At 62.3% G+C, this 56,658-nt stretch carries 51 protein-coding genes, 1 tRNA gene and 1 pseudogene (2 of these 53 cut by a window edge); 23 read left to right on the forward strand and 30 right to left on the reverse strand.

Annotation, left to right across the window (positions count from 1 at the left end; translation table 11 throughout):
• Positions 1-73: the 3' portion of an ABC transporter ATP-binding protein gene (locus MUK72_RS09795; RefSeq protein ID WP_244699577.1), read on the forward strand. 1,028 nt of this gene lie to the left of the window's left edge; the window shows 73 of its 1,101 coding nt (coding positions 1,029-1,101); the start codon falls outside the window, past its left edge; the stop codon is at positions 71-73.
• Positions 74-91: 18 nt separating this feature from the next.
• Here the strand turns inward: MUK72_RS09795 and MUK72_RS09800 are convergent, their stop codons facing one another.
• Positions 92-739, reverse strand: coding sequence for a nucleotidyltransferase family protein (locus MUK72_RS09800; RefSeq protein ID WP_244699580.1), 648 nt, complete (start codon positions 737-739; stop codon positions 92-94).
• A complete protein-coding gene (locus MUK72_RS09805) occupies positions 736-1,926 on the reverse strand; it encodes a molybdopterin molybdotransferase MoeA (protein ID WP_244699584.1) in 1,191 nt (396 codons plus the stop codon). Before MUK72_RS09805 ends, MUK72_RS09800 begins: the two co-directional genes overlap by 4 nt.
• A gap of 99 nt (positions 1,927-2,025) precedes the next feature.
• Here MUK72_RS09805 and MUK72_RS09810 point away from each other — a divergent pair, with 99 nt between their 5' ends.
• Together MUK72_RS09810 and MUK72_RS09815 are read left to right on the forward strand one after the other, a co-directional pair.
• On the forward strand, positions 2,026-2,703 hold the full coding sequence (locus tag MUK72_RS09810) for a helix-turn-helix domain-containing protein (protein ID WP_244699586.1): 678 nt from the start codon (positions 2,026-2,028) through the stop codon (positions 2,701-2,703).
• A 49-nt stretch (positions 2,704-2,752) separates the two neighbouring features.
• Entirely contained in the window at positions 2,753-3,367 is a 615-nt protein-coding gene (locus tag MUK72_RS09815; RefSeq protein ID WP_244699589.1) for a TetR/AcrR family transcriptional regulator, read from the forward strand.
• A gap of 6 nt (positions 3,368-3,373) precedes the next feature.
• Here the strand turns inward: MUK72_RS09815 and MUK72_RS09820 are convergent, their stop codons facing one another.
• From MUK72_RS09820 to MUK72_RS09840, 5 genes are all read right to left on the reverse strand, one after another.
• Positions 3,374-5,371 (reverse strand): PQQ-dependent sugar dehydrogenase, encoded by a 1,998-nt coding sequence (locus MUK72_RS09820; protein WP_244699592.1) that lies wholly within the window; start codon positions 5,369-5,371, stop codon positions 3,374-3,376.
• A 193-nt stretch (positions 5,372-5,564) separates the two neighbouring features.
• Entirely contained in the window at positions 5,565-6,674 is a 1,110-nt protein-coding gene (locus tag MUK72_RS09825) for a phosphotransferase family protein (protein WP_342346229.1), read from the reverse strand.
• Positions 6,675-6,889: 215 nt separating this feature from the next.
• Positions 6,890-8,365: an alkaline phosphatase gene (locus MUK72_RS09830; protein ID WP_244699598.1), complete on the reverse strand. Its 1,476-nt coding sequence runs from the start codon at positions 8,363-8,365 to the stop codon at positions 6,890-6,892.
• A gap of 132 nt (positions 8,366-8,497) precedes the next feature.
• Positions 8,498-9,538: a zinc-binding dehydrogenase gene (locus MUK72_RS09835; RefSeq protein ID WP_244699602.1), complete on the reverse strand. Its 1,041-nt coding sequence runs from the start codon at positions 9,536-9,538 to the stop codon at positions 8,498-8,500.
• A gap of 71 nt (positions 9,539-9,609) precedes the next feature.
• Positions 9,610-10,872 carry an MgtC/SapB family protein gene (locus MUK72_RS09840; protein WP_244699605.1) on the reverse strand — a complete coding sequence of 421 codons (1,263 nt, stop codon included), beginning with the start codon at positions 10,870-10,872 and terminating at the stop codon, positions 9,610-9,612.
• A gap of 124 nt (positions 10,873-10,996) precedes the next feature.
• On the opposite strand from MUK72_RS09840, the gene thiC reads away from it, so the two are divergent.
• The 3 genes from thiC to MUK72_RS09855 all read left to right on the forward strand — a co-directional run bounded on the left by thiC (position 10,997) and on the right by MUK72_RS09855 (position 13,206).
• The gene (gene thiC, locus MUK72_RS09845) at positions 10,997-12,442 is read left to right on the forward strand and encodes a phosphomethylpyrimidine synthase ThiC (protein ID WP_244699608.1); all 1,446 of its coding nucleotides are present in this window, start codon (positions 10,997-10,999) and stop codon (positions 12,440-12,442) included.
• 115 nt (positions 12,443-12,557) lie between these two features.
• Positions 12,558-13,091 (forward strand): cob(I)yrinic acid a,c-diamide adenosyltransferase, encoded by a 534-nt coding sequence (locus MUK72_RS09850; protein ID WP_244699611.1) that lies wholly within the window; start codon positions 12,558-12,560, stop codon positions 13,089-13,091.
• 40 nt (positions 13,092-13,131) lie between these two features.
• Positions 13,132-13,206, forward strand: a tRNA-Val gene (locus MUK72_RS09855).
• A gap of 1,686 nt (positions 13,207-14,892) precedes the next feature.
• Here the strand turns inward: MUK72_RS09855 and MUK72_RS09860 are convergent.
• From MUK72_RS09860 to MUK72_RS20420, 3 genes and pseudogenes are all read right to left on the reverse strand, one after another.
• Complete coding sequence (locus MUK72_RS09860) at positions 14,893-15,474, reverse strand: hypothetical protein (protein WP_244699614.1); 582 nt, start codon at positions 15,472-15,474, stop codon at positions 14,893-14,895.
• Between the two features lie 325 nt (positions 15,475-15,799).
• A complete protein-coding gene (locus MUK72_RS09865) occupies positions 15,800-15,946 on the reverse strand; it encodes a hypothetical protein (RefSeq protein WP_244699617.1) in 147 nt (48 codons plus the stop codon).
• A 99-nt stretch (positions 15,947-16,045) separates the two neighbouring features.
• Positions 16,046-16,186, reverse strand: a pseudogene (locus MUK72_RS20420) (HNH endonuclease); the annotation flags it as partial.
• A gap of 199 nt (positions 16,187-16,385) precedes the next feature.
• Between MUK72_RS20420 and MUK72_RS09870 the strand changes: the two are divergent.
• From MUK72_RS09870 to MUK72_RS09880, 3 genes are all read left to right on the forward strand, one after another.
• Positions 16,386-16,850, forward strand: coding sequence for a hypothetical protein (locus MUK72_RS09870; protein WP_244699620.1), 465 nt, complete (start codon positions 16,386-16,388; stop codon positions 16,848-16,850).
• Between the two features lie 770 nt (positions 16,851-17,620).
• Positions 17,621-18,220 carry a tyrosine-type recombinase/integrase gene (locus MUK72_RS09875; protein WP_244699624.1) on the forward strand — a complete coding sequence of 200 codons (600 nt, stop codon included), beginning with the start codon at positions 17,621-17,623 and terminating at the stop codon, positions 18,218-18,220.
• A 183-nt stretch (positions 18,221-18,403) separates the two neighbouring features.
• Complete coding sequence (locus tag MUK72_RS09880) at positions 18,404-19,099, forward strand: DUF8164 family protein (RefSeq protein ID WP_244699626.1); 696 nt, start codon at positions 18,404-18,406, stop codon at positions 19,097-19,099.
• A gap of 97 nt (positions 19,100-19,196) precedes the next feature.
• Here MUK72_RS09880 and MUK72_RS09885 read toward each other — a convergent pair whose 3' ends face one another.
• A complete protein-coding gene (locus MUK72_RS09885; protein ID WP_244699629.1) occupies positions 19,197-20,207 on the reverse strand; it encodes a tyrosine-type recombinase/integrase in 1,011 nt (336 codons plus the stop codon).
• Between the two features lie 252 nt (positions 20,208-20,459).
• Between MUK72_RS09885 and MUK72_RS09890 the strand changes: the two genes are divergently transcribed.
• Positions 20,460-21,545: a hypothetical protein gene (locus tag MUK72_RS09890; RefSeq protein WP_244699632.1), complete on the forward strand. Its 1,086-nt coding sequence runs from the start codon at positions 20,460-20,462 to the stop codon at positions 21,543-21,545.
• A gap of 112 nt (positions 21,546-21,657) precedes the next feature.
• On the opposite strand, the gene MUK72_RS09895 is transcribed toward MUK72_RS09890, so the two are convergent.
• The 3 genes from MUK72_RS09895 to MUK72_RS09905 all read right to left on the reverse strand — a co-directional run bounded on the left by MUK72_RS09895 (position 21,658) and on the right by MUK72_RS09905 (position 22,818).
• Positions 21,658-21,831, reverse strand: a complete 174-nt coding sequence (locus MUK72_RS09895) for a hypothetical protein (protein WP_244699635.1) — start codon at positions 21,829-21,831, stop codon at positions 21,658-21,660.
• 248 nt (positions 21,832-22,079) lie between these two features.
• Complete coding sequence (locus tag MUK72_RS09900; protein WP_244699638.1) at positions 22,080-22,496, reverse strand: PIN domain-containing protein; 417 nt, start codon at positions 22,494-22,496, stop codon at positions 22,080-22,082.
• Complete coding sequence (locus MUK72_RS09905; protein WP_244699641.1) at positions 22,489-22,818, reverse strand: hypothetical protein; 330 nt, start codon at positions 22,816-22,818, stop codon at positions 22,489-22,491. The genes MUK72_RS09900 and MUK72_RS09905 overlap by 8 nt, the downstream gene beginning before the upstream one ends.
• Before the next feature lie 136 nt (positions 22,819-22,954).
• Between MUK72_RS09905 and MUK72_RS09910 the strand changes: the two genes are divergently transcribed.
• A complete protein-coding gene (locus tag MUK72_RS09910; protein ID WP_244699644.1) occupies positions 22,955-23,263 on the forward strand; it encodes a UPF0175 family protein in 309 nt (102 codons plus the stop codon).
• A complete protein-coding gene (locus MUK72_RS09915) occupies positions 23,260-23,778 on the forward strand; it encodes a PIN domain-containing protein (RefSeq protein ID WP_244699647.1) in 519 nt (172 codons plus the stop codon). Before MUK72_RS09910 ends, MUK72_RS09915 begins: the two co-directional genes overlap by 4 nt.
• Positions 23,779-23,806: 28 nt before the next feature.
• Here MUK72_RS09915 and MUK72_RS09920 read toward each other — a convergent pair whose 3' ends face one another.
• The 5 genes from MUK72_RS09920 to MUK72_RS09940 are packed head-to-tail and all read right to left on the reverse strand — an operon-like array spanning position 23,807 to position 31,527.
• Positions 23,807-25,462, reverse strand: a complete 1,656-nt coding sequence (locus tag MUK72_RS09920; RefSeq protein WP_244699650.1) for an ATP-binding protein — start codon at positions 25,460-25,462, stop codon at positions 23,807-23,809.
• Complete coding sequence (locus tag MUK72_RS09925) at positions 25,459-26,145, reverse strand: DUF8166 family protein (protein WP_244699653.1); 687 nt, start codon at positions 26,143-26,145, stop codon at positions 25,459-25,461. Before MUK72_RS09925 ends, MUK72_RS09920 begins: the two co-directional genes overlap by 4 nt.
• A complete protein-coding gene (locus MUK72_RS09930; RefSeq protein WP_244699656.1) occupies positions 26,142-27,368 on the reverse strand; it encodes a DNA double-strand break repair nuclease NurA in 1,227 nt (408 codons plus the stop codon). The genes MUK72_RS09925 and MUK72_RS09930 overlap by 4 nt, the downstream gene beginning before the upstream one ends.
• Positions 27,368-30,091, reverse strand: coding sequence for an AAA family ATPase (locus MUK72_RS09935; protein WP_244699659.1), 2,724 nt, complete (start codon positions 30,089-30,091; stop codon positions 27,368-27,370). The genes MUK72_RS09930 and MUK72_RS09935 overlap by 1 nt, the downstream gene beginning before the upstream one ends.
• The gene (locus tag MUK72_RS09940; protein WP_244699662.1) at positions 30,088-31,527 is read right to left on the reverse strand and encodes a metallophosphoesterase family protein; all 1,440 of its coding nucleotides are present in this window, start codon (positions 31,525-31,527) and stop codon (positions 30,088-30,090) included. The genes MUK72_RS09935 and MUK72_RS09940 overlap by 4 nt, the downstream gene beginning before the upstream one ends.
• Before the next feature lie 242 nt (positions 31,528-31,769).
• Here MUK72_RS09940 and MUK72_RS09945 point away from each other — a divergent pair, with 242 nt between their 5' ends.
• The gene (locus MUK72_RS09945) at positions 31,770-32,612 is read left to right on the forward strand and encodes an eIF2B alpha/beta/delta subunit family protein (RefSeq protein WP_244699665.1); all 843 of its coding nucleotides are present in this window, start codon (positions 31,770-31,772) and stop codon (positions 32,610-32,612) included.
• Here MUK72_RS09945 and MUK72_RS09950 read toward each other — a convergent pair whose 3' ends face one another.
• Positions 32,613-32,813, reverse strand: a complete 201-nt coding sequence (locus MUK72_RS09950; protein WP_004055168.1) for a DUF8106 domain-containing protein — start codon at positions 32,811-32,813, stop codon at positions 32,613-32,615. It abuts the gene before it with no gap.
• Between the two features lie 82 nt (positions 32,814-32,895).
• Positions 32,896-33,231 (reverse strand): ribbon-helix-helix protein, encoded by a 336-nt coding sequence (locus MUK72_RS09955; protein WP_004055167.1) that lies wholly within the window; start codon positions 33,229-33,231, stop codon positions 32,896-32,898.
• A 93-nt stretch (positions 33,232-33,324) separates the two neighbouring features.
• Between MUK72_RS09955 and MUK72_RS09960 the strand changes: the two genes are divergently transcribed.
• On the forward strand, positions 33,325-34,239 hold the full coding sequence (locus tag MUK72_RS09960) for an HhH-GPD family protein (RefSeq protein WP_244699668.1): 915 nt from the start codon (positions 33,325-33,327) through the stop codon (positions 34,237-34,239).
• Positions 34,240-34,270: 31 nt separating this feature from the next.
• Here MUK72_RS09960 and MUK72_RS09965 read toward each other — a convergent pair whose 3' ends face one another.
• Complete coding sequence (locus MUK72_RS09965; RefSeq protein ID WP_244699671.1) at positions 34,271-34,465, reverse strand: DUF1328 family protein; 195 nt, start codon at positions 34,463-34,465, stop codon at positions 34,271-34,273.
• 313 nt (positions 34,466-34,778) lie between these two features.
• Between MUK72_RS09965 and MUK72_RS09970 the strand changes: the two genes are divergently transcribed.
• Together MUK72_RS09970 and MUK72_RS09975 are read left to right on the forward strand one after the other, a co-directional pair.
• Positions 34,779-35,369 carry a 50S ribosomal protein L15e gene (locus MUK72_RS09970; protein WP_004055160.1) on the forward strand — a complete coding sequence of 197 codons (591 nt, stop codon included), beginning with the start codon at positions 34,779-34,781 and terminating at the stop codon, positions 35,367-35,369.
• A gap of 38 nt (positions 35,370-35,407) precedes the next feature.
• Positions 35,408-36,049 carry a DsbA family oxidoreductase gene (locus tag MUK72_RS09975; protein WP_244699674.1) on the forward strand — a complete coding sequence of 214 codons (642 nt, stop codon included), beginning with the start codon at positions 35,408-35,410 and terminating at the stop codon, positions 36,047-36,049.
• A gap of 159 nt (positions 36,050-36,208) precedes the next feature.
• Here MUK72_RS09975 and MUK72_RS09980 read toward each other — a convergent pair whose 3' ends face one another.
• Positions 36,209-36,880 carry a DedA family protein gene (locus MUK72_RS09980; protein ID WP_244699675.1) on the reverse strand — a complete coding sequence of 224 codons (672 nt, stop codon included), beginning with the start codon at positions 36,878-36,880 and terminating at the stop codon, positions 36,209-36,211.
• An 83-nt stretch (positions 36,881-36,963) separates the two neighbouring features.
• On the opposite strand from MUK72_RS09980, the gene mutS reads away from it, so the two are divergent.
• Both mutS and MUK72_RS09990 read left to right on the forward strand, forming a co-directional pair.
• Positions 36,964-39,618 (forward strand): DNA mismatch repair protein MutS, encoded by a 2,655-nt coding sequence (gene mutS, locus MUK72_RS09985; protein WP_244699678.1) that lies wholly within the window; start codon positions 36,964-36,966, stop codon positions 39,616-39,618.
• Positions 39,619-39,782: 164 nt separating this feature from the next.
• Positions 39,783-40,346 carry an IS630 family transposase gene (locus tag MUK72_RS09990; RefSeq protein WP_244699681.1) on the forward strand — a complete coding sequence of 188 codons (564 nt, stop codon included), beginning with the start codon at positions 39,783-39,785 and terminating at the stop codon, positions 40,344-40,346.
• Positions 40,347-40,492: 146 nt separating this feature from the next.
• On the opposite strand, the gene rdfA is transcribed toward MUK72_RS09990, so the two are convergent.
• Complete coding sequence (gene rdfA, locus MUK72_RS09995) at positions 40,493-41,125, reverse strand: rod-determining factor RdfA (protein ID WP_244699683.1); 633 nt, start codon at positions 41,123-41,125, stop codon at positions 40,493-40,495.
• 490 nt (positions 41,126-41,615) lie between these two features.
• Between rdfA and MUK72_RS10000 the strand changes: the two genes are divergently transcribed.
• Together MUK72_RS10000 and MUK72_RS10005 are read left to right on the forward strand one after the other, a co-directional pair.
• Positions 41,616-43,013 carry an APC family permease gene (locus tag MUK72_RS10000; protein ID WP_244699686.1) on the forward strand — a complete coding sequence of 466 codons (1,398 nt, stop codon included), beginning with the start codon at positions 41,616-41,618 and terminating at the stop codon, positions 43,011-43,013.
• A 10-nt stretch (positions 43,014-43,023) separates the two neighbouring features.
• The gene (locus MUK72_RS10005) at positions 43,024-44,682 is read left to right on the forward strand and encodes an amidohydrolase (protein WP_244699689.1); all 1,659 of its coding nucleotides are present in this window, start codon (positions 43,024-43,026) and stop codon (positions 44,680-44,682) included.
• 76 nt (positions 44,683-44,758) lie between these two features.
• On the opposite strand, the gene MUK72_RS10010 is transcribed toward MUK72_RS10005, so the two are convergent.
• Both MUK72_RS10010 and MUK72_RS10015 read right to left on the reverse strand, forming a co-directional pair.
• On the reverse strand, positions 44,759-45,886 hold the full coding sequence (locus MUK72_RS10010; RefSeq protein WP_244699693.1) for an acyl-CoA dehydrogenase family protein: 1,128 nt from the start codon (positions 45,884-45,886) through the stop codon (positions 44,759-44,761).
• 1 nt (position 45,887) lies between these two features.
• Positions 45,888-47,066 carry an acyl-CoA dehydrogenase family protein gene (locus MUK72_RS10015; RefSeq protein ID WP_244699695.1) on the reverse strand — a complete coding sequence of 393 codons (1,179 nt, stop codon included), beginning with the start codon at positions 47,064-47,066 and terminating at the stop codon, positions 45,888-45,890.
• Between the two features lie 168 nt (positions 47,067-47,234).
• On the opposite strand from MUK72_RS10015, the gene MUK72_RS10020 reads away from it, so the two are divergent.
• Positions 47,235-48,035, forward strand: coding sequence for an enoyl-CoA hydratase/isomerase family protein (locus MUK72_RS10020; protein ID WP_004055132.1), 801 nt, complete (start codon positions 47,235-47,237; stop codon positions 48,033-48,035).
• Between the two features lie 132 nt (positions 48,036-48,167).
• Here the strand turns inward: MUK72_RS10020 and MUK72_RS10025 are convergent, their stop codons facing one another.
• Both MUK72_RS10025 and MUK72_RS10030 read right to left on the reverse strand, forming a co-directional pair.
• Positions 48,168-49,628, reverse strand: coding sequence for an APC family permease (locus MUK72_RS10025; protein WP_244699699.1), 1,461 nt, complete (start codon positions 49,626-49,628; stop codon positions 48,168-48,170).
• Between the two features lie 203 nt (positions 49,629-49,831).
• Positions 49,832-51,439, reverse strand: coding sequence for a class I adenylate-forming enzyme family protein (locus MUK72_RS10030; protein WP_244699702.1), 1,608 nt, complete (start codon positions 51,437-51,439; stop codon positions 49,832-49,834).
• 301 nt (positions 51,440-51,740) lie between these two features.
• Here MUK72_RS10030 and MUK72_RS10035 point away from each other — a divergent pair, with 301 nt between their 5' ends.
• Entirely contained in the window at positions 51,741-52,922 is a 1,182-nt protein-coding gene (locus MUK72_RS10035; RefSeq protein ID WP_244699705.1) for an acyl-CoA dehydrogenase family protein, read from the forward strand.
• Between the two features lie 3 nt (positions 52,923-52,925).
• On the forward strand, positions 52,926-54,047 hold the full coding sequence (locus tag MUK72_RS10040; protein WP_244699708.1) for an acyl-CoA dehydrogenase family protein: 1,122 nt from the start codon (positions 52,926-52,928) through the stop codon (positions 54,045-54,047).
• 90 nt (positions 54,048-54,137) lie between these two features.
• On the opposite strand, the gene MUK72_RS10045 is transcribed toward MUK72_RS10040, so the two are convergent.
• Complete coding sequence (locus tag MUK72_RS10045) at positions 54,138-55,799, reverse strand: class I adenylate-forming enzyme family protein (RefSeq protein ID WP_244699711.1); 1,662 nt, start codon at positions 55,797-55,799, stop codon at positions 54,138-54,140.
• 98 nt (positions 55,800-55,897) lie between these two features.
• Positions 55,898-56,658, reverse strand: the 3' portion of a protein-coding gene (locus tag MUK72_RS10050; RefSeq protein ID WP_244699714.1) for a thiolase family protein. Its footprint extends 397 nt past the window's final position; only the last 761 of its 1,158 coding nucleotides appear in the window; its start codon lies beyond the right edge, outside the window — the gene reads right to left on this strand; its stop codon occupies positions 55,898-55,900.

Consider the following 56,658-nt stretch of genomic DNA (forward strand, 5'->3'; position numbering starts at 1 on the left):
GCCGCCCGAGGGGACCGTGACGCTGACCGTCGATGCGGACGACATCCATCTGTTGTCGGATAGCGGACGCTGAGTCGCCCGGATCGTCCATTTACCGGACGCGTTCGAGATCGTCCTGCGTGTCGATATCCATGACGACGCCCGCGTCGTCGGTATCGAGTAGCACGCCGCTGTCAAGCAGAATATCTCTCCCACCGACATCGCCATCGACCGCGCACAGCGCGTCGAAGTGGTCGGCCCCGAACAGCACCGGATTGCCGCGCTGACCCTCGTAGGCGGCAGCCACGGCATCGACGACGCCGCCGGCGAACCCATCGACGAGCAGATCGACGGTCGCGCTGTCGACGAACGGCATGTCACCAAGCAAGAATATTGCGGCGTCCGCATCGCTGTCTGCGGCCGCACGCGCGCCGTGCTCGACGGAGGTCGATAGCCCTCGCTCGTAGGCGTCGTTTGCAACGAACGCGACGTCGAAGTCGGCGAGCACTTCCTGAACGGCGCTCGACTGGTGGCCGAGCACGGCGACGACCCGCGACACCCGCGAGTCGAGCAGCGTGCGGGCGGCGCGACGAACGAGCGGTTCCCTATCGATATCGGCGAGGAGCTTGTTCCGCTCGCCGAAACGGCTGCTCCCGCCCGCAGCGAGCAGCACGCCGACGACGGTCGGGTCGTGGTCCGTTCGTCCCGAAATCGATTCGTGAATCGTGTTTGGATCGATGCGACGGAGTTCCTCGCTCATGCGAGCACCCGATAGGGAACGACCGCGACCGGCTGGCCGGCGTCGAGCGAGCGTTCGGCGAGGACGATCCCGTCCGCGGTCGTCGTTCTCGTGTTGGCGGCAACGAGCCCCGGCGCGAACCGCTCGTCGTAGATCGCGAGCGACGAGTCGGCGTGACCCAACGGGATGGCTTCGTTCCCGTCGAGAACGACCGGCACCGCGTACTCGCGGTCGTCGTCGGGGATCTCGACGGTGCTCGTCAGCCCGGCGGTGACCGATGGTAGCCGCCGCTGGCCCGTGAAGAACGATCGGGCAACGAGCACGGCGGCGGTGTGGGCCGCGAGCGGTTTGCCCGGCAGCCCGACGACGAGCGCACCGTCGACGACCGCCGCCAGCACCGGCCTGCCGGGTTGGAGGCGCACGCTCTCGAACAGCGGGTCGTGGGCTTCGAGCACCGTGGCGACGTGGTCGGCGCTCCCGACGCTCGTCCCACCGGTCGTGAGAACCACGTCGTGGGTCGCGGCGGCGCTCTCGATGGCGCGGCGCACGGCCCCGGAGTCGTCGGGCACGCTCTCGCGGATCGTCGGCTCGTGGCCCCATTCCCGGACGAGCCCGGCGAGGAACTCCGAGTCGCGGTCGGGCTGGCGACCCTCGTGGATCTCGGTGCCGGTCGCCACGATGCCCACCGAGAACCGCTCGTGGACAGTCACGGACTCGATGCCGATGTCGCTCAGGAGCGCCGCATGCCGGGCGGCGAGTCGCGTGCCGGCGTCGAACAGCGACTCGCCCGCCTGTGCCGTCCCGCCGCGCGGCGAGACGTTCGTCCCCGGGGCGAGCTGTGGGCCCGAAACCCGTTCGTCGTCGACGGTCGCGTCCTCGACTTTCAGCACGGCATCGGTCCGGACGGGCAGCGGCGCGCCGGTAGCGATGCGGGCGGCCTCCCCCTCGTCGAGTTCCGGTGGCTCGTCCTCGGGGAACACCTCCGCGGCGACCGCCGGCGACTCGTCGTCGGTGGCGATCGCGAACCCGTCCATCGTCGCGTAGTCGTGCGGCGGCACGGCGGACGGGGCGCGCACGCCCTCTGCGAGCGTGCGGCCGGCGAGCGCATCGAGGGAGACGGGTTCGCTGGAGCAGGCATCGAGCGCCGTGGAGCGGTGGTCGAGCAGTCGTTCGACCGCGTCCGCGCGGGCGAGATCCGTTCTGGCCATGCGCCATCGAGGAACGAACGCGGCATATTCCTTCCCCCGATCCGCGGCGCTCCGAAAGCGTGCCAGGGAATTTTTGCCGGACGGACGCGAACGCCGACCATGTCCAACGCCTGCATCGTCCGCGGAGAGATCCCGGCCGAGGAGTTCGCGCTGTACGAGGCGCTCGACGCGCTGCCCGACGTCGAGTTCGAGGTCGAACGCATCGTCCAGAGCGGCGACGAGGCGGCCATGCCGCTGATGTGGATCCGCAACGCCACGGTTGAGGCCGTCGGAGAGGCCTTCGGGGACGATCCGAGCGTCGATGAACTCGAACTGCTGTCCGCGTTCGACGAGGAGCAACTCTACCGCATGCAGTGGGTCTCGGAGGTCGAGGTGGTGCTCCAGATGCTGACGAACTCGCACGCGACCATCACCGACGCCTACGGGACCGATGGTCGATGGTATCTCCGCGTGCTCTACCCCAACCGCGAATCACTCTCGAAGACCGTCCAGTTCGCCGACGACAACGGGCTCACCTTCGACGTCACGGCCATCCGGCAGCTCGAAGGCGAGCCCGCGGGCCGCTTCGGACTCACCGAGGCGCAGTTCGAGGCGCTCGAAACCGCGCTCGAAGCGGGTTACTACCAGGTTCCGCGCGAGACCGATCAGAGCGAACTCGCCGACCAGTTGAACATCTCCCATCAGGCGCTCTCCGAACGACTCCGACGCGCGACGGGCGCACTCATCGAGGACGCGCTGTTGGTCGGCGCAGTGGAAGCACGGCAGGACGGCTCATGACGTACACGAGCGACAGGATATAACCGTCCGCCGCCGAATAGTCAGTCAAATGAGTTCGTCAGAGGGTGGATCGGAGCCGACCGACACCCGCGAGGAGATCATGGAGGCGACCTACCGTGCGCTCTGCGAGCACGGCTACGCCAATCTCACGATGCAGGCGATCGCCGACGAGTTCGAGAAGACCAAGGCCGTTCTGCACTACCACTACGACACGAAGGACGAGCTGCTCGCGGCCTTTCTGGAGCATCTCCTCGACCGATTCACGAGCCGCCTCGACGTCGATAGCGACGATCCGAACGCACGCCTCGACGCCCTCGTCGACGAACTGCTGCTCGGGCTCGACGACGAAAGCGGCGAGGATCGCGAGTTCCACACGGCCCTGCTCGAACTGCGCGCGCAGGCACCGCACAACGCCGCCTTCCGTGAACAGCTCGCGGCCAACTACGATCTCCTGCTCGACATGCTCACGACCATCATCGACGACGGCATCGAACAGGGCGTCTTTCACGACGTCGATGCCGAGCGGCTGGCGGCGCTGATCATGGCGACGATGCTCGGCGGGCGCGTCCACCAGATCACCCTCGACCGCGAGGCGATCGCCCTCGACGTGCGCGAGGTGCTCGAAGACGAGATCCTCGACGATCTCCGCAACAAAGCGGAATAGCCGCTTTCAGCGCCGGAGACGGCGCGCGGCGAGACCGCCGATGCCGGCGAGCGCGGCGAGCACGCCGAAGCCCGCCCCGTCGCCGCTCGTCTCGGTTCCGCTCGCGTTGCCCGACCCATCCGTAGCGCCCGATCCGTTCGCCGTGCCGTTTCCAGCCGCCGACCGAACGCCCGCCGTCGCGTTCGCGTCGGTATCGGTCGCGTCGGTGCCCAGTGCGGTCGTGGTGGAGCCCGTTGCGTTCGCGGTCGCGTTCGTCCCGTCCGGGGTCGTTGCGGTGCCCGTCGCTTCGGTCGCCGTGATCCGGTTCACCGCACCGCCGAGCTCGCCGGCGGAGGTCAGCGCGAACAGTTCGCCGTCGGCATCGCGGGCGATGGCGATGAGATAGCCCTCGACTGCGCCGCCCTCTGCGCCCTCGACTTGAAGCCGTTCGAGATCCCAGAGCCCGTCTTCGGTGGGGGTGGCCGCGAACAGCGACGAGCGTGGGTCGCCCTCCGTGCTGTAGTCGCCGAAGACGTATTTCCCGTCGAGGGCGTCGATCGAGCCGTCGTAGAGATAGCCACCGATGACCGAGATACCGATGGTCTCACCGTTGCGGGCGTGGGGGTACTCGATGACGGGATCGCGAAGCGGCTCGCCACCCCGGACGTCCGGCGGCGTTCGGCTCGGGCAGTTCTTCGGCATGTCGCTCAGGCTCTCGGTGCCGTAGCAGTGGGTACCTTCGCGGACGTTCCAGCCGTAGTTGCCGCCCTTCACGACGCGGTCGATCTCCTCGTAGCGGTTCTGGCCGACGTCGGCGACGTAGAGCTCGCCGTCGTTGAAGCTCATCCGCCAGGGGTTGCGAAATCCCCAGGCGTACTGTTCGTCCAGTCCGTTCTCGCCGACGAGCGGGTTGTCGTCGGGGATCGCGTAGGGTTTCTCCCCGTTCTGGCTGTCGACGTCGAGACGCAGGATCGATCCCCGGAGATTCTCGGTGACGTCCTGGCCGTTGCCGCCGCGATTGCGATCGTACCAGTCGCTGGCGTGGCCGGGCCCCGTATCCCGCGGGCCGCCACCGTCGCCGTAGGAGGTGTAGAGATAGCCGTCGGGCCCGAACGCGACCGCGCCGCCGTTGTGGACCTTGCGGGGTTCGTGGACTTCGAGCAGCACTCGCTCGGAGTCGGGACGCGCACTCGTGCCGTCCTCGTTCGCCTCGAACTCCGAGAGGACCTCCGTGTGCGAGAACTCGTCGGGTGCGTCGTCGGCGGGCGGGGCGCTGTAGCGCACGTAGAAGCGCCGGTTCTGCTCGTAGTTGGGATGTGGCGCGAGTCCGAGAAATCCACGCTCGCCGGTAATCTCGGCGAGGCGATCACGCAAATCGAGGAACGGCTCGTCGCGCAACTGATCGCCCTCGTTGAGCTGGGCGACCCCGTAGAGATCGACGACGACTCGCTGGTCGTCGCCCGGCAGCAGCGCCATGTCGGTCGGTACTTGAAAGCCGCCGACGAGCCGTTCGAGGCCGATCGTCGGCCCGGTCGGGACGGCCTGCTCGGTGGTCGTGGCGTCCGTCGTGGCCGACGAGCCGGAGCCGAAGCGCACGCTCCCGCGCATCGACGACCGGTGTGGCTCGCAGATGTATTCGGCCATCTCCTCGCGAGCGGTAAATTCGATCGTCTGGGTCGCGCCCTGCTCGCTCATCACCTCGGTACGCTTCAGGACGTCGTCGTTCTCGTCGATCAGCGCGATGTTGTGACCCATCCCGTCGAGATTCGTCCACGTGATGCGGTAGTCGACGCCGGCTTCGAGGGCGAGCGTGGGGTTTTCTTCGCCAGCGATCGACTCGGGCGTGCGACCCTGCCAGCCGGCGATCTTCCCGCCGAGTTCGATCGTGCGACTGCTCTGTGCGCGCCCGCGCCCGGCGGTGGCGACGCCCGCGAGCGCGCCGGCCGCCGTCAGCCCGAGAAATCGCCGTCGGCCGACGGTTCGTGCCGTCGAGTGTCCGTCCTGTGTGTGCTGTATCGGGTTCACGTGAGCGTTCGGTCGAATCGAACGGCGCTCGGGACAAAATCGTGACGACTTGCCGGTCGTCCAGATTGGAAAAGTGGTCGAAAAGACTCATTGAAATCTTCAAACGACGATGTGTTCCGGCATCCTGCTGAATAGATCGCGGGTGATAGTTGTGGAGCGAAGTCGAAATCAGCTGATGTCGACGGTATTCCATTCAGAGATACTGTTCGACGAATGCTCGATGCTCAGTTGCCCGAGCCGCGCGGTCGTCCAAGGTGGGATCGGTGCGGGCGAACAGCGGGAGACACGCCATCTGATCCAGGCGGAAGACGAGTCGATAGAGACGGATCCGCTCACGCGTTGCTGCGTCGAAGGACCACTCATCGCGCACCGATTCATACGCATCCCAGAGCGCCCGGCGCAACCCGCCCGCACGGCCTGCCGATGCGCTGGCATCCGTGTTCAAATCCGGCTTCAGTAACTTTGACTCCGCGATGGCAAGGTTGAATGCCGGTGGGGCGGACATGAGATTCGCCCAGTCGAGAACCGCACGAGCCTCTCCGGATTCCGGAGCGACGACCAAGTTTCCGTATCGGTAGTCCTTATGACAGTACGTCGGTGGTTTCGGCGCGGAGAGGTTGGAGATCGTCTCCTTCAGATAGCTTCGGATGTCGGGGACGAGATTGTCGAAGCGATTCGGGTCCGTCGCGAGTTCCGGAAAGTACCCACCGTCCTCTAGAAGTTGATCCAGCGTCTCCTCGTATGAGTCGAGCAGCCAATCGTGGAACACATCGTAACTCGGTGAGTCGGATGTGTCGAGTACGGATATCCCGCCGTTCGTGCCCACTATATCGCCGATCTCGTCGAAGGAATCGAGCGTGTGGAGTTCCGCCAGATTCCGTCCAGCCTCACTGAAGATTGTCTCACGGACGTCAAACGGGAGATCCGGTGCGTCAGCATGGTCGATCGTCCGGCCGTCGACGTACTCCATCAGGAAATACGGGGCCGGGTAGGTTTCGTGATCGTCGCAGGTGTCGAACACAGTCGGAACTGGGACGGTTGTTTCTCGACGAAGGAGTGAGAGGACCCGTGGTTCAGCCTTGGATCGGTCCGCAGCTAGCGGATGGCTGCTGGTGCTAGCCTTGAGGACGATACTCCGCTCTCCCATTGGCGTGTCTACGTCGAAGGCGACCGTGGAATTAACGCCCTCTGCGATACGATCGATGTCCCTCGGAGACCAAGCGGGACGTAGATACCGGACCATCTCGACCAGCATCCCGTCGGAGATCTCAACGGACGATTTCTCCGTCCCGGCACCGGACATGGGATTTCACTAGATAGACACACTGAAAAGTATGGTGTAGCGTAGTGGTTTGGGGGTAAGCGGTCTCTCCGCTGGACGCGTTCCAATGTATCTCCCTATCGGACGACCGTGAGTTCTTCTCACAGGCCATATCGGACAGATTCCCGCTGTATCCTGCACGCTGTTCCCGGTATTTTTCGAGGGGCCAACAGAGCCACGGAAAGGAAGAGTGTGGCTCAGTCGCCGTTCAGCCGCTTGCGGATCGCGTCGGCGATGTCCGTGTTGTCGACGGTGCCATCGAAGAACTCGGCGTTTGGACCGGTGGCGAAGGTCGGGACGTTCTCGGCGGTGTGGCCGGTCGACGTCCAGCCGATCCGTATCCGCTCGTTGAGGATCTCCGCGACCGGTGTGTTGTACGCACGCAGTTCGTCGAGTTCGGTGTCGAGCAGTTCGACACCCATCTGCTCGGCCATGATCGAGGCGACCTCCTCACGCGACTCAGCCTCCTCGATCTGCGGGACGACCGTGGCCGTGCTCGCGTTCATCCCGTCGAGTACGTCGAAGTTCACGTCGTACGGGCCACCCGTCCCGAGCGAGAGACCGCCCGTCTCGTGGTCGGCGGTCGTGATGACCGACGTCTCGCCGTGGGAATCCTCGGCGTAATCGAGCAGTCGACCGATCACGTCGTCGGCTTCGAGCTGTTCGTGGGCGACGACCGGGTAGTTCGAGTGGCTCGCGTGGTCGATGCGGCCGGCTTCCACGAGGAGGAAGAAGCCCTTTCGCCCGCCCCGGGCTTCGAGCAGTTCGATCGCCGTCCCGGCCATCGCGCCGAGTCCCGGCTGGGTCGAGTCATCGTCGTCCTGCCGATCGAGCGTGTAGCTCAAATGGTCGGACTCGCTGAACAGGCCGAGCGCCGGCGCGCTGTCGAGCGAATCGAGCTCGCTCGCGGTCGTGACGTAGTTGTAGCCGTTGCGTTTGGCCTCGGCGACTAAGTTCGCGCTGTCGTTCTCGCGGCCATCGGGCAGGAAGTACGAGCGCGCGCCGCCGAAGAGCACGTCGACACCGCTGTCACGGACGTACTGTTTGGCGATCTTCTCCTCCTCGTCGCGGGACGGAACGTGGCTGGCGAACGATGCCGGCGTCGCGTGCGTCATCCGCGCCGTCGTCACCAGCCCGACGGCGTAGCCCATATCGCGGGCTTGCTCCAAGACAGTCTGCTTGGGGACGAACTCGCCCGCGTCGTTCTTCACGCCGGCGATCGCACCATTGTAGCTCTTGTGGCCGGTCGATAGCGCCGTGGCCGTCGCCGCCGAATCGGCGACGAACTCCTCGGGATCGTCCGGATACGTCATCGCCGAGCCGTGCGCGTCGTGGCGATCGACGTTGTAGGTCACGTCGGCAGCGTTCAGCGGGAACTTCTCCGAGTTCTTCCGATAGGACTTCAGATATCGGCCCAGATCGAGCTGTGCGCGACCCTGTCCGTCCCCGACGAACAGAATGACGTTCGTCGGTCCGTCGTCCCCACCATCGTCGTCCTCGTCCGCGTCGTCGGTGTCGTTCGCGTTTGCCGGGTCGGTCCCCTGAAGTCCGAGCGCCGCCATGCCGGCCGCCGCGCTCGATCCCTTGAGGAACGTTCGGCGCGTCGTGTTCGGGCCGTCATCTGCATCGTTGTCGGTGCCACTCGCCCGTTCCGTCGATGGTCTCTCCGACATCGGACAAATCCCCACCCACCTGCATCATAAAACTTGTTACATATGTCAGAATTCCACATGGTATTATGTGTCATGTAAATATTCAACATGGGGCCGCTCGGATGGCACCGATCCACGCGAACCGCGTTCCGATCAGCGCTCGCTGTCGGGGATCACGACGACCTTGCCGAACCCCTCGCGTTCTTCGAGCATCTCGTGGGCACGAGTGGCCTCGCTCATCGGCAGCGTCTCTCGAATCCGGGGCTCGAAGGTGCCGTCCCAGACCAGCGAGAGCACATCGTCGACTTCGCCGAGGGTGGCCATCGTCGATCCCAGGATGTCGATCTGCTTCCAGAAGACGCGGTTGATGTTCGTCTCGGCCTTCGGGCCGGTGGTCGCCCCGCAGGTGACGAGCCGACCGCCCTTGGCGAGACATTTCGTCGAGTCGTCCCACGTCTCCGGACCGACGTAGTCGACGACGACGTCGACGCCCCGTCCGTCGGTGAGCTCTCGCATCTCGCTTGCGAAATCGTTCTCGGCGTAGTTAATCGTGTGATCGGCCCCACACTCCTCGGCGTATTCCAGTTTCTCGTCGGTGCTCGCGGTCGCGTAGACCTCCGCGCCGGCGTAGTCGGCGATTTGGACCGCCGCCTGGCCCACTCCCCCGGAGGCACCGAGAATCAGGATGGACTCGCCGGCCTCGATGTCGGCGCGGGTCATCAGCATGCGCCACGCGGTCTGGAAGGTCAGCGGTGCGGCCGCCGCCGTCACCCAGTCCACGTCGTCGGGAACGTGGACGAGGTTCGCGGCGGGGACGGCCGCCTGCTCGGCGTGGACTCCACGAACGTGCTCGCCGATGAGGTGGTAGCTCTCACAGAGCGAGTGCTCGCCGTGGCGGCAGAACTCGCACTCGCCACAGGAGACGCCGGCGGTGACGGCCACGCGATCGCCGACCTCGACGCGCGTGACGTCTTCTCCAATGTCGGTGACGACACCGGCGGCGTCGCTGCCGGGGATATGTGGCATCTCGAGATCGACGCCCGGCAGTCCGCGGCGCGTGAAGACGTCGAGGTGGTTCAACGCACCGGCCTTCACGTCGACGAGGGCTTCGTCCTTCCCTGGTTCGGGGTCGGGGAAGTCGCCGTACTCGATGACGTCACGGTCGCCGTGCTCGGTGAACTGGACTGCCTGCATGTCACCGGATGACAGCGACGCGCGCATAGCGGTTTCGGTCGTTGATGACAGATCGTTCAGTTCGGCGTCGCTCACAGCGTCACGAGAACCGCCGCCGCGAGCGAACCGGCCAGGAGAACGGCGCTCCAGAGCGCGACACGGGAGGCGAACGACCGACTCGGTCCGGCGGCGGTCAGCGCGGCCTTGACGACGATGCTCGACGCGGTGGCGAGCAGGACGGCGATGACGGCCGTCTCGCCGGCCAGGCTACCCGTGCGATAGAGCGAGACGGTCGAAGCGGTCGCGCCCGCACTGGAGACGAGCCCCGAGAGCACGGCGGTCACGTAGAAGCCCACCTCGCCGAACTCCGACTGGGCGATGCCGCCGGCCAGGATGATGACGGCGAACATCGCACCGAAGGCGAGCACGTTGCGCAGTGAGAACGGGCTGTCGAGCTCCATCTCCACAGGTGTGTTCCAGTCGGCCGTGACGGCGGCGATGGCGACGCTACCGACGACGACCACGACGAGCGGCACGAGCGCGCCCACGAGCACGTCCGGGAAGGTGAATGCGAGCACGATGGCGAGATTGCGCAGCGCCATCGCGGCGTCGGCGAGCAGGACGGCCGCCACCGCGTAGGATGTCGCTGCGGGCCGCTGTCGCACCGAATCGAGCATCGTCCCCACGACCGCCGTCGAGGAGGCCAGTCCACCGAAAAAGCCCGTGACGGCGATGCCCCGTCCGCCGTACGTCCGCACGATGGCGTAGTTGACGATGCCGATGGCGGCGACCGCGACCACCATCAGCCAGACGACGCGCGGTTCGAGTTCGACCGCCAGCGGGCCGGAGCCGAGCGTGATGTCGCCGGTCGGGAGCAGCGGGTAGATGACGAACGCGAGGATGGCGAACTCGGTCGTCGAGCGGAGCTCCTCGCGCGAGAGCGCGCCGGCGAACGTGTGGAGTTCGCGCTTGAGCACGAGCAGCAGCGAGGAGAGAACGGCAACGGTGACGCTCTCGATGACGAACCCGGCGGCGGTCAGCGCGCCGACGCCGTAGGCGACCAGCATCGACACCGAGGTGGTGAGCGAGAGGCCGAGGTCCTCGTCGCGCAGCCCCTGGATCGCCAGAACCGTGCCCTGGACGATGACGAGCACGCCGCCGACCGCCAGCAGTCCGTCGCGCCCCAGCGTGGTGAAGACGGCCCCGAGCAGGCTGATGAGCGAGAACGTCCGAACGCCGGCGGGCTTGTCCGACCACTCGCGTTCGAGCCCCAGAAACAGCCCGAGCGCACCCGCGAGCGCGATCCTGGCGACGGGGCTGTCGAGCGGGACGGCCAACTGGACGACGGGGCTCACGCTTGGGCGTTCTCCCGCTGACGTATAAACGTCCGTCGTCCTCGCTCGGGTAGTGTGTCCGACCATCGCCGACCGTCGCCGGCGGTCGCCAACTTTATAATCGAGTAGTATAACTAGGTTATCGATGGCGAAGACACAGCTCCAGTCCGCCCGCGAGGGTATCGTCACGCCGGCGATCGAGCGCGTCGCCGAGCGCGAGAACCGCGATCCCGAGTTCGTCCGCGAGCAGGTCGCGGCGGGAGAGGCGGTGATTCCCGCGAACCACGCTCACGAGGGGCTCGACCCGATGATCATCGGTCGCGAGTTCTCGACGAAGGTCAACGCCAACATCGGCAACAGCGAGACGACGAGCGACCGGACCGAGGAGCTCCGCAAGCTCCACGCGGCGGTCCACTACGGCGCGGACACGGTGATGGATCTGAGTACCGGCGAGGAACTCGACACGATCCGCGAGGCGAACGTCGAGCACTCGCCCGTGCCGATCGGGACGGTCCCGATCTACGAGGCGGTCAAGCGCGCGGAGAGCCCCGAGGAGATCACCCACGAGCTCCTGCTCGATGTGATCGAAAAGCAGGCCGAACAGGGCGTCGACTACATGACGATCCACGCCGGCATCCTGATGGAACACCTCCCGTTGACCGACGGCCGGGTGACGGGGATCGTCTCGCGCGGCGGTTCGATTCTCGCCCAGTGGATGGAGGAGAACGCGATGCAGAATCCCCTCTACACCGAGTTCGAGACAATCTGCGAGATCTTCGCCGAGCACGACGTCACCTTCAGCCTCGGCGATGGGCTTCGACCCGGAAGCCTCGCGGACGCGAGCGACGAGGCCCAGTTCGCCGAGTTGGACACGCTCGGTGAGCTTACCCGAACCGCGTGGGATCACGGCGTCCAGGTGATGGTCGAGGGGCCGGGCCACGTGCCGATGGACCAGATCCGGGGCAACGTCGAGCGCCAGCAGGAGGTCTGTGACGGCGCGCCGTTCTACGTGCTCGGGCCGCTCGTGACCGATGTCGCGCCGGGCTACGACCACATCACGAGCGCGATCGGGGCGACCGAGGCCGCCCGCGCGGGCGCGGCGATGCTCTGCTACGTCACGCCCAAAGAACATCTCGGACTGCCCGACGCAGAGGACGTCCGTGAGGGGCTCGCGGCCTACCGGATCGCGGCCCACGCCGGCGACGTGGCCAACGGGCTGCCCGGTGCGCGCGACTGGGACGACGCGCTCTCGCAGGCCAGATACGATTTCGACTGGCGCGAGCAGTTCGATCTCGCGCTCGATCCCGACCGCGCCCGGGACTCGCACGACCAGACGCTGCCGGGTGACAACTACAAGGAGGCACGCTTCTGCTCGATGTGTGGCGTCGAGTTCTGCTCGATGCGGATCGACCAGGACGCCCGCGACGCCGACGGCGAGATGGACGCGCTCGATACGGGTGTCGATCTCGATGCCTCGCCGGCCGCGGCTGTCAACCTCCCGCCGGTCGGCACCCACGACACGAGCGCCATCCCCGAACTGCCCGAGATCGACGCGGCGGCCCACGGCGAGGGTGAACCCGCCGACGACTGACCTCCCTCCCCTCTACCTCTTTCTCGCTCCATTCTTGCGGCGCGTGGGCTGTCAGTTCACGGTGTGGGTCGGGCACTTCGGCGGGGTATAAGTCGCTGCCGGGCGCACGTGCGGTATGACGATCTACACGGGTCGTGGCGACGAGGGCCAGACCGATCTCCGGACGATGGATCGCGTCTCGAAGGCGAATCCCAGGATCGAAGCCTACGGTACTGTGGATGAGGTGAACGCCACGGTGGGGCGGGTCCGCCCGACGGGTCACGAGGACGTCGACGAGCAGCTCCGCGCGATCCAGAACCACCTCCACGTCGTGCAGGCCGATCTCGCCAACCCCGAGCCAGACGAGGACGACCCGCAGATGACCAACGAGCGCGTCGAACGGTTGGAGGAGTGGATGGACGCCCACGACGAGGAGCTCGATCCCCTCCAGTCGTTCATCCTTCCGGGGGGCAGCGACAGCGGCGCGCGCCTCCATCACGCCAGAGCGGTCTGTCGGCGGGCCGAGCGCCGTGCAGTCGCGCTCGCTGGCGAGGAAGCGATCAACGAGCAGACCGTGACCTACCTGAATCGGCTCTCGGACGCCCTGTTCACCCTCGCGCGCGTGGTGAACCAGCGCGATGGGGTGAGCGAGGAAGCGCCCGACTACTGAAGGCAACGTTTATCTTTCGCGGTCGGAAATCGTGGGCACGGGGTCGGTGATCTAGGCCGGTTATGATACCTCCTTCACACGGAGGAAGTCGGCGGTTCAAATCCGCCCCGACCCATCCGCTCACTTCGTTCGCGTAAATCAACACACGGCAACGGCCCCCTTATAAATATCTGAAGGAAAGTGGTAGCTACTCCGTGAAGTGACTTATTCAACTGCGGTTCACCTGTTAGAGATATACACTATGTCATCTACCACAATGCCTTGTCACAGCGGGGAGTGCGAAGATACCAAACATTGGTTTCGTCGAAGCTAAACATTTTTACGTCTGTGGCTACTTCACCTACGTGTAGAGAAAGCTGGTTCTGTGTCAGATTGCGATCTTGCTCTTAGCTGCTTAGATGGCAGTGTGTCGCCGTTTTAGCGGATTTGTCTGATATGCGCGCCAGTACCTCATCTCTACAGATTCAATTATGGTCTTCACTGATTATTCTACCCTTGATTTGAACGAACAGGATCTTATTCGAACTCCCACGCATGGGACGCAGTATTCACCAGAGACTAAGATATGTAAGAATAGAAAGGAAATTCCGGATGGGTATCGGAAAAACGGTTTTGAGTCGTTTTGGAGCTTCTACGACCGACTACGACTATATAATACTGGTCGTTTCAACGGAATATGGCGCGATGAAAGCCATGAATTAGAAATAGATAATAGAAATCTAATCAAATCTCTTTCGTCTCAGCTACCAATGATTGATAGAGAACGACTCCGTGCAGAACGTTGGTTCATGTCGCTCGATAAGCGACGATATACCAGTATCGGCGGGATTGAGACTGTTGCATTTAGTGTCTGCGCAATTGTCTGTAATGAAGATGACACCCGCTACTACCCAACTGCAAAGAACAACAATCAGCGATTCGAGAAAGTGGCGGATAGTCTCGATTTTGACAAATATGATCTTCAGCGAGTCATAGAGCGAGTCCGAGCTGAATTAGGGCTGGTATGACCGTCACTCAAGTCTAACTCACTTATAGGGTGGGGGAGGGTATATAAACCAAGTTGTATAATCTTTACTTGAAGAAGTAAATCCTTGCCCAGTAGCCAACGCAAACCAACAACTGTCTGACTTCAGATAGGGAAACAATCAAACAAGGGGAAGACACCACCATCTTTGAAACAAGGTTACTATGAAAGATGTACCATAGAGCAGCGAGGAGGCGACTCACTACAAAACACAGCAGTAACAGCACAGCAACGGCAATCTCTGTAAGAGAATTACTGTGTGGTATCTTGGTAAGGCTGGGAGTGTTACTCCCTGCTGTTACCCAGTTATCCAATCACCATGTGATAGGTGGATCTTTCAGACAGCGGGGAGGGGACGACACCAATAGTAACCACATATCCTTGTTAGGCCTGCGGTGCGGTGGCTATATTGTATGCTGTGTTGAAATGTCCCGCCTCCTCGCTGTTCCAAAGTTGTCTGTTACTGCGTAACCAGTGTTTCTTTGAGATAGCAAAAAACAATCTTTAGGTTGATTATTCTATATTATTCGTATTTCTCAGTGGTTTGGTCTCGGTTCCGACCATCTTCACCTACTTTGTGGAAGATAAATCCAGTTCGAGGAGCCTGCTTTGCCTTCTCGCCTGCGGCTCGTATCCCCGGTCTTGCTTCAACTTGATACCGGTCACAGCAGCCTGTGACTGGAGGGCCTTGGACCAGCGAGGATGCGAAGGCTGCGGTGCAGTGCTTGTAGTAGATCAAAAGATAATGTAACTCCTCGCCGTCTATGAGTAGCTCTACTATGCAAATCGTTCGATCAAAGATGTTAGCTCCTTTGCAGCTTCTTGCTTCGCAATATCAGGATCATTGAGGTGGCTACGAATCTTGTAGAGTTCCATCACCGGGACTTGGATAACATCATCGTCGTCCTCATACACAGTATTCACTGCTCGGACAACATCATCCTCGTCGAGAGGTTGCCAATCATCATCAGCAGGAATGATAGAGAACATCTGTTCATCAAGATCATCAGAGTCCTCTGGATGCCGACCGTTCCCTTCGGAACGGGCCATGTGGATCTTGTAGCCTCGGTAGCCTTTGGCCAGCTTACCACAGAGACGACAGACGTATAGCTCCTTACCGGAGTCAGTCTCACCTGTGACGCGCTCATTCACTGAGACTGTGGACTCACCTACTTGTTCGCAGTCCTCGATGTCATACCCATCAGGGATGTTACCATGCTCCCCATGTCCGTTACCGACGGAATTTCTGACGTGGGGACCCATTCCTCGGGAGACAAACACTTCTCCACAATATTTGCACCGTCGGGTAGCTTCGGTATTCTGTTCACGACGGTACTTGCGAGCTGTAGGTTCGTCCATTGTCTCTCGATTTGTGGTTAGAGAACCAGAAATATGAAGGTTATGTATAGCCGTTATCTAACCAATCTACTTTTGCAAATCTTCTCAATTGTGTGTTGTTAGATTATATTATTTTTTATATGGAGGCGTGAGAGGTAGATTCAGTGACAGCAGGTTTTGGATTCAATTTTTCCGTCTAATTCTCGCGGCGGGTTACTATGATTTTCACCCACCCCCGTCTGTCACGGTGTCAAAACTCCGCCTGAAGTGAGGAGGCGGCCATAGGGTTACTGTTTGTTTTATCATCTATAACGTGCATAGAGTCCGTTGATTCTCGGCTGTTTCGCTATCCCTCTATCAATTCCTCCAAGAGAACGGCGATGTCTGCTTTCGGCACGTACCAGCACTTTTCAGTGTCATTGAATCGGGCGAATCCCAGTTCCTTCAGCCTCTCCATGAGCTGGTAGTAGCTACTGAACTCATCGTCAGTCATTTCCCCGTTACTGTAGAATCGTACTGTGGGAGCCATCTGCTCGTCATGAGCTGCGTCATGGCAGCGCCGACAGAGTAGAATCAGGTTGCTAAGGCGGTCCGATCCTCCTTGGCCTCTTGGAACGATGTGGTGGGTGTCAAGCGTCACATCGTCACCGCTCTGTCGGCAGTTGGCGCAGCGATCTTGGTCGCGAATCCGTACTGCTTCGCGGGCGGAACTCCCATCCTGTCCGTAGTGCATCTGTGGTTTCCTTGGTTTGTTCTTGCTCACAGCGATGCCTCTCACTGGCTCATCCTTCTCCGCCCGGAAACGCCTTCAGACGGAGGCTACGACCCTTCTCAACCGCATTGCACTCTAATCTGCTGCTCGCACCGTAAAAGGGCTATCGAAAGCAATACTATTCGTATTGTTTTATAAGTCACTAAGCCATATTCGTCGTATGAAGGCTGTTGATAGGGAAATACTCAATGAGTCAGATGTCGTTACTGGAATTGAGGATGTTTCAGCTCGTATCGTTAAGGAACGTGTGACTCTCATTGGAACTAAGGAAGGCTCTGGAAAACCAGAAGCAAAATACACTCGGCAAGAGAGAAAATGTACTGTAGAAGACAGTTCGGGTGAAGTCTACGAAATCACTGAGGATAGATTCACACGTCGTAGCAGGCTTCCTGTATGGTTAGGTTTGTTAGAACGAGCTGACGGAGCCCTTCCTTTGGTCGATCATCCCGATCTAATTCCAGTAGAGGTTGCTACGATGGGAAAACCAGAAATCTGCGGGTATCTATTTGTTGTTCATCAAATTGACCTCCGTGATTTGAGTGGGATGTTCGATGTGAATTATACGACAGTAAGACAGTATATGAGTGATATTGCCAGCGGGCGAAGGAAAAAATTGGGCCAGTAGTTATGTGGATCATATCAAGTTCATATTATTTTTGTCGTACCCCCTGTAGAGTATGAGTATCGGTTAGCTACAGGTCGAGTCTCACACCGTTCTTGAGCGAGTACTCATATCTGGCATTGTGGCTACGGGACGCCGTATCATCTATATCATGCTGGTGGGCGTACCCATCCCGGGCGAGTGCGCTGAGGACTTTCGACGCTCCCGACCGATCCCATTCTCGGTCAGTAAGTGCGGTCAATACTGGTGCGACATCTGCACAATCATGATGTCCTTCTCGTGAAACTGCTACGCAAGCTGCCCACGGGTCACTTCCTACCTCTGGTGAAGGCGGTATGTCATCATCATTCACAACTTCCTGAAGTTCGGCAAAGAGTTGAGGGTGGTTGTTCTGTAGTACGTTCATGTCTTGCGGTAATTCGTTCTGAATCTTCTTTCTGATACGAGATACTGCTTGGTATCTTTGTGACTCATCATTAGTGCTTATGTCCGCGATTATCTCTCGCTCTCTGTCAGTTAGAAGGGCACGTCGACGGGTCGGTTGACCGTTTTTATCCACCATATCCAAATATGGGAAGTTCCCACATATACATAACTCTGTCGGAGTTGCCAAACCAGTAGATTTTCTAATTTTTGTCGCACTTTCATGTATAGTGCGACACTCATGGCAGATTTCATCCAGTCTCGCCCGTTCCGAAGCCTTCTATCTCCCGTATAGTGGGGTTCAAGCGACCACCAACAGGTTTATTGTCCCACTATTCAAAATAAGGGACATGAGGTTGGCAGACAATCCCGACAAAGGCCGCAAAGTCTGGCTCACCGAATCCGAAGTGGATGAATTGCTGGGAGTCGTCGAGGACACGGAGAAACGAATTGCCTTCCGGCTAATGGCACACTGTGGGCTTCGGACCAAAGAGGTACTCCGAGTAACCCCGAACGACGTGCGACCGATGGACGGCAATCAGGCCGGCTACAAGCTCCGTGTGTGGGAGGGGAAGGGCGACAAATACCGCGAGACATGGGCTCCGGGCGATCTCGTGCAAGTCATTCAGACCTATACTGATATGGCGAACGGTGGCAACGGCATTGAACCGGACGAGCCTCTGATTGATACTACCCGTCGGACCGTTCAGCGGTGGATCAAAGCCGCGAGAGAAACGCTTGAAGCCGAGACAGGGGATGAAGGCTGGGGATACCTCTCTGCCCACGATCTTCGCCGGACATGGGGAACAAGAGCCATTGAAAGCGGTGTCCTGCCAACAGTCGTGATGCAAGCCGGGGGGTGGGACGATTTCAAGACTTTTCAAGAACACTACATGGGTCAGCACAGTGATTCTGTTGTTTCGAGGGAAGCTGCGAAGGTACTGGGTTAATTAAAATATAAATTAGATAAGTGATTTTCTCTACCAAAACAAACATATAACCCGAGGATTACTATAGCAAAGATGGTCCGTACGTCTAAGTTAGCTCGAAAAATCACGTCATTCTTGATAGGTTATTATGTTCGTATAAATGCAATAAACATATTTACGAATAAGGAAGTTGCCCGGCTTTCAATGGAACCAGAGTATTCGCTAATGCTCCAAACTAACAGGACAGCTGTTAATCCTGGAGATACAGTAACGATAGAAGTGTATATAACAGGATGGGGCCGTGCAAATCGGGGAAAATTAAGTATTGTTTATTCAAACCCGGAATTGATATCGGAACAAAATCCACCTACGTCAGAAGAACGCGTTACCTCAAAGCAAGTATACACTGGTGTACAGTATCCACAAAACAAGCCACCAAGCGATGTAGAGAGACAATTAGATAGTATAGGGACGGCAATCCGATTAAATGATGGTTATTTCATGTCTCATCCAGAAATTCTCACAAATCCAGGATATCCTCCTATTATCTCCGAAGTCAGTTTAGGAGATCGAAAACCACCAATCGCTATCAATATCAATGTATCCGAGACCGCTGCGCCAGGAGATTACTATATAACATTTACCATGTCATACGGACACGGGAGTTTAATCAAGCAAGATCAGCAACGAGTCAATATACAAGTCAATACCCTACCTGAGTATTTTCGAAGAGAAATAGAATTAGCAGTAGTTTTGGGTGGAATCGGGGCAGTAATCGCTATCATCCTACCACTCGCTTCAGATTTATCCGGGATATTATTAAATATTGTGATTTCTATTGGTATTTTATTCAGTATCTATGTTTTTGATAGGCTATATACAAAGTATGAACGGTACTAAAACAGTGCTGGTTGTAGCTATTCCTGGATATAGCGAAAGTCTGGATAGAGGCGGTTCCTTTTTACCAGACAGCAGTTGACTTGCGATCCCTGCCTGTTTACAACTTCTCTAAGTGCTTACGTCTGTTTTTGCGTTTCTCTTCTTTACTCCTGATGTCGTAATGAGCTTCGAGAGTATCTGAGGTGACGTTTGCTTTCTCGGACACTAATTCCTGCGGCCAATTACTGTTCAAGTGTCTTGTAATAGAGGCTCGTCTTACTGGATGAGGGCTGACTGAGCTTGGACACTTGCTGGCTTTGTTGTAGTTGGTAGCGAGACATTCGTTTATATCTCTATCATGGGGGCAGTGGCCGCTATGTTTGCAGGGCCTTGTAAGAGCATAGATGTGCTTTCTCAGCAGAGAGTCGTAGGCCCTACCGTTACCCGTTGTCAGAAGTGGCTTTCTTCCATATTCGTCCTCAACAGATTCTCTTTTGTATTGGATGTAGTCATCAATCACGTTGTCCAGCTCCTCGCTGATGTTAATTTGTCGTTCAGCAGCTCGCTTGTTCTTTAGTGGCGTTCCCGTTTCCGGCCGATGGTGTGTTTCAAGAAATCGTTCATCCGAGTGCCAGTCAGACAAATCTAAGGCTCGGATAGTTCCCAGTCGGAAGGCAGTGTGCCACATGAGATGGAAAGCTACGTGCCGAATTGTCCCGTATTCAAATTTCTTGCAGTAGGACAGGATGGCCTCTGCCTCGTCGGGATCAATAGATACGTCTCTGGTTTGTTGCTCCTTGGTCAAGCGAGGATAGTCCATTTTCTCATACAGTCCTTCTTCGGTTAGATCCACTTTCTCAGCCCACCGGAGAAAGGCACGGACTGTTGAGACGTAGTTACCTACAGTTACTTCATTCACACTGTGGTTATTCCTGAGCCACGTCTTGAACTGTCTGAGGGCAAAGGCGTCTAACTCTGTTGTGCTTTCTATCCCCTCCTCGCTGAGAAAGGATACGAACCTCGTCAGATGGCCTTTATTATTGTATTGCGTGTGTTCGGATACCTCTGGTCGGCGTTCTTCAAGAAACAATTCAACAGCGTTCTGTGGGTCTTCCCGTGATCGGCTCATGGTTATCAGCTCTTGTCACACGGAACGCTGTGAGCGCCGGAGCAGAGCGGAGGCGCGTTCAAATCCGCCCCGACCCACTTTTGCGCCGCAACGCCATGAGCGAAGTGAACATGGACTACTGTATGCACTACACAAGTGTTTTTGTGTCTGTACGGTGTGGTCTGATTTTTGTACAGGTTGAATCCTTACCATATAACCATTCTTGATCCAGTAATTTCACAAGTAAGCGGGTGATTATTACGTCTGAAAGAGATGACACCGACACCAGATAGCTCATCATCAACTAAAGGCGGCCCTTTGTCACTCGTGGATGCTCTCGAACTTGGCTCACTACTAAATCGACTCGAAGCCGCAGGGATCAATCAAGAAGCGGTTGGGGAACAGGGAGTGGATGGGGTACTATTGTTGCTAGACGATTTCGCCACAATATTACGTTCAAGAGATATAGATTCTGATGTTGCTATTGCTGTCGTTAGGCATATGCAAGAAATATCAGAAGAATATGAACCGAATGACAATTTAGATGAGGACGATGGTAGAGATTTAGAGAAGAAAGTCGGTGCGTGGCGACGATTACTCGAGAATGAGCTTGGAAAGGAACAGCGAATCGCTGCGGCTGATGTAGGCTTGCTTGACGTGGATGGATTGCTAAATAGGCCAGAATCTCTGTTTGATGAAACAGTTTGGAATTGGCTCGACAGTAGCACAAAGGCAGATGTCAGAGAAGCATGCAAGACTCTGGTGATCGACTGTCCAACATCATCAGTCGTGCTATCTCTGAGGGCCTTGGAACACTGCTTACGCGTTTGGCACGAGGAAAAGACTGAAAGCAAATTAGAAGCGGCCTGGGGAACTGCCCTCGGTCAGCTGATTAACGAATTCCAGGAAAAAACAGATTCGAATGATGTAATGGAGCAACTGAGCGACCTACCCCCAGTTTTATCGAATCTATTTTATCTGAAGGAAAAAAGAAACGAGGTTACTCACCCCGATAAATCACCCAGTTCGCAAGAAGCCCGACGATCGCTGATGATTATGGCTGCGACGATTTCCGAGATACATGAGGAGATTCACGATCGAAAGGTCGCTGAATACGAAAGCGGTGACTTCGAAGACATTGATGTTGAGGGACTATCTGCAGAAAATGCGTTCATGACTCTTGTAGAAGAATTTATCGAGCAAGGATTTACTGACGACGGAGCAGTTGATGTCTCTAGATTGAAAGCAGTTGGACCGAAAATTGGAGTATCCGAAAATAAACTGGAAAATGGTATGATGGATGCTCTGATGAGCGGAGAAGGATACGAACCAGAAAACGGTCTTTTTATGCCAATTTAGAACATCATATCATAGAATAATACGACCATCCCTAATTCGATGATGAGATCACCAGTGTCTCAATCTATTAATCCCCCTGCCATCTGAAAATTGAAAGCAACAGATGGTTGCTTTAGAGCGGCGTTTCGTCCACTTCTTCGTCGGATTCGTACGGATCGACCACACCACGATTGCGCTCCGTGTTCCAGGACTCCCAGCTATCGCGCCACTCGCTGGTCGCATCGAGACTCTCGGCCCCATGCTGTGTGTGGCACTCACGAATTTGGGTCAGTACGGGTGTGTTCATCACATCGTCGACGACGACGGTTTGGCCGGGCGTCAGCCCCGAAGATCGGCTCCGGCGTCAAGGCGAATTTCGGTGAATGTGGCCCTGCGGGTAACCACGCTACAGCACACGACGGATGGCCAAGCGATACAGAGATCTCTCCGTCTTCATACTGTCGGACAGAAGTACGTGAAGATTCGATCCCGAGAACCCACTGCAACGAGCTGATTTTCGCATCACAGGTTCTCGATCAGATCTGTCCGACAGTATCAGACACCCTCCGCTCGAAACCGCTCGATTGCTACTTCATCGACGGTATCGAAATCGTCGTCTGCTCCCACCAGCAGCGTTCCATCGATGTGGTCAGCGGCTGCGAGCGCGAACGCATCACCGAGTGCGATGGGGTAGTCGTGTTTGAATCGCGCCGCAGCCCACCATGTGTCCCGTACCGCGACCGGAACGACGTTTTGCCGTTCGAGTTCTTCGACTGCGGTTTCCCCGAACTTCCACGATTTCGCCCGAGCAACAGTGTAGAGCAGTTCGGTATACGTCACATACGAGATGTACCCTTCTCGATCGCCACGGTACACCGCACGAAGGAACGGTTCGACGATGTCGCGCCCCGGTTCGTCGAACAACACGGCGAGGAGCGGTTCGTTGTCGAAGACGATCGGTCCGTCATTCATCGGTGTCCGAATCTCCGACACCGAGACGCTCCAGCAGCTCTCGCTCTTTTCGTGCGTCCGATTCACGTTCGGCCCGCAGTATTTCGGTCCCGGAGCGCCCTTCGTCATCCGTCTCGCCCGCCAACGATCCCGCCAAGTCGACGAACGGTCCGTCGTACTCCTCGTCATCGCTGGCTGGTTCACGAACCGAGTCCAGCATCTCGTGTCTGTTCTCGGCGGCGATCGACAGGAACTCCGCCCACGTCACGTCCATCTCCTCCTTCAGTCGCCGGACGCGGCGCTCCTCGCGTTCGTCGAGCACGATGTGGAGCGTGCTGCTCATGGATGGACGTATGCGATGACACGGTATAACTTTGTTCGGCAAACACTACTGTGAGCAACTCTATTGGACGAAGCGGAGTCCGCAATCCCGTCAGTACCAGGAACAGCGTTAATACACACCTGGTCCTATCGTGTACATGGGCCAGAAACACATCACGGCCCGCATCCCCGAGGATCTCTTCGAGGAGCTCGAACGCGTCCAGGACGAGGAACGAACCGACCGCTCGACGGCGATCAAACGACTGCTCGAACGCGGCCTCGAAGGCTGGCGGACCGAGACGGCGATCGAGCGGTACCGTGACGGGGAACTCTCCCTCGGGCGGGCCGCCGAGTTCGCCGGCGTCTCACTCTGGCGATTCCTCGACTTGCTGGACGAGCGCGGCGTCGAGACGAACTACACCGAGTCGGACCTCGAAAGCGACCTCGCTGCGGCGCGCGACGAATGACCGTCGTGGCCGATGCCACCGTCCTGATCTATCTCGCCAAAATCGACCGACTTGACCTGCTCGACGCGCTGTTCGACTGCGCGCTGGTGCCCGAAGCGGTCTACGAGGAGGTCGTTACGCGGGGCCGCGAGCAGGGGTACGCCGATGCGTTGGCCATCGACGACGCGACCGATGCATTCCTCGACGTGCGATCGCTGTCCGGCGACGCGAACGACCGGGCAACGGCTATCGAAGACTCGACCGACCTCGGTCGCGGCGAGGTGGCCGCCATCGCACTCGCACTCGTGGAGGACGCACGCTGTCTGGTCGACGACCACGCCGCCCGGCGGAGCGCCGAATCACTCGGCGTCGCCGTCGGCGGAACCATTTACGTCCTCCTCGAAGCGCTGCAAGCGGGCCACGTCTCACACGACGAGTACGTCGATCTGCTCGAAGCGCTCGACGAAAGCGGATTTCGGATGAGTGCGCAACTCTACCGCCAGGCTGTCGAGGCTGGCGAGGAAGTCGAAAAATGAGCCCACTCCGAACGTCGTAGCGGGGATCTCACAGCGGTGTTTCGTCCACTTCCTCGTCGGATTCGTACGGATCGACCACGTCACGATTCTGCTCTTCGTGCCACTCCTGCCAACTCCCGCGCCACTCGCTGGTCGCATCGAGACTCTCGGCTCCGTGCTGTGTGTGGCGCTCACGAATCCGGGTCAGTACGGGTGTGTTCATGGCGTCGCCGGCGATGACGGCCTGGCCGGGCGTCAGCCCCGGAAGCTCGTCGAGCACGTCCTCGCCGGCGCTCTCGACCGATTGGCGGATCGCCTGCTGGTCGTTCGGGTTCTGGATCTGCATGATGATCTGCGTGCCACACTGCGAGAGCACGTCGGCGTCGAGCTTCGAGGGTCGCTGTGAGATGATGCCCACGCCGAAGCCGAACTTCCGGCCCTCCGAGAGGATCGTCCGGAGGATCGGAAGCGAGCGGGCGCTGCCGTCCGGCGCGAAGCGATGGCCCTCCTCCAAGAGGGTAAAGAGCGGGAAATCGAGATCGTCGCCGTCGCCGCGCATCGCGTTCTTGCGCGCCTCGTAGAGCTTGCGCAGCAGCGCCGCGGCGAGCATCTGCTGGTCGTCCTCCGAGAGTCGGTTCAACTGGAGCACCGTCACCTGGCCCGGCGCGACGAGATCGGTGAGATCGTTGCGCGCCGCGCTGGCGAACAGATCGCGATTGAGCGCACGGTTGAGCCGCCACGCGAGCGCGCTAGCGGTCCCGTGATCGCCCTCATCGAGCGCCTCACACTTGCTGATGATGTCGCGAACGCCGATCTCGTTCGATTCCTTCTGGAGCTCGCGCCACGCCCTGTCGAGCAGCTCCTTCATCCGCTCGCTCGGCTCGTCGAGCAACGCGAGCAGATCGCCGTAGTTCAGGTCAGGGATCGCGACGGTGATCTCGTCGGGCGTGACGACGTTGACCTCCGGTGTGTACGCCCCATCCTGGAAGACCGAAGCATTCCCATCCTCTCGCATTCCGTCGAGTGTGTCGTACTCGCCATGCGGATCGAAGACGAGCATTGCAGCCCGCGACTGCGGGCGCAGCATCTCCTCGATGACGACGCTCGCGGTGTAGGACTTCCCGCTCCCTGTCGAGGCGAGCACCGCCAGGTGGGTCGCGGCGAACGCGTCGATGGGCATGAAGACGTTCGCGGCCTTCGTCTCGCGATTGAGCAGCCAGCCGACGTGGGCGGTGGCGCTCTCGCTCTCCCAGTCCGCGCTCGGGAGCACCGCCTCAAGGAACTCGTCGCTCGCAAGAGCGACCCGCGAACCGGGATCGGGCAACGAACGCGGGTTAGCGAAGGTCTCCATCTCCGTGTCGAAGTAGCCGACGACGCGCGCGCTCACGCGATCGATCTCGACGTCGCCGCTCGGCACGCCGAGTGCGTCGGCCACGGCTTCCGGCTCCACGCCCGGATCGGCGAGGAACTCGCCGGGGAGCCCGCGCTCCTGCTCGGCGTTCGTCACCCGGGCGAGTACGTCACAGGAGTCGCCCTCGGCGGTCGTCTCGTAGACGACGAACTCCCCCGTCCGAACGTCGACGGCATCCGGCGCGACGAACACGAACTCGTCGGCGCGCTCGCCGGGCTCGGCCACCGTACCGACCACCGTTTCGGAGGCGGCGTCCATCCCGCGGCCCGTGGGTGGTTCGGGCACGTCGCTCATCGCACCACCCCGCGATCGGTGCTGGCCTCCCAGCGGACCTTCCGCTCGATCACGTCGAGCATCGCCTCCCGATCGGTCTCCACGCGCAATCGCTCGATCAACGAGAGCGTCACCTCCGCCCCGAACCGCTCGGCGGCGGTGATGAGCCGGTCGTAGTAGCGCAGCGCGAGCTGCCCGTCGGGCTGGTGAAATCGTCGGAAGCCAGCGCCCGAGAGCTTCGACACCGGGTCGTCGATGTCGAGCGTCCATCGCGGCAGCTCCTGTGACACGGACGCGAACCCCTGCCCGCCATCGGCCGGCGCGAGCTCGGCGAACCCGAGCAGCGCGATGCCGAGCAGCGTCTGCTTCTCGTCGACATAGCCGGGAACGAACAGCTCCTGATCCGGCGTCGAGAGCCGCGGTCCGTCGCGCCCCTGATCTGGGTTGACGAGCCGCGACTCGTAGACGACGCCGACGAGCGCGCGCTCCTCGCCACGCACCGTCGTCGTGACATACACTGGTTGGCCGAACTCGTAGTCCTGCTTTTCGGGCACGGACGCCTTGTCGTGGTCGCGGTACACCTCGGCGACGTAGTCCATCTGGCCGTTCGATTCGACGATGCTCGCGATCGTGAGGTCATCGTCGCCGATGACCGATTCGTTGGCTGTCATAGCTGTCTGGTCTCCATCGGTCTCGCCGCTCATCGGCGTCGTCGCTCCTTGCTGAGCGTCTTCGCGTCCCAGTCGATCGGCAGGTCCTCCTCGTCGGCGAACTCCTGGACGAGCGCGAGGAACCGCTCCTTCGCACCGGTGTCCAGGACGGCGTTGGCGTCGGCCTGCTGGAGGATCTCCGGATAGCCGCGCCCGACACCGGTCTCGGCGCGAACGACGTCGAGCACGTGCTCGACGAGGTCCGCATCCTGGATCCACTCCGGGAACTCGAGGTAGTCCATCGCGTCGCCGCCCGGGACGTCGAGATACGTGAACAACACCTCCTCGTCGAAGCCGTACTCGGTGTCCTCGTAGACGTATTCGAGTTCGTCGACCGTACTGTCCCACCTGTTGACGAACACCAGCGATCGGTCGCCCCAGTTCTCGGTGAACCCATCGAGAATACGTGCGTCAGCGACGGTCGGCTCGTCGGAGAGCAGTTCGGGATACGTCTGCTGCAGCATCTTCGCGATGTTCTTACGTTTCGTTCCTGCGACGTAGCCGACGACGGGGACCTCGTGATGTTCACTCACCGCGAGGACTTCCGCCATCGTTTCGTGGTAGCTCTCGCGTACGTCCGGCGCGTACGTATCCGCGAACGACGGAACGAGTGCTCCGTCGTAGACGATGACCGGTGTCGGCTCGTAATCGGCGAATTTCTTGATACACTCGACGACTGTCTTTCCCTCATCGTAGTAGCGCTCGTGACTTGGGGCTTGTTCATCGGGGTATCGGACACCATTGCCATCGTCGGATGATTCGGTGACTGCATCGGGTCCGAGGATCCGAGGACCCACGTCGCCGTCGTAATCACCATCGGGATCGTGATGGTTGGCGGTCCAGGCGACCTGTACGAGCCCAAGCGGAACGGTGAACTCCGTCGTCGGCCCGAGTTCGGAGCCATCGGCGGCGATAGTCGTGACGCCTTCTAGTATATCCTTCGCGAACCGGTTGATTGCTTCGTGGTTCTCCCAGGAAGCAGAGATATCGAACGGGTCGACCGGTCGATCGTGCTCGTCCCAGTCCGCGGTCGGCAGCGCGCCGGGATAGGCGTTCGTGTCGAACCGCTCGCGAAGACGGTCCGCATCGTACTCCGCGAGCGCATCGTCGAATGCGTCACGATATTTCGCCACGATCCGTTCGTCGTCGGTGTATTCTCTGATCTCCTTGACGTAGTCCTGAAGCTCGTTCGCCACTTCCACGGGATAGAACGGCATCAGTCGCTCACCACCCGTGTCATCTCCCGGTCCTCGTCCTTCTCGAGTTCGATCGCCCGTTCAGTCATCGACTCGAAGGTCCGGTCGTGGCTGACGACGAGTAGCTGGTTCAGCCGGTCGAACTCCTCCAGCTGGTCGACGAGGTTTCGTTTCTTGTGCTCGTCGAGGTTCGCGGTCGGCTCGTCGAGAAACGCCATCCCGACCGCGGCGAGCCGTTCGAGGATCGCGAGGCGGACCGACAGCGCGGCGGCCATCTTCTCACCGCCCGAGAGCGTGTCGAACGGCTTGTTCTGCCCGCGCACGCGAACCCGGAGGTTGTACGTCCGATCCCAGACCAGCGTCTCGGTCGGGGCAGCGCGCAGCGCTTGATAGATGTCGTTCGCCCGATCGCCGATCTCGCTCGTCGTGAGATCGCGGAGGTCTTCGGCACCCTGCTGGAGGCTATCGCGCGCCCACCGGGCGAACTCTCGATCGCGTTCGAGCTCGGTCATCTCGGCCTCCAGCGCCGTCTTTCGCTCGCGTTTCGCTTCGAGTTCGTCGAGTCGCTCGCGCGCCTCCGCGAGATCGCCTTCCCTATTCTCGCGCTGCTGTTCGCGCCTGGCACGGGTCGTCTTCCGCTCGCTCAGCTCCTCCTCGATCTCGTCGAGTCGCGCCGCGTCGAACGCCTCGTCGAGCTCCACAACCCGCCTTTCGGCCTCTTTTCGCTCGGCGCGCAGCCGCGCCAGCGCTTCGCCCTCCTCGTCGACCGCCGCCTGGCGCTCGTCGAGACTCTCAGCGACGGGTTCGTGCTGGATGTATGTCCGATGGGGCTCCTCGGTTTCGGCGATCGTCTCCTTCGTCGTCTCGATCTCCCGATCGAGTCCATCGAACTCGTCCAGCTCGTCGTCGAGCTCCCGATAGGCGACGAGTCGCTCACCGAGATCACTGCGCGCTTCGCGGAGAGTCGCTTCTATCCCGTCGGCGCTCTCGATCGTCGCCTTCGCGGTGTGGTATTGCTCGGCCACGCCGTCGAGCTCGGCCACCGCTTCGCGCTTGTCGGGCAGTTCGTCGAGCCGTCCTTCAAGCTCGTCACGCTCGTCCTCGTACTCGCTTTTTTCGGCCACCAGATCAGCGATCTCCTCCTCGACTGACTCGTGTTCGCGTTCGAGCTGTGGGATGCGATCGGTCGCTTCCTTCGCCTCCCGAGCGGCCTCGATGCGTTCCTCGACGGCCGCGATCTCCTCTTCGATCGCTGGCAGTCGCTCCTCGGTGAGCGCCTCGATGCGCTCGTGGTTGCGTTCGAGAACGCTCTCACGGTGGTCTGCGGTCACGGGCTGATCGCAGGTCGGACACGAGACCGCCGACTCGCCGCCGATTTCGATCGCTCGGAGCTCCTCGTTCTGCTCGCGCAGTTCCTCGTGCTCGGCTTCCAAGGATTTTCGTTCGGCGAGCAGATCCTGGCGCTCATCCTGGCGTGCGGCGAGCGTTTCGGCCTCCTCGCGCTGCGCTTCGGCCTCCTCGATCGACGATTCGAGCGCCGTCGCTTCGGCGCGCAGTTCCTCGATCTCGTCGTCGACGTCCCCGAGTTCGTCCTCGATTTCGTCGCGGCGCTCGGCATCGTCTTCGAGCTGCGAGACTTCCTCCTGGAGTTCCTCGTAGCGCTCCTTTTCCGGTTCGAGCTCGTGCACTCGCTCGCGTGCTGCCTCGGCCGCGCTGAGGTCCTCCCTGGCATCCGCGACCCGATGTTTGAGTAGATCGATCTCGCCGCCGAGATCGGTGCGTTCGTCGTCGATCTCGTCGCGTTCGGCCCGTCGTTCCTCCAGTTCGTCGAGGCGTTCCTGGGCGCTCTCGTGGCGTTCGTACTCCTCGCGGACCGCTGCGAGCGTTTCGCCGGCCGTTCGTGCCTCGTCACGGTGCTCTTTGGCCGTTTCGAGGCTCTCCTCCTGGGCGGGGATCTTCATCTCTTCGAGCGTCGCCAGCTCCTGCTCGGCGTCGTCGAGCTCGTCCTCGACCCCTTCGAGTCGCTCGCGCTCGCTATCGAGTTCCTCGATCGTCCCCCTCAGCGCCTCGATCTCGTCGGCAAGCTCCGCGATGGTCGCCTCGTGTTCCTCGACGCGCTCCTCGACGTCGGGGAGCTCCTCCAGTCTGGCGTCGAGACCGATGATCTCGTCGCGGTGGTCCTGAATATCGCCGTCGAACTCCTCGTCGAGCCCGCCGAGGGATTTGTAGGCCTCGCGGTAGCGCTCGATGTCGAACAGCGGGTCGAACGTGTCGATGCGCTCGGTCTCGGTTTTCGTGAAGTCCGCGAGGAAGTCCGTCTGGGCGACGCCGACGCTTCGCTCCCACACCTCGGAGAGATCGTCGGGTTCGTCGACGCCGAGCTGCTTGCAGAGCCAGCCCTTGATCTCGCTCGTTCCGTCGAGCGAGAGGTTGTCGCCGCTCCCGTCGAGCACCTCGTATTTCGACCGACCGGCCCACCGACGGACCGTGTACTGTGCGCCGCTCGTCCGGTTCGTGAACATCACGGCGATCTCGCCGGAGGATTCACCCTCGCGCACGAGCCGGTCCTGCTTGCTGAACGGATGGCTGTCGAACAGCGCGTAGCCGACGGCCTCTTGGATCGTGCTCTTGCCGGCCCCGTTGTCGCCGAGGATCGCCGTCACGCCCGCCCCGAGATCGACGGTCGTCTCCTCGCCGTAGCTCTTGATATCGTCGAGCGTCACCGACTCGATGACGATGCTCATTCGTCCCCCCGCGCGTCGAGCGTCTGCTGGCTCGTCCGTCCCTCAATCGGTTCGTCGTTCATCGGTCTGTCTTCGTCATCCGCCTCCCCTGGGCCATTGGGGAACAGCTCGCGCCGGCGCTCGCCGAGATAGTCGGCGACCGCGCTCACGCCCTGCTCGTCATCGGTGACGAGCCCTTCGAGTTCGTCGAGCGTCCGCGCCACGGCCTCGGTCTCGGCGCTGTAGCGCGATTCGCCCGCGATGGTGTCGAACACCCGTTCCTGAAGCACGTCGGTGTTGACGGTGCCGTCGGCGTCGAAGGCCTCGTCGCGCTCGATGTCGCCGAGCAGCTCCGCGATCGCCTTGCGCTCGGTGTTGTTCGTCGGCTGGACGTGCAGCGCGTCGAGGCGGTCGACGGCGAGCGCGCGCAGCGCCTCGACGTCGAAATTCCCGTGATCCAAGAGGAGCGTGCCGACGAACCTGACGTTCACGACCGGTTCGCGGCGGTCACCGTTCCCGTCCCGGTGGATATCGCGCTCGCAAGTCCGCTCGACCGCTGCGTGCTCGTCGTCGAGCGCGTCCGCGAACTCGCCGCGCAGATCCTCGAAGGTGCGATAGCTCGACACGTCGAAGTTCATCGTGTGATATGGGCGGCGCTTCGAGAGGTGATGCTCGGCGGTCACGTCCCCGGTGTCGAAGACGTAGTAGCCGTGGCTCTCGTCCCACCGACCCTCCTGAATGTCGAGCGCTTCGAGGCTCCCTGGATTCCGGCCGACATCGCCGGTCTCGTACTGTTTGTGGATGTGGCCGAGCGCGAGGTAGTCGACGTGCTCCTCGATCGGCGTCAGCCACGCGCGCTTGACGGTCGCGCCGAGATCCGGCACCGCGTCGTCGACGCCGAAGTGGGCGAGCAACACCGTCGTATCGGCCGGTCCCTCGCGCTCGTCGGTTGCCCGAATCCCTTCGGCGATCTTCGGGAGATCGCTCTCGATGTACGCGCCCCGGTAGGGTACACCGAAACAGCGCACCGTCTCCCCATCGTTCTCGATATCCACGAACCCACCGCCGCCCCGTCGCGGGTCGTCGAGGTCGGTCCGGACGAACACCGGATCGTCACCCGGATCGCCGGACAGCAGCGTGATGAGACCGGTGTCGTTGAGATATTGTAGCCACGTCAATTCCCGGCGAGCACCCATGCTCTGGTCGTGATTGCCCGGCGAGACGATCACGGGCACGTCGACGTCGGCGAGGACGGATTCGGCCTCGCTGAGTGTCTTCGGGCTCACGTCCCTGGAATCGAAGAGATCGCCCGGGAGCAGGATGGCCGTCACGTCGTGCTCGCGAGCCTTCCCGAGGAAATGCTCGAAGGCGAGCTTGACGTCCGCCTCGCGCTGCTCGCGACCGTACTGTCTGTGGCCGAGATGGACGTCGGCGACGTGTGCGAGCCGCACGCTCACCACCCCGGCTCACGCGGGACTGTGCGACCGGCCGATCGATGCGACGTGAAGGGCGGGCGAAGCGACACGATACAGGAACTCGCCACGCGACGACGGATAAATCTGAGCAAAGCGGAGCGAAAGTGGAACTGGCGATCGCCCGACGGCGCTCGTGCGTCGGTGGGCGCGAGCGTTGTCGGAAGCGAGCGGCGACTGCACGGCGGGCCGGAACGGTTTTGCCGTGGGCGCGAGAGGGAGGCCGTATGATAGACGAGACGGTCGAGGAGATCCGCGAGATGCAGACCCACAGCTCCTCGGTGGTCGCCGTCAAAGCCGCCCGCGCGCTCGAATCGCTCACCGAGCGCGAGTTCCGGAGTCTCGACGACTACCTCCGAGACGTCGAACGCAACTCGACGGCGCTGCGACAGGCCAACCCCTCCCACGCCTCGCTCCAGAACACCCAGCGCGAGATCGTCGCCGCGCTCGACGAGGAGTTCCCGGACATCGAGGCGGCCAAGGCTCGCACGCGGGAGACGATCCGGGGGGTCGTCGAGCGCGTCGAGATGGCCAAACGCCGGGCGGCCGAGTACGGCGCGATGGCGCTCGACGACGGGATGACGGTGCTCACGCACGACTACTCCTCGACGGTGCTCGAAGCGATCGAGCTCGCCGGTCGCGAGGGGGCCGAACTCACCGTCTACGTGACCGAGGCGCGACCACGCTATCTCGGGCGCAAGAGCGCGCGCACGCTCGCGGCGATCGACCGCGTCGAGACACATCTCATCGTCGACAGCGCCTGCGGCCACTTCCTCCCCGAGTGCGATCGCGTACTCATGGGGATGGACTGTATCGTCGGCGAAACCCTCTACAACCGCATCGGCAGCCTCCCGATCGCCGCGACCGCCGCCGAGACCGACACGCCGGTGACGGTCGTCGGCTCCGGCGCGAAGATCATCGACGACGGGTTCGTCTTCGAGAACGAGTTCCGGTCGAGCAGCGAAGTGATGCGCGAACCCGCCGAGGGGTTCTGGATCGAGAACCCGACCTACGACGCGACGCCGCTCTCGCTCGTCGATTCGGTCATCACCGACGAGGGCATGCGCTGACTACGCGTAAACGACTTCTCGGGGACGGTTCGCGATCGGTGCACCACAGTCGGGACAGCGGTAGACGACCCGCTCTGGGTCGTCCTCGGCGGGTTCGACCCGCCAGTCGCCGTCGATCGGACTGGCGTGACCGCACGTGGGACAGAAGAGCGTTCCCTTGCGCGGTGCGCCGCTGGTTGTGGATCTTCGTGCTGTTCTCATCGGTTTCGTCTACGGGCGCGAGAGCAATAGGACTGGCGGCTGACGGTGTTTGATGGTGTTCGTTCCCGGTCGATAGTGGCAGTCAGTACTGATAGCGGCGGACGTCGTCCTGGCTCTGGGATTGGCCCTGCATCTCCATCCCGCCGGTCATCTCGTCGAACGTCATCCCCGAGAGATACTCGTCGTAGGTCACGTCGTAGCCACTCCGGAGGTGGAAGTCGAGCCGGCCGGTCTCGACGCTCGTCTGGAAGAGCATGTGGACCGCCCGTCGGAGCAGTTCGTCGGTCTCCTCGGGACCGAGCGCGCAGGTGAGCAGCGCGAGCTCGTTGCGCGTCTCGCGATCGAGATCCATATCCACCTCGTCGCCGAGATCGGCGTAGCGTGATTCGACGTCGCTGGAGAGATCGTCGAGACTCATGGCCGGTCTGGGTCTGCCGCCCGCAAACCGCTTTCGGGTCGACGCCCCACCGAACCGCCACGCGTATCACATCCACAGTCGAACGGACGATAGATGAGCGAGTCCGCGTTCTCGTTGCCGGACGACCGCGATACCGTCCGCCGAGCGCTCGTCGAGTGGTACGAGGAGGACCATCGCGGGTTTCCATGGCGCGAGACGACCGATCCCTATGAAATCCTCGTCTCGGAGGTGATGAGCCAGCAGACCCAGCTCGAACGGGTCGTCGAGGCGTTCGACGGATTTGTCGAGCGATGGCCAGACGCCGAGCGCCTCGCGGCCGCCGATCGCTCGGCCGTGGTCGGTTTCTGGAGCGATCACAGCCTCGGCTACAACAATCGTGCGCGCTATCTCCACGAGGCCGCCGGACAGGTGATGGCCGAGTTCGACGGCGAGTTCCCCGAAACGCCCGACGAACTCCGGGAATTGCAGGGTGTGGGTCCCTACACCGCGAATGCGGTGGCGAGTTTCGCCTTCAACAACGGGAACGCGGTCGTCGATACGAACGTCAAGCGCGTGCTCCACCGGGCGTTCGACGTACCGGACGACGATGACACCTTCGCGGATGCCGCCGCGGAACTGATGCCCGCCGGCGAGTCCCGAACCTGGAACAACGCGATCATGGAGCTCGGCGGTGTGGCGTGTACGAAAACGCCCGCCTGCGACGATGCCGAGTGCCCCTGGCGCGCGTGGTGTGGGGCCTACGCGACCGGCGATTTCAGCGCACCGGACGTGCCCACACAGTCACCGTTCGAGGGGAGTCGTCGACAGTTCCGCGGGCGCACCGTCCGGGTTCTCGGCGAGTACGACGAGCTGGCGCTCTCGGAGCTCGGCCCGAGAGTGCGTGTCGACTACACGACCGACGGCGAGCACGGCCGCGAGTGGCTACGGGAGTTGCTCACCGATCTCGAAGACGACGGGCTAGTCGCTGTCGATACCGATGGCGAGACGACCGTCCGACTGCGACGCTGACGATCGTCGGAAACAGGTTCGCTCGCCCGCTTCAGAGGATGAGCGAGATGATGGCAAGAATGACGAAGATGATGATGAGAATGCGGGCGATTCCGGCCGACAGCCCCGCGATGCCCTGTGCACCGGCGAGGTAGGCGACGATCGCGAGGACGATGAAGACGACTGCCAGAGAGAGGAAGTCGCCGGAGAACTGCAGCGCCGCTCCAGTGAGGGCGAGCGGGTTCATCGGGACGCTCCGACGGCCGCGGTCAGTCGGTGGCGATGACGATTGGAGGCTGTTTCGAACATCACGTTCACCCATAGCCGGATCCATCCCTCACGGTGTGGCTTGCAGAAGACGGGTCGTTAAATCATGGAGCAGGAAGAGCGGTGGCAAGCGGGCGAGCCCGGCGGTGGGTTTCGAAGGCCTTAACAGCGATTGCGCGGAAGGATCGGTAACTCGCTGGTATCGGGCACCGGCGGGCACCTGCTCGCGTGAATCACGCAGCGGGTCGGTATGTGGCCCTCACGGGCTGAACCCTCAACGCCCGCAGATAACCATGGCACGAAGCTTCTACGCACACATCGGCGACGCGTGGCACGATGCGGAAAACGAGAAACACGCCGACCTCCAGTGGCGACGACTCCAGGAGTGGCGTGAACAGGGCGCAATCGAGCGTATCGAGCGCCCGACCCGTCTCGACCGGGCGCGCTCGCTCGGCTACAAAGCGAAACAGGGCGTCGTCCTCGCCCGCGTCGCGGTCCGGAAAGGCACCGCGCGCAAGGTGCGCCACAAGGCCGGCCGACGGACGAAACGACAGGGCGTCAACCGCGTCACCCGGCGGAAATCCGTCCAGCGCATCTCTGAGGAACGCTCCAGCCGGAAATTTAAGAACCTCCGCGTGCTCAACTCCTACCCTGTCGGCGAGGACGGCTCGCAGAAGTGGTTCGAAGTCGTCCTCATCGATCCCGAGCATCCGGCCATCGAGAACGACGACGATCTGAACTGGATCTGTGACGACACCCACCGTGGCCGGGCGTTCCGCGGGCTCACGAGCGCCGGCACGAGCGGACGCGGGCTCAACGAGAAGGGCAAGGGTTCTGAGCACACTCGCCCGAGCGTCCACAGCGACCGCGGCCGCGGGAAGTAAGCCGACCTTTCTTGAGCCACGAGCGTCTACGTTTCTCAATGAGTCACGATACTCAAACGGAAGCGGAATCGGAGACGCTCACGATGTACGCCGACTACGTCTGTCCGTTCTGTTATCTCGGAGAAGCCTCGTTGGAACAGTACCAGGAAGGCCGGGACGAACCGCTCGCCGTCGAGTGGCATCCATTCGATCTCCAGAGCGACCAGCGCGGCCCCGACGGAGAACTCGACTCGACCGCGGACGACGGCAAGGACGAGGACTACTACGCGCAGGCGAAGGAGAACATCGAGCGCCTCCAAGAGGAGTACGGCGTCGAGATGTCGCTGTCGATCGCCACCGATGTGGACTCGAAGAACGCCCAACAGGCCGCGCTCTACGTCCGCGAGACCCATCCCGAGAAGTTCGCAACCTTCCACGAAACGGTGTTCGACGCGCTCTGGCAGGACGAACGCGACATCGGCGATCCCGACGTGCTGGCCGACATCGCCACGGAACTGGGGATCGACGCCGACGATCTCCGGGCAGCGATCGCCGACGACGAGCGCGAGGCGGCGCTCGAAGAGCGGTTTGCCGAGGCCAAGCAGACGGGCGTCACGGGCGTCCCGACGTTCGCCTACGAGGGCTACGCCGCCCGCGGCGCTGTGCCGCCCGCGCAGCTCGAACGGCTCGTCGAGGGCTAATCGATCGGGCCCGCCGGGGCGAGTACGAATACTGGAGAGCCATCGAGAGGGGCCGAGCAGCATGCCGTGCCGCGGCCCGCGAGCAGCGCCGCGTCCTCGACGGGGCCACATCGCGTTCGACCATCGCTCGAAAAGCGATCGAGGGTTGTTATAGGCCGTCTAGCCATCGGTCGGTGAGTCGATATGCTCTGCCACGGCGTTGCGGATGAGCAGGGCGACGAACAGCCCCAGACCGCCGGTAGCGACCGCGAGAACTGGATTCGAGAGTACCATCTCCGTCGCCCGCCGGAATCCGGTCGTGAGCCACGTGAACAGCACCTGCGAAGGGAGCACCTCGCGGCCGGTGAGGACGAGCCCCGCGACGGCAGCCGCGAACAGCCCGCTGCCGCCGGCGGAGTAGACAGTGAACTTCCCGACACCCATGCCGGCAATGCCGGCGGGAATCGAGATGATCGAGCGGAGCACCGGCAGCAGCCGGCCCCAGAAGACGGAGGATTCGCCCCAGCGGCGGAACCAGCCGCTGGCGCGCTCGACGTCGTCAGCCGAGACGCTGACGGAGCCTCCATAGCGGTCGACGACGGGCTGGTGGGCCGCGTCGAAGACGAAGTAGAGGAACAGGCTACCGACCGTCGCGCCGGCCCCCAGGGCGAGCACGAACGCGAGAAAGCTCGCCGGGCCGGTGACGAGCAGCGCGGCCGCCACGGGGACGACGAGCTCGCTCGGGACGAACGGGAAGAGCAACGAGGTTTCGAGAAAGGCGAAGACGAACAGCGCGAGGAATCCGTACTGCGCGAGCAGCGCCGTCGCCGTCCCCTCGATCCCGGCGAACATCATTCGGACCGTTCCGCCGTGGGGACTTCGGCGTTGCCTTTCGGAACCCACAGGCTTTAGCGCGGTGTGCCCCGAACGGAGCCATGACCGAGGGAATCGTCGGGGAGTTCCTCGCCCTCAAAGACGAGACCGACGCCGACTTGCTGGCGATGCAGTGTGGCGATTTCTACGAGTTCTTCGCCGACGACGCCGAGTTCGTCGGCGAGGAGCTCGATCTCAAGGTATCGCAGAAATCCTCGCACGGCTCGTCCTATCCGATGGCGGGCGTGCCTCTCAGCGAACTCACGGCCTATCTGAAGGTGCTCGTCGAGCGCGGCTATCGCGTCGCCGTCGCCGACCAGTACGAGGTCGACGGCGGGCACAAGCGAGCCATCGAGCGCGTCGTCACGCCGGGCACGCTGCTCGAAAGCACCGACAGCGAGGCGCGCTATCTCGCGGCGATCGTCGCGGAGAGCGGGGGCTACGGCTTCGCCGTCGCCGACGTCACCACGGGTCGTTTTCACGCCACCGAACTCGACGGTGATGAACTGCTTACTGAACTATATCGGTTCGGTCCCGCGGAGATCCTGCCCGGGCCCGACGTGCGCGCGGACGACGACCTGCTCGCGGAGTTCCGCGCGACCGACGCGACGCTCTCGCTGCACTCGACCGACGCGTTCGCGCCGGGACGGGCACGACAGACGGTCGACGAGCAGTTCGGCGCGGCGACGGTGTCGAGCGTGGGGCTTGACGATGCTCCCGGGGCGATCCGGGCGGCCGGCGGGCTGCTGTCGTACGTCGACGAGACGGGGCTGGGCGTGCTTGCCTCGATGACACGATTGCAGCCGTACGATACGGGCGAGAGCGTCGCGCTCGATGCGACCACCCAGCGTAACCTCGAACTCGTCGAGACGATGGGCGAGGGCGGGCGCTCGCTGGTCGACGTTATCAATCACACCGTGACCAGCGCCGGTGGGCGCACCCTCTGCGAGCGGCTCTGTCGGCCGATCCAGGACGAGGGCGAGCTCACGCGGCGCGCGGACTGCGTGGAAGCACTTGCGCACGAGGCGCTCGCGCGCGAACGACTCCGCGAGACGCTCGGCGACGGTTACGACGTCGCCCGGCTGGCGAGCAAGTCGGTTTCAGGTAGTGCCGACGCGCGCGACCTGCTTCGGGTGCGTGACACACTTTCGGTGCTCGACGAGGTCGCCGGCGTGATCGAGGGTTCCGCGCTCGCCGACTCCCCGCTCGCCGAGGTCGTCTCGCAGCCGGATCGAGCGGCTGCGGCGGAACTGGTGGACGAACTCGCCGACGCGCTCGCCGAGGAGCCGCCAGCGAGCACGCGCGAAGGCGGTCTCATCCGGCAGGGCTACCACGACGAACTGGACGAACTGATCGAGGGCCACGAGGAGGCGCTCGACTGGATGGACGGGCTCGCCGAGCGCGAGCAATCCCGGCTCAACATCACCCATCTGAGCACCGGTCGCAACAAGACCGACGGCTACTACATCCAGGTCGGCAACTCCGAGACCGGCGAAGTCCCCGAGGAGTACGACGAGATCAAGTCGCTGAAGAACGCGAAGCGCTACACCACGGAAGAACTGAGCGAGCGCGAACGCGAGATATTCCGGTTCGAGGAGCGCCGTGGCGAGCTCGAACACGAGCTGTTCGTCGATCTCAGGGAGCGCGTCGCCGAGCGCGCCGAGCTCCTCCAGGACGTGGGTCGCGCGCTCGCCGACTGTGACTGTCTGTCGAGTCTCGCGGTCCACGCGGTCGAAAACGATTGGGTGCGCCCCGAGCTGGTGAATTCGGGCATCGACATCGAGGCGGGCCGGCACCCGGTCGTCGAACGCGAGGTCGAGTTCGTCCCGAACGATCTCGAACTCTCCGACGAGCGTGGCTTCCTCGTCGTCACCGGGCCAAATATGAGCGGGAAGTCCACCTACATGCGCCAGAGCGCGCTGATCACCCTGCTCACTCAGATCGGGAGTTTCGTGCCCGCCAGGAGCGCACGGATCGACCCCGTCGACGGGATCTACACGCGCGTGGGCGCGCTCGACGAGCTCGCGCAGGGGCGCTCGACGTTCATGGTCGAGATGAGCGAGCTCGCCAACATCCTCCATTCGGCGACCAAGGACTCGCTGGTGATCCTCGACGAAGTGGGGCGCGGAACGGCGACGTACGACGGTATCTCGATCGCCTGGGCCGCGACCGAGTATCTCCACAACGAGGTGCGCGCGAAGACGCTGTTCGCGACCCACTACCACGAACTCACGGGTCTCGCAGAACATCTCGATCGCGTGGCGAACGTCCACGTCGCGGTCGAGGAGCAGGGCAACGAGGTGACTTTCCTCCGCACGGTGCGAGAGGGCGCGACCGATCGCTCCTACGGGGTCCACGTCGCCGATCTCGCTGGCGTTCCCGAACCCGTCGTCGACCGATCGCGTGACGTCCTCGCGAAGCTCCGCGCGGAGAAAGCCATCGAGGCGCGCGGCTCGTCCGGCGAGTCGGTCCAAGCCGTCTTTGATCTCGACAGCGAAGCATTCCGTGGCTCCGCCAGCGCCGACGGCGGTCGGCAGTCCCGAGATGGTGAATCCGAGACCACTCCGGACGACGATCCCGACTCGTCGCTCGACCCCGAAACTGAGGCCGTGCTGGAGGCAGTACGCGAGACGAACGTCGCGGAGACGTCGCCGGTCGAACTCATGAGCACCGTCGAGAAGTGGCAGCAGCGACTGTCCGACGACGCCTCGGAATAGCCAGCCCACCGACATTCGTGGAATCTCATCGACGAGGATAGAGAATCCAGCAGTCGATCGACCAGCGCAGTTCCTGGTTCAGAGAGAAGAATCGGGAACAGTCTGTCGCGGTCCCGATCTAAATAATACGAAAACTTTTGAAAGTAGAGGGCGAACGACAGTCGATGGGAACACGTCGAACGGAGATCGAACGGCATCTGCCCGAGGAGGAGATCGACGAGCTACTGCGAGCAACCAAGGACGATCGCCGTCTGCGGCGAATCGGTTTCGTGAAGAACCTCTATCGGGGCGACACCATCCCCGAGGCGGCCGACCGGGAGGGGCGCTCGCCAGCGACCGGAACTCGGTGGGCGAGTGCCTGGAATGAAGGCGGATTCGACGAACTCATGCCGGATTTCGGGGGTGGACGACCCGCGAAACTCGACGACACGGAAAAAGAAGAACTGCTCGACCTGCTCCGAAAGGGCCAGCCGTGGCAGGCACAGGAGATCGATCGGCTTCTCGACGACGAGTTCGGCGTCGAATACCACTCGAACTATCTCGGAACGTTCCTTCGAAATCTCGGTCTCTCCGCCATGAAATCGCCGGCGAACGCCTCCGATCGACCGCCACAGCGAGCGGAGGCGGTCGGCGAAGACGATGGGGAAGCATCCGACGAGGCAGAACCGTCGCGTGGTTCCCACGAGCGAGATACGGGGCGACGATGGGTCGTCGACGAGGACGATTGATCGGACAATAGATTGCAGATGTTATCTTAATCTATGCCCCGATCAATCGATCGTCGACGGAAGAGAGAGAGAGAGATCCGTGCTACATATTTTCCGATATATAGTCGAATCGGGACAGCAGTTTCGTCGGATGAACAGTCGAAGGATCAGGACGTGGAGGTCGCACAGTCACAGCCGCCGCGTTCGAGCAGTTCGTCGATTCCGTAGCGCTGCCCGCAGTCCTCACAGAGAACGCTCACGTCGACGAACAGCATGAACTCGCCGAGATCGAACTCTGTGTTCCGACGGAGCCGGTCGAGTTTCTCCTCGGTGACGGTCTCGACGCGTCCCCGGAGTCGCTGGACGTTCTCGGCCTCGACGACGGTTCGGTCCCGATCGTCGGCGGTGTATTCGGCTCCCCGGTGCTCGGTGAGATAGCTCCGGATCGCCTGATAGGTGACGAAATCCGATTGGAGTTCCTCGACCGGGACGCCGTCACGTTCGAGCTGTCGCCGGGTCTGGGTCCGATCGGCGCTGCTGGTCTCCTCGTCGGTGAGCAGTTGGTACGTGTTCTCGACCTCGCCAGCGAGCGGCTGCAGTCCTGCCGCAGCCATCGCCGCCGCCAGCAGTCGCTGGTTGAAAACGGTCGCGAGATCACGCAAACTCGTCCGTTCGTCGTCGGGTGCGGTCCAGCGGCGTTCCATCTCCGCGCCGATCCCGTCGAGGTCGTACTCGTCGATCAGCCGAGCGACCTTGCTTCGTCGCCCCGTCGCCCCCGTGCTCTCGTCTGCGTCGGCCATATGGCTCCTCGGCTGGCGGCTCCAATAGCTCTTTTGTGCTCGTCGTCCGGAGGACGAAACGAGAACGGACGATCGCGGGTTCTCGACGGCCGTATTCGCCACTCTCGAAGATCGATGATTCGGAGCCTCGATCGACAGGCTCGTTATCAACGATCGGTCTCAGATACGACGGAAGCAGTAGACGGTCGAGCTGGAACTCCACCATCAAAACCACGTTCCCGGCCGTGATGGTCCCGGACACGCGAGTAGAAAACCAGTTCTATTTTTCCAATGTATTCGAATATATCGAACTATGTCCGATTCGATTCCATTTTTCACCATATTCGTGTTGGTATACGTGCAAAACAACTATGTATATCCAATCCGACTGTCGTTTGTGACAGTAGTTGCCGATCAACAGGCGATGGGGTTGAACGAGAATCGAGAACGTCGCGTCGAACGGGATGGTGACGCAATTGTCGCCCCCGTTCCGGGACCCAGGTGACGAGCGATGGTCTCGGAGAACGCGAAGATCGGCTTCGTCGGCGGGGTCGCCATCGCCATCGGAAGTAGCGTCGGTGGCGGACTGTGGGCTACCCCGGTGATCGCGGGTGCGATGGGCGGTCCGATCACCGTGCTCATCATGATGCTGGTGGCTGTTCCGACCTTCCTCGCGCTCCCGACGTATCTCACGCTGACGAAGGCGTGGCCGAAGACGGCCGGCAGCTACTACTACACGACGAGAATGTTGCTCCCGGAGCGCAAGAATCTGAGCAAGCTCGTCGGCTTCACGATCTCCTTTTCGGGGCTCATGCTCGGCGGGCTGATCTATCTGCGATACATGCTGCTCGGCGGTGCGTCCTTTCTCAACGCGATCGTTCCTGGGATCTCGGTCGAACTGTTCACCGTGCTCCTGCTGACGATCTCGTTCGCGGTGGTCTGGTTCGGCATCCGCGCGACCGGCGTGGCCGAGATCGTGCTCGATGCGGTCTTGTTGCTGTCGATCGGCGTGATCGTCGGTGGCGGGCTGCTCAACGTCGAAATGGGGAATCTGACGCCGGTCATGCCGGAGGGGTTCATCGGCGCGCTCCCGGCGTACGCGGTTCTCCTCACCCTGGGCGGTGGCGCGATCAAGATCATCAACTTCGGCGAGGAGATCGAGGACGTCGAGAACACGATCGGCGGCATCATCGTCACGAGCGCCATCGTCGACATCCTCATCTCGACGGTCGTGTTGTTCGTCGCCGTCGGCGTCGTCTCGTACGCACAGCTCGAAGGCCAGACGCTCGGGTTCGTCGTCGGTCAGTATCTCTCGGGCAATCTCGTCGTCGTGACCGGCATCGGCGCGCTCGTCGCGGGATTCACGACGAACATCGCCTCGGTCGCCGTCTTCACCCGGATCTTCTCGGTGCTCGTCGACGACAACCTCTTCCCCGAGTGGGTCGGCCGCGAGAACGATCACGGCGAACCCGTCTACTTCCTTCTCTTTCTCTACGTGCTGTCGGTGGCACTCACGTTCGTCGACGTCTCCTTCGGTGCGCTGGCGGCCAGTTTCTCCTTCCTGTTCGTCGTCCCTCTCATGATCCACTCGATCGTCGGCTTTCGGCTCCCGTCGACGTTCCCCGGCATCTTTGACGCCGAGAGCGTGGCGAACTCACGCCTGCTCCGCCCGCGTGTCGTCCGCTGGTCGGCGCTAGCGCTATTCGTCATTCTGGCCGTCATGACCGTCTTTCTCGTCGTCACGCAGCCACAGGCGTTCGTCGCGTATCTCGGCCTCGTCGCGGTCAGCGTTCTCGTCTACGGTCTTCGATGGTGGCAGGTCGGCGACAGCAGCCGGCTCATGAGCTCCGGCGTCGGCTTTCGCACCGTGCAGAGCGACGGAGGCGAACAGATAAATCGCTCCGACTGACAGATACACTATGTCCGAAGAAACCACGATCTACGTCGCCGATCGAATCGTCACGATGAACCCGAGCCGACCGGAAGCGAGCGCCGTCGCCGTCCGCGACGGTCGCGTGCTCGGCGTCGGCACCGTCGCGGAACTCGAGGGCTGGGGAAACCCGACGGTCGACGAGCGCTTCGCGGACCACGTGTTGCTGCCGGGCTTCGTCGAGGCCCACGCCCACTCGATGGCCGGCGCGCTCTGGTCGTACCCCTACCTCGGCTACTACGGCCGCGACAGCCCGGACGGGACGCACTGGCCGGGCTGTCGGAGCGTCGCCGACGTGCTCGATCGACTGAACGAGATCGACGACGAGCTCGCTCCCGACGAACCGCTGCTCGCGTGGGGCGTCGAACCGATCTACTTCGATGAAGACGAATCGTTGACCGCCGCCGAACTCGACGAAGTCTCGGAGGAACGCCCGATCTTCGTCCTGCATCTCAACTCCCACACGGCATCGGTCAACTCGGCGCTCATCGAGCAGGACGGGATCGACGAACACACCGACGTCGAGGGTGTCGCCACGGACGCCGCGGGCGATCCCACCGGTGTGCTCCGAGAGCCGACGGCGTTGATGCTCGTCAGCGAGGACCACATGCGCCTGCTCGCCGACCTCAGCGCCGAACCGGCGATACGGAACTACGGGAAGGTGGCGCGCAACGCCGGCTGCACCACCGTAGCCGAGCTCGGCGGTCCACAGCTCACCGATTCCGAAGTCGTGGATCGCTGGCAGCGCGTCGTCAACGACCACGAGTTCCCGGTGCGGGTTTCGATGTCGTACAGCGTCCGTCAGAGCGACAGGGATCACGCCGATCTCGCCCAGTATCTTGCCAACCTCACGGAGGAGAGCACGGAGAAGCTCCGTCTCGGCGGCGTGAAGCTGTTCATGGACGGCTCGATTCAGGGGTTCTCCGCCCGGCTGCGCTGGCCACACTACTACGGCGGGCAGTCGAACGGGTTCTGGTCGCTGTCGTCCGATCCCCAGGAAGTCATGGAGACGATGCTGCCGTATCACGAGGCGGGGCTGTCGATCGACTGTCACTGCAACGGCGACGAGGCCAGCGAGCGGTTCGTCGACGCCGTCGAGCTGCTCCAGCGCGAGTCGCCGCGGTTCGATCATCGCCACACCGTCCAGCACTGCCAGCTGGCCACGGCCGACCAGTACCGCCGGATGGCGGCGCTCGGCCTCTGTGTCAACCTCTTCAGCAATCACCTCTACTACTACGGCGATCAGCACTACGAGGTGACGGTCGGCCCGGAGCGCGCCGAGCGGATGAACGCCTGCGCGAGCGCCAAGCGCGCTGGCGTCCCCTTCAGTGTCCACTCCGATGCGCCGGTCACGCCGCTTGCGCCGCTACACACGGCCTGGAGCGCCGTCAACCGCGTCACCGCCGACGGTCGCGTGCTCGGCGAGGACGAGCGCATCTCGGTCGACGAAGCACTCAGAACCATCACCGTCGACGCCGCCTACTTGCTCGGGATGGACGACGAGGTCGGCACCATCGAGGCCGGCAAGCGGGCCGACTTCGCCGTGCTCGAAGAAGATCCGACCGCCGTCGACCCGGCAGCGCTCAGGGACGTCCCGGTCTGGGGGACGGTGATGGGCGGCGAACCGTTCCCCGCGGCGACCGAGTGAATCGGTGCTGATGCCGTTTTTCGTGTGACCGTCGCGCTCGATCGTGAAAAATAGCGTCGAAACGTCGACGTGACGGCTACAGTTCGTGGCTGTCGGCGATCCGGTCGAGATGCTCGGTCGGCGTGCCGAGGAACGTCTCCCACGCCTTCGCCTGCTTGAAGAAGATGTGGCTGTCGTGTTCCGAGGTAAAGCCCATCCCGCCGTGGTTGTGGATGTCGTCGGCGAAGACCTGCGTGAGCTGCTCCGAACAGAACAGCTTGGCCTCCGAGACCGCACGCGCAGCGTCCTCCTCGTCGTTTTCGAGCGCCCACGCCGCGTAGTAGGTGAGCGATCGCGCGGCCTGCGTTGCCATCCACATGTCGGCGATGCGGTGTTTGACCGCCTGGAACTGTCCGATCGGCTTGTCGAACTGCTCGCGCTGGCTGCCGTACTCGGACGACATCTCCACGGCGCGGCTCGCAGCGCCGACGGTCATCGCACAGGTGGCGACGGTGTAGCGATCCATCGCTTTCTGGAGTACCGGTCCGGCCTCGCCTTCGGCCCCGAGCAGCGCGTTCTCGCCGATCTCGAAGTCGTCGAAACGGAGTTTCGCCGCCGGGCGCGTCCGGTCGAGAGTGTCCTGCGGTTCGCTCTCGACGCGCTCGGCATCCACCAGGAAGAAACTGATTCCCTCCGTTCCGGTGCCGGAACCCGTCCGCGCGGCGACGACGATCGTATCGACCTGCTCGCCGAACGGGACGAGGGTTTTCGTCCCGTCGAGGCGATAACCGTCGTCGGTCGGCGCGGCGGCGAGCTGGATATCCCGGGGCAGCGACTCCTGACCGGACTCGTAGAGCGCGAAGCTCAGCCGTTGGTCACCATCGGCGATCGCCGGCAGGAACTGCTCCTTCTGTGCATCCGATCCGAGTTCGTCGAGCACGAACGCGCCGAACGCAAGCGTTTCGGGCAGCGGGGCCGGCAGCGCGACCCGCCCGGCCTCTTCGAGCAACAGCGAGAGGTAGAGCACGTCGTCGCCGAGTCCACCGTGTTCGAGCGGCACCGTCAGTGCCGGGTAATCCATCTCAGTGAGGTCGTCCCAGAGGTCGTCGACGACCGCTTCGCCGTCGATCCGTTCCCGGGCGCGTTCGAGCACGTCTCGATCCTCGAAGAACTCCCGCGCCGTCTCCCGCATCTGTCGTTGTTCGTCGTTGATTCTGAAGTCCATGTCAGTCGTCCTTCGGCAGCCCGAGCACGCGCTCGGCGATGATGTTGCGCTGGACGTCCTTCGTCCCGCCGGCGATCATCTTCCCGTAGGGCATCAGCAGGTCCGTCACCCACTGGCCGTCGTCCGGTCCGTCGGTCCAGAGGGCGTTGTTCGCCCCGAGCAACCGCCGGGCGAAGTTCTCCAGCTTCTTTTCGGTCTGGTTGTTGAACACCTTGTCCATCGACCCCTCTGGGCCAGGAACCCCCGTTTCCATCTGCTTGCTCACGTTCCGGTAGTGGGTGAGTTTGCCCGCCTGGATGCGGGTGTGGAGCTGGGCAAGCTCGCGGCGCACGTGGGTGTGCTCGGCGAGCGGTTTGCCATCGCGTTCGTGCTCCTCACAGAACTCAACGAGTGAACGCCAGCGCTGCTCGATCGAGAACACGTCCGACATGCTGTGTTCGAACGCCGAGAGCGTCATCGCGACCTCCCAACCCTCGTCGATCTCGCCGACGATGTGCTCTTCGCGCGCCACGGCGTCGTCGAAGAACACCTCGTTGAAATCCGTCTCGTCGGTGATCTGGTGAATCGGCTCGGTCCGGATGCCCTCCTGATCCATATCGACCAGGAAGACGGTGATACCGTGGTGTTTCGGGCCGGAATCGTCCGTTCTGGTCAGCAGGAAACACCAGTCGGCGACGTGCGCGTAGCTCGTCCAGACCTTCTGCCCGTTGAGCAGGAACTCGTCACCGTTCCGTTCGGCCGACAGCGAGAGACTCGCGAGATCGGAACCGGCGTCCGGCTCCGAGTAGCCCTGACACCAGAGTTCCTCGCCGCTGATGATCTTCGGCAGGAACCGCTCTTTCTGCTCGTCGGTGCCGAGCTCCATCAGCGTCGGGCCGACGAAGTCGATGCCGACGGCGTTGATGCGCGCCGGCGCGTCGACGCGCGCCGTCTCCTGATTGTAGATGACCTGTTCAAGCAGCGAGGCGTCCGCACCCCCGTACTCCTCGGGCCAGTGGAGCCCCGCCCAGCCACCGTCGTTGAGCGTCCGCTGCCAGTCCAGCAGGAACTCGACGCTTTCTTCGGGATCGTCCGTTCCCGGGCGTTCGCCCGCTTGCCACCCGTCCGGCAGGTTCTCGCGGAGCCACTCGCGGAGCTCCTGCCGGAACCGTTCTTGGTCCTCGGTGTACTCGAAATCCATTGTCTGTCTCGACGGGCTATCGGACGGGGCAGCTCCACATATACCTTGTGCAGTGATCGAAAAAGCGCGGGACTCACGGCCGCCGTCGGCGTGTGGAAGGGAAACACGGATTAGGGGCGGGGGCGAACCCCCGCCGAACCAGCGCCGGAGTCGGCGCTGGCACACTCCATGAGCGAGCACACCTACACTTCGATCCGAGTTGAACGGGAATCCGACACGCTCGGCCACATCGTGCTGGACCGGCCCGAGGAGATGAACACCTTCTCGCCCGCGATGGCCGAAGAACTCACCGACGCGCTCTCGGAGCTCGAAGACGACGACAGCACTCGCGCGATCGTCATCACGGGCGAGGGACGGGCGTTCTCGGCCGGCGCGGACGTCGGCGACGGGATGGACGACGGCGGTGACGATCCGACGCGATCCGGTGTCGAATCGTCGCGCCACGGCCAGTCGGTGTTCGGACAGTTCCGCGAATCACCGCTGCCCGTGATCGCCGCCGTGGACGGCTTCGCCCTTGGAGCCGGCATGGAGCTCACGATGTGTGCCGATCTGCGCGTCGCGTCCGAGAGCGCGGAGTTCGGCCTGCCCGAGCACAACCTCGGTCTCCTGCCTGGCTGGGGTGGCTCCGCCCGCCTCCAGCAGCTCGTCGGCGAGAGCACGGCGAAATACATCATCTTCACCGCCGACCGCTTTTCGGCCGAACGGATGCAGGAATGGCAGTACGTCCACGAAATCTACCCCGACGACGAGTTCGACGAGCGCGCCATCGACTTCGCCCAGTCGATCGCCGAAGGGCCGCCGATCGCCCAGCGGTACACGAAACGTGCGATCCACGCCGCCGCCGAGAGCATCGACGCCGGCCTGGAGGTTGAGGCGAGCAGTCTCGGCCATCTCCTCGACACCGACGATCTCGCCGAGGGGATGGCCGCCTTCTCAGAGCAGCGCGAACCGGAGTTCGAAGGCAAATAACTACTCATCCCGTTCCGATCGCAACGGTTCGCCGACGCCCATCAGTGATTTTGGAACATCGATGTCTTCGATCAGCGTCGTCGAGGCGACCGGATGGCTGTCGTAGGGGTCGTCGATGTGCGTGTCATCGATTCAGTCGTCGTCGGCCGTGGCGACACCGTCGAAGTCGGATGCCATCTCGGCCTCGTGTTCGTGGAGATGGCGCATCCGCTCGGGGAGGTCGATGCCGCGTTGTGCGTAGCGCCACACGCGGTAGCGATAGACGGCGTATCCGATTCCGAGCCAGACCGGGACCGCGGTCGCGATGATAAGCCCCGAACCTTCCCCGAGTCCCAGCAGGATCCACAGACCGACGGGGATGACGACACCGATGGCCACCAGCGGGTAGAGCAGCGCTTTGGGAACGCGGTAGGTGGACTTCTCGTAGCGCTCGGGGAAGCGACGGGTGAGCTGGAGCGCCCCGAGCGCGAGAAAGACCATGTCCATCAGAAAGGACAGCGAGAGGACGAACGCGAGTTCGAGCAACCCCGGCGCGAACGGGACGATGACGAGTGCCGGGATGCCCATCGCGAGAATGGCGGCATCCGGGCTCCCCCAGCGCTCGTTGATGTGCGCGAGCTGATTGGGGATGACGCCGTCGCGAGCCGCCCGCATGACGATCCGGGAGACGTTCACGAACACTGCGTTTACCGTCGTGAGACCGCCGACTATCGCCGCGGCCACGATCAAGAATACGCCCCACCACGGAAGGAACTCACGGGCAACGACCGCGATGCCGGCCTCGGCACCCGCCCACTCGGTCCAGTGAACGACGCCGATGGCCACGACGATGAGCCCCGTGAGAAGCGTCATTCCGATAATCGTACTGAGCGCGATCGATCGGGGAATGTTCCGTATCGGGTTCTCGATTTCCTCACCGAGTTGCAGGGGAAGACTGAACCCCGTCATCCCGAGGAACAGCGTGATCACGGCCGCAACGAAGGGATCGACCGCTTCACCCGGAAACACCGGCGTGAAGTTCCCGGGACTGATGTGGAACAGTCCAACGCCGACGAACAGCGCCGAGGCGACGATGATGATCGTGACCAGTCCGTACTGGATCAGCGCCGTCGCCCGAATGCCGAGGATGTTGATGATCATGAACGCGAAGATCAGACCCCCGACGAGCAGTTCCGTCGAAACGGTCGGGATCGTGAACGCGATCGTCGATCCCAGCGTCACGTCGAGTGGGAGATAAAAGCGGAGATACTGGGCGAACGCCTGCGCAGTAAACGGCAACCCGAACCAGATCGCCGGCAGCGAAACCCACGGTCTGGCGAACCCCCAGAACGGGCTCAAGAGTACGGAGTTGTACACGTAGCCGCCGCCGGACGTCGGCATCGCACCGCCGAGCTGGAGCATGAACACGAACAGCACCACCGTCGGAATCACCACCAGGAGGGCAGCCAGCGCCATGCTCGGACCAACTCCGGTCGCCAGGAGTTCGGCAGGGACGATGAACGTCGTTGCTGCGATCGCGTTGCCGATTGCGAGCGCCGTTGCGCCGGTGAGACCGATTTTCTGGTCGGGGATCTCGAAGCTAGCCTCGGGCATCACCTATCGATTCAGCCCGCCACGTATATAGTTTATGTCTACTGTTATCATGATCCGTGGTTTCGATCGACACTGAACTAGGCAACGACTGGTTCGGACGCACAGTTTCGAATGACGAGATCGTTGCGAGCGCCATCAATACTGACGACGCCACCACATCCAAACGGCAGGTGATTGTACGGAGACGACGAGAACGACCTGGTTTACAGCTCCTCGCTCGGTTCGAGCGTGCCGACCTCCGACTCGACACGCTCTTCGAGCTTGTACCGTTGGACCTTCTGAGTTGCGCTTTTCGGGAGTTCGTCCACGAAGAACACTCGCCGCGGGTGGGCGTATGCCGCGACGTTCTCCAGGGCGAACCGACGGATTTCGTTCTCGGTGACGCTCGCCCCCTCCTCGCGGACGACGTAGGCGACCGGTGCCTCACCCTTCACCTCGTGATCGGCGGCGACGACCGCCGCCTCCTCGACGTCGGGATGGAAGAACAGTTCGTCCTCGATTTCGGCGGGATAGACATTCTCGCCGCCGACGACGAGCATGTCGTCGCTGCGATCGACCATCCAGAGGAAGCGATCCTCGTCGACGCGCGCGATGTCCTTGGTGTAGAACCAGCTCTCGTCGTCGAACACCTCCTCGTTCTTCTCGGGCAGGTTGTAGTAGCCCTCGAAGACCGGCGGGCCACGGATCGCGATCTCGCCCGTGTAGCTCGGTTCGTCGTCGAAATCCGGTTCGTAGCCGGTGAGGCCGGCCGGTGCGGTCGGATCGAGATGTTCGGGCGGGACGCGCGTCTCGCGAGTCACCGGATCGACCAGCTTCATCTCGACGCCCGGCATCGGCTGGCCGATACAGCCCGCGCCCTTCTGGACGCCCCTCGCGGATGCGGCCGTGCCGGCCGTGGTCTCGGTCATCCCCCAGCCCTCGACGAGCGCGACGCCGAAGCCATCCTCGATGCGGTTGCGGGTGTCGGCTGCCAGCGGTGCCGCGCCGATCCCCAGGGTCTTGATCGAGGAGACGTCGTACTGCTCGGGGTTGGCTTCGAGCTCCTGCACCATGCTGATGTACAGCGCCGGAACGCCGGTGAAGTCGGTGATCCCGCGGCGATCGATCGTTTCGAGCAGGACGTCCGGCCTGACCTGATTCTGGAGCACGACCGACCGCCCGCTGTACAGCGTAAACAGCGTACTGCCGATCAGCCCGATGATGTGGTACATCGGCGTGATCAGCAGTATCGAGTCCTCCTCCGGGTCGATCGCCTGCGTTTCGGCGAACGCCTGCAGCGTCGTGAGGATGTTGCGGTGGGTCATCGGGACACCCTTCGGGTTGCCCGTGGTCCCGCTCGTATAGCCCTGGAAACAGGCGTCAGACTCGTAGTCGCGGTCGATGGTCTTGAACTCCGTGGAGCGGTCCGCGATCCATTCGTCGTAGTCCGTGACGCCCGCAGCCGCTTCACCGCCCGGGACGAACGCGTGTTCGAGATCGAGCGCCTCGTTGAGCCCGGCGACCAGCTCGCCCAGTCGTTCGGAGCCGAACAGGACGTCGACGCCCGCGTCCTCTAGGACATAGACGAGCCGATCGTGTGCCAGCTGGACGTTGAGCGGTACGGCCACCGCCCCCACCTTGCAGATGCCGAACGCGACCGGCATGTACGTGAGGTTGTTCTCCATCGCGATGGCGACCCGATCGCCCGGTTCGACGCCCGCGTCGACGAGCCCGTTCGCGACCCTGTTGGCCGTGGCTTCGAGCTCCGCGTAGTTCAGTTCGTCTTCCTGGTGATGCATCGCCGTCTTCTCCCCGTATCGCTCGGCCCCCATCGACGGGAGATCTCCGAGATGTCGGAGCGGTGTCCGTTGGTGAAACTTCATCCTTCGATCCGTCACGTTTGAAACCATATGTCTTAGTTCTTTCCCATAGATTGTTATCGTTTTCCGCGGCCGGCGATTGTGGGGGAGCGGAAAGGGACGAAGGAAGGGGGAGAAGGCGAGGAAAAGGGAGGAAAGAGAAGGAGGGGAGGGGGGGGGGGAGGAGACCGACCTGAAAATCGGAACCCGATGGTGGGAGGGAAAACATTTATCAAAGATAACTACCGACGTATCGACGGTTGCAAAACCACGCATGAACTTCGACTATACTGACGAGCAGGAGGCGTTCCGCCGCGAGATCCGGGAGTGGTACGAGGAGAACCTCCCCGACGGCTGGATCGAGGGCGATCGCGACCTGCCGGACGACGAGGACGAACGCGAACAGTTCCTCCGGGAGTGGCAGCGGAAACTCCACGAGGGCGGCTGGGCGGCGATTCACTGGCCCGAGGAGTACGGCGGTCGTGATGCGAGCCTGATGCAGCAGTTGATCTACCAGCAGGAGAAGGCCCGTGTGAACCCGCCGCCCGAGCGCAGCGAGATCGGCGTCGACCTCGTCGGCCCGGCGATCGAGGGGTTCGGCACCGAAGAACAGAAGGAACGCTTCCTGCCGAAGATCCTGAATGGTGAGGAGCTCTGGTGTATCGGCTACTCCGAACCCGACGTCGGCTCCGACCTCGCGAGCCTCCAATGCAAGGCAGTCGACGAGGGCGACCAGTTCCGCATCAACGGCCAGAAGATCTGGACGACGCACGCCCACAAGGCCGACTGGTGTTACATGTTCACTCGCACCGATAATTCGGGACCGAAACACCACGGCATCACCGCTCTCATCGTCGACATGGATCAGGAGGGTGTGACGACAGAGCGTATTCGCCAGATCACCGACGAGCGCGAGTTCAACCAGGTCTACTTCGACGACGCGACGACCCCGAAGGAGAACGTCCTCAACGAAGTCGACGAGGGCTGGGAGGTCGCCATGCGACAGCTCTCCTTCGAGCGGATCTCGCTCTCGCAGTCGCTCGATCTCGAACGGCGCTTCGACGAACTCGTCGAGTTCTGCAAGAACGAGACGCGCGGCGGCACACCGCTGGTGGAGGATCCACACGTTCGCGAGAAACTCGCCGAGTTCGATACGCGAATCCAGGCGGCGAAGCTGACCTACTTCCGCAACGTGAGCAAGCAGATGAACGGCGATCTCGGTGCCGAGGCCTCGTTCGGCAAACTGTACGACAGCGAGGTCGCCGCCGATCTCCATCGGTTCAGAGTGAAACTCGGCGGGCCGAAGGCGGCGCTCTGGGGCGACGACTCGCCGAACGGGGCGGCGAAGGACTCGCTCGCGAACATCTCGATCCGGATCGGCGGCGGGACGTCGGACATCCAGCGCAACATCATCGGCGAACGCGTGCTCGGACTGCCGAAAGGAGATCAGGAGTAAACGATGGATTTCACGCTCTCGGACGAACAGACGCAGATGCAGGAATCGGTGCGCGACTACCTCGAATCGGAGGGCGGTATCGAGCTCGCCCGCCGACAGATGGACGGCGAGGACGTCGTCGACGAGGTCTGGGACGGTCTCGCAGAAATGGACTACCCCGCGTTGAGCGTGCCGCTCGAATACGGTGGCTTGGGTGACGACCTGCTCTACCTCTCGCTGCTGTTCGAGGAGGCTGGCCGGGTCGCGCTCCCAGGACCGCTGCCCGAAACGCTCGGATTCACCGTTCCGTTGCTCACCGAGCTCGGCACCGACGAACAGAAAGAGCAGTTCCTGCCGGCGATCGCCGACGGCGATCTCCGTGCGAGCGTCGCGCTCTACGACGACGCCACCGAATCCCTCCCCGAGGCCATCCGGATGGAGGCCGAACCCACGGACGACGGCTATCGCCTCGACGGGACGAAGACGCTCGTTCCCTACGCCGAAAGCGTCGATCGAGTGGTCGTGCCCGCCCGAACCCGTCAGGACACCGGCTACGGCGGCATCACGCTGTTCTTCGTCGATCCCGCGGCGGCGGAGGCGGAGCAGCTCGACACGCTCGATGAGACTCGACCGCTGTACGAACTGACCTTCGACGCGGTCGAGGTTTCCGACGCACGGCTCGGTCCGGTTGACGGCGGCGGGGACGCACTCGAACGCGCCATCGACCGCCTCAACGTCTCGATGTGTGCGATGCTCGTCGGCGGAGCCGACGAGGCGGTCGACCGGTCGGTCGAGTACGGCAAGCAGCGCGAGCAGTTCGATCAGCCGATCGGGCAGTTCCAGGCGGTCAAACACCGTATTGCCGACATGTGGCTCGACACGGAGGCCGCGCGGTCGCTCACCTACTACGCGGCGTGGGCGATCGCGAACGACGAGGACGACGCACGCCAGGCCGTTTCAAGGGCGACCTGGTACTGCACCGAGCGCTGTGGTGATCTCTTCGAGGACGATATCTTCAACCACGGCGCGACGGGCTACACATGGGATCACGATGGCCACATCTTCCTCAAACAGGCGAAGACGTGGGCGAACCTCCTCGGCTCGCCGACGGAACACCGCCGACGGATCGCCGACATCCGGCTGTAGACGAGTCGTTTGCCCGTCACATCCGCGTCCCGACGATGAGGCTGATGGAAATCGAGGTCGGACGCGGAAGAACGCGTCAGCGGGACAGCCTCACAACCGATCGCTGGTCGTGAGCGGTCCATCGAGGTCGGCTTCGACGCGCTCTTCGAGCTTGTACCGTTGGACCTTCTGGGTCGCGCTTTTGGGAAGCTCGTCGACGAAGAACACGCGTCTGGGGTGGGCGTAGCTGGCGACACGATCCAGGGCGAACCGGCGGAGTTCGTCCTCGGTGATAGCATCCCCTTCTTCGGTGACGACGTAGGCGACCGGTGCCTCACCTTTCGTCTCGTGCGGGGCGGCGACGACCGCCGCCTCGGCAACGGCGGGGTGGAAGAACAGTTCGTCTTCGACCTCCGCGGGATAGACGTTCTCGCCGCCGACGACGAGCATGTCGTCGGCGCGATCGACCATCCAGAGGAACCGATCCTCGTCGACGCGCGCGATATCCTTGGTGTAGAACCAGCCCTCGTCGTCGAAGGCCGCGGCCGTTTGCTCCGGCATGTCGTGATACCCCTCGAATATCTGTGGGCCGCGGATCGCGATCTCGCCCGTGTAGCTCGGTTCGTCGTCGAAATCCGGTTCGTAGCCAGTCAGATCGGCCGGGGTGGTCGGGTCGAGATGCTCGGGCGGGACGCGCGTCTCGCGGGTTGATGGATCGACCAGTTTCAGCTCGACGCCCGGTATCGGCTGGCCGATACAGCCTGCCCCCTTCTGGACGCCTCTGGCCGCATCGGTGGTCCCGGCCGCAGCGGTTTCGGTCGTTCCCCATCCCTCGCCGAGCGGAACGCCGAACGTCCCCTCGATCTTTCGACGAGTGTCGTCGGGAAGCGGGGCGGCACCGGTCCCCAGCGAGTCGATCGAATCGATGTCGTACTGCTCGGGGTTGGCTTCGAGTTCCCGCACCATTCCCATGTAGATGGTCGGAACCGCGGCGAAATCGGTCGCCCCGTGTTCGGTGATCGCGTCGAGCAAGGCGTCGGGTTCGGGCGTGTTCTTCATGATCAACGTGCGACCCGTATACAGCGCCAGCAACGCGGTGCCCGTGAGGCCCATCATGTGAAACAGCGGCGAGATGGTGACGACGACCCCCGTTTCCGGGTCGGTGCCGGTGAGCATGTCGAACGAGTTGAGGGTCGTGAGGAGGTTTCGGTGCGACACCGGGACGCCCTTCGGATCGCCGGTCGTCCCGGAGGTGTAACACTGGAGCGCCACGTCGTCGAAGCCACGTGCCGGTCGGTCGAACGTCCGCGACCGATCGGCAAGCCAGTCCTCGTACGCAGTGAACGCGTGTTCGTCATCGGCCCCGACAACGGAGACCTGTGAGACCGCTCCGTCTTCGTGGAGGTGCTCGAACGCCTCGGCGAACGGTGACGAACCGATGACGGTGTCGATTCCCGCATCCGCGAGGACGTGCGTCGTTCCTGGAATCGCTCGACGGAAGTTCAACGGCACCGCGACCGCCCCGCTCTTGATGACGCCGAAGAGCGCAGCCAACCATTCGAGGTTGTTCTCCATGTAGATTCCCACGCGCTCGCCGGATTCGATGCCTGATGTGACGAGCGCGTTCGCGAGTCGGTTCGACCGCGTTTCGAGTTCGTCGTACGACTGTTCGCTGCCTCGATAGGCGACCGCGGTTTCGTCACCGTACCGCCGTGCCCCTGCTGACGGAACGTCGCCCATGTGCCGAAGTGGGGATTGTTCGTAGTACCTCATATCACTCCCAAAAAGTATGAGGGGTGATAGCATAATGGTTGGGGTGCTATCGACGTCGCTGTGCGTGCCGGAATCGCGAAAACGGCCGGGGCGTCGCGTTACACGCGCTCGATGATGGTGGCGACGCCCATGCCGAGCCCGATACACATCGTCGAGAGCCCGTAGCGCTGGCCGGTCTCTTGGAGCTGGTGGGCGAGTTTCGTCACGAGCATGCTGCCGGTCGCGCCGAGCGGGTGGCCGTGGGCGATCGCCCCGCCCCAGACGTTGGTCCGGTCCCACTCGGCGTCGGTGTCCTGGAGCCACGCCGCGACGACCGACGCGAACGCCTCGTTGCACTCGAACAGGTCGATATCGGCCCCGGTCATATCGTTCGCCGCGAGGATCTCGTTGGTCGCCGGTAGGGGACCAGTAAGGATCGTCTCGGGCGAAACCCCGACGATGTGCGTATCGACGATGCGGGCCATCGGATCCCAGCCGCGATCGTCGGCGACGTCGGGGTCCGCGACCAGTAGCGCTGCCGAGCCGTCGACGACGCCCGAGGAGTTGCCCGCGTGGATGACGCCGTCGCCCTCCTCCCGCGCGATGACCGGCAGGTTCGAGAGCGTCTCCCTGTCCGTCTCCGGCCGGGGGTGTTCGTCGACCTCCACAGTAATGTCCTCGCCATCGAGTTCGGTCTCGACGGGCGTCACCTGACTGTCGTAGTGGCCGGCATCCCACGCCTCCTTCCAGCGGCGTTGGGAGTCGAGGGCGATCGAATCGACGTCCTCGCGGGTGATGTCCCAGCGATCGGCGATGAGTTCGGCTCCCTGGAACTGGTTGGTCTGGCTGCCGACCGGGAACTGCTCGTGGTAGGTCTCGC

Source organism: Halococcus dombrowskii (genome assembly GCF_022870485.1).
GTDB lineage: Archaea > Halobacteriota > Halobacteria > Halobacteriales > Halococcaceae > Halococcus > Halococcus morrhuae.

Bases quoted from the DNA above. Each gene is read 5' to 3' on its own strand.
- MUK72_RS09800 (WP_244699580.1), bottom strand. From the start codon at position 739: ATGAGCGAGGAACTCCGTCGCATCGATCCAAACACGATTCACGAATCG.
- MUK72_RS09805 (WP_244699584.1), bottom strand. From the start codon at position 1,926: ATGGCCAGAACGGATCTCGCCCGCGCGGACGCGGTCGAACGACTGCTC.
- MUK72_RS09810 (WP_244699586.1), top strand. From the start codon at position 2,026: ATGTCCAACGCCTGCATCGTCCGCGGAGAGATCCCGGCCGAGGAGTTC.
- MUK72_RS09815 (WP_244699589.1), top strand. From the start codon at position 2,753: ATGAGTTCGTCAGAGGGTGGATCGGAGCCGACCGACACCCGCGAGGAG.
- MUK72_RS09825 (WP_342346229.1), bottom strand. From the start codon at position 6,674: ATGTCCGGTGCCGGGACGGAGAAATCGTCCGTTGAGATCTCCGACGGG.
- MUK72_RS09830 (WP_244699598.1), bottom strand. From the start codon at position 8,365: ATGTCGGAGAGACCATCGACGGAACGGGCGAGTGGCACCGACAACGAT.
- MUK72_RS09835 (WP_244699602.1), bottom strand. From the start codon at position 9,538: ATGCAGGCAGTCCAGTTCACCGAGCACGGCGACCGTGACGTCATCGAG.
- thiC (WP_244699608.1), top strand. From the start codon at position 10,997: ATGGCGAAGACACAGCTCCAGTCCGCCCGCGAGGGTATCGTCACGCCG.
- MUK72_RS09850 (WP_244699611.1), top strand. From the start codon at position 12,558: ATGACGATCTACACGGGTCGTGGCGACGAGGGCCAGACCGATCTCCGG.
- MUK72_RS09860 (WP_244699614.1), bottom strand. From the start codon at position 15,474: ATGGACGAACCTACAGCTCGCAAGTACCGTCGTGAACAGAATACCGAA.
- MUK72_RS09865 (WP_244699617.1), bottom strand. From the start codon at position 15,946: ATGACTGACGATGAGTTCAGTAGCTACTACCAGCTCATGGAGAGGCTG.
- MUK72_RS09870 (WP_244699620.1), top strand. From the start codon at position 16,386: ATGAAGGCTGTTGATAGGGAAATACTCAATGAGTCAGATGTCGTTACT.
- MUK72_RS09875 (WP_244699624.1), top strand. From the start codon at position 17,621: ATGAGGTTGGCAGACAATCCCGACAAAGGCCGCAAAGTCTGGCTCACC.
- MUK72_RS09880 (WP_244699626.1), top strand. From the start codon at position 18,404: ATGGAACCAGAGTATTCGCTAATGCTCCAAACTAACAGGACAGCTGTT.
- MUK72_RS09885 (WP_244699629.1), bottom strand. From the start codon at position 20,207: ATGAGCCGATCACGGGAAGACCCACAGAACGCTGTTGAATTGTTTCTT.
- MUK72_RS09890 (WP_244699632.1), top strand. From the start codon at position 20,460: ATGACACCGACACCAGATAGCTCATCATCAACTAAAGGCGGCCCTTTG.
- MUK72_RS09895 (WP_244699635.1), bottom strand. From the start codon at position 21,831: ATGAACACACCCGTACTGACCCAAATTCGTGAGTGCCACACACAGCAT.
- MUK72_RS09900 (WP_244699638.1), bottom strand. From the start codon at position 22,496: ATGAATGACGGACCGATCGTCTTCGACAACGAACCGCTCCTCGCCGTG.
- MUK72_RS09905 (WP_244699641.1), bottom strand. From the start codon at position 22,818: ATGAGCAGCACGCTCCACATCGTGCTCGACGAACGCGAGGAGCGCCGC.
- MUK72_RS09910 (WP_244699644.1), top strand. From the start codon at position 22,955: ATGGGCCAGAAACACATCACGGCCCGCATCCCCGAGGATCTCTTCGAG.
- MUK72_RS09915 (WP_244699647.1), top strand. From the start codon at position 23,260: ATGACCGTCGTGGCCGATGCCACCGTCCTGATCTATCTCGCCAAAATC.
- MUK72_RS09920 (WP_244699650.1), bottom strand. From the start codon at position 25,462: ATGAGCGACGTGCCCGAACCACCCACGGGCCGCGGGATGGACGCCGCC.
- MUK72_RS09925 (WP_244699653.1), bottom strand. From the start codon at position 26,145: ATGAGCGGCGAGACCGATGGAGACCAGACAGCTATGACAGCCAACGAA.
- MUK72_RS09930 (WP_244699656.1), bottom strand. From the start codon at position 27,368: ATGCCGTTCTATCCCGTGGAAGTGGCGAACGAGCTTCAGGACTACGTC.
- MUK72_RS09935 (WP_244699659.1), bottom strand. From the start codon at position 30,091: ATGAGCATCGTCATCGAGTCGGTGACGCTCGACGATATCAAGAGCTAC.
- MUK72_RS09945 (WP_244699665.1), top strand. From the start codon at position 31,770: ATGATAGACGAGACGGTCGAGGAGATCCGCGAGATGCAGACCCACAGC.
- MUK72_RS09950 (WP_004055168.1), bottom strand. From the start codon at position 32,813: ATGAGAACAGCACGAAGATCCACAACCAGCGGCGCACCGCGCAAGGGA.
- MUK72_RS09955 (WP_004055167.1), bottom strand. From the start codon at position 33,231: ATGAGTCTCGACGATCTCTCCAGCGACGTCGAATCACGCTACGCCGAT.
- MUK72_RS09960 (WP_244699668.1), top strand. From the start codon at position 33,325: ATGAGCGAGTCCGCGTTCTCGTTGCCGGACGACCGCGATACCGTCCGC.
- MUK72_RS09965 (WP_244699671.1), bottom strand. From the start codon at position 34,465: ATGAACCCGCTCGCCCTCACTGGAGCGGCGCTGCAGTTCTCCGGCGAC.
- MUK72_RS09970 (WP_004055160.1), top strand. From the start codon at position 34,779: ATGGCACGAAGCTTCTACGCACACATCGGCGACGCGTGGCACGATGCG.
- MUK72_RS09975 (WP_244699674.1), top strand. From the start codon at position 35,408: ATGAGTCACGATACTCAAACGGAAGCGGAATCGGAGACGCTCACGATG.
- MUK72_RS09980 (WP_244699675.1), bottom strand. From the start codon at position 36,880: ATGTTCGCCGGGATCGAGGGGACGGCGACGGCGCTGCTCGCGCAGTAC.
- mutS (WP_244699678.1), top strand. From the start codon at position 36,964: ATGACCGAGGGAATCGTCGGGGAGTTCCTCGCCCTCAAAGACGAGACC.
- MUK72_RS09990 (WP_244699681.1), top strand. From the start codon at position 39,783: ATGGGAACACGTCGAACGGAGATCGAACGGCATCTGCCCGAGGAGGAG.
- rdfA (WP_244699683.1), bottom strand. From the start codon at position 41,125: ATGGCCGACGCAGACGAGAGCACGGGGGCGACGGGGCGACGAAGCAAG.
- MUK72_RS10000 (WP_244699686.1), top strand. From the start codon at position 41,616: ATGGTCTCGGAGAACGCGAAGATCGGCTTCGTCGGCGGGGTCGCCATC.
- MUK72_RS10005 (WP_244699689.1), top strand. From the start codon at position 43,024: ATGTCCGAAGAAACCACGATCTACGTCGCCGATCGAATCGTCACGATG.
- MUK72_RS10010 (WP_244699693.1), bottom strand. From the start codon at position 45,886: ATGGACTTCAGAATCAACGACGAACAACGACAGATGCGGGAGACGGCG.
- MUK72_RS10015 (WP_244699695.1), bottom strand. From the start codon at position 47,066: ATGGATTTCGAGTACACCGAGGACCAAGAACGGTTCCGGCAGGAGCTC.
- MUK72_RS10020 (WP_004055132.1), top strand. From the start codon at position 47,235: ATGAGCGAGCACACCTACACTTCGATCCGAGTTGAACGGGAATCCGAC.
- MUK72_RS10025 (WP_244699699.1), bottom strand. From the start codon at position 49,628: ATGCCCGAGGCTAGCTTCGAGATCCCCGACCAGAAAATCGGTCTCACC.
- MUK72_RS10030 (WP_244699702.1), bottom strand. From the start codon at position 51,439: ATGGGGGCCGAGCGATACGGGGAGAAGACGGCGATGCATCACCAGGAA.
- MUK72_RS10035 (WP_244699705.1), top strand. From the start codon at position 51,741: ATGAACTTCGACTATACTGACGAGCAGGAGGCGTTCCGCCGCGAGATC.
- MUK72_RS10040 (WP_244699708.1), top strand. From the start codon at position 52,926: ATGGATTTCACGCTCTCGGACGAACAGACGCAGATGCAGGAATCGGTG.
- MUK72_RS10045 (WP_244699711.1), bottom strand. From the start codon at position 55,799: ATGAGGTACTACGAACAATCCCCACTTCGGCACATGGGCGACGTTCCG.